Source organism: Rhodomicrobium sp. Az07, from assembly GCF_018619475.1.
In the GTDB taxonomy this organism is placed as follows: domain Bacteria; phylum Pseudomonadota; class Alphaproteobacteria; order Rhizobiales; family Rhodomicrobiaceae; genus Rhodomicrobium.
Window position 1 is genome coordinate 114,741 of sequence record NZ_JAHFZG010000005.1, and the last position, 57,254, is coordinate 171,994.

The 57,254-nt window shown below is 62.7% G+C and carries 50 protein-coding genes (2 of these 50 cut by a window edge); 24 read left to right on the plus strand and 26 right to left on the minus strand.

The genetic code is table 11. The features are described from left to right. Positions 1-666, plus strand: partial view of an FMN-dependent L-lactate dehydrogenase LldD gene (gene lldD, locus KKP04_RS05480; RefSeq protein ID WP_215027758.1) — the 3' portion only. 474 nt of this gene lie to the left of the window's left edge; only the last 666 of its 1,140 coding nucleotides appear in the window; its start codon lies beyond the left edge, outside the window; it ends in the stop codon at positions 664-666. Positions 667-819: 153 nt separating this feature from the next. Here the strand turns inward: lldD and KKP04_RS05485 are convergent, their stop codons facing one another. The 4 genes from KKP04_RS05485 to KKP04_RS05500 are packed head-to-tail and all read right to left on the minus strand — an operon-like array spanning position 820 to position 4,614. Then, the gene (locus tag KKP04_RS05485; RefSeq protein ID WP_215027760.1) at positions 820-1,401 is read right to left on the minus strand and encodes a hypothetical protein; all 582 of its coding nucleotides are present in this window, start codon (positions 1,399-1,401) and stop codon (positions 820-822) included. Between the two features lie 28 nt (positions 1,402-1,429). Further along, positions 1,430-2,506, minus strand: coding sequence for an amino acid ABC transporter permease (locus KKP04_RS05490; protein WP_215027762.1), 1,077 nt, complete (start codon positions 2,504-2,506; stop codon positions 1,430-1,432). Next, positions 2,503-3,576: an amino acid ABC transporter permease gene (locus tag KKP04_RS05495; RefSeq protein ID WP_215027763.1), complete on the minus strand. Its 1,074-nt coding sequence runs from the start codon at positions 3,574-3,576 to the stop codon at positions 2,503-2,505. The genes KKP04_RS05490 and KKP04_RS05495 overlap by 4 nt, the downstream gene beginning before the upstream one ends. Positions 3,577-3,597: 21 nt before the next feature. Further along, positions 3,598-4,614, minus strand: coding sequence for an amino acid ABC transporter substrate-binding protein (locus KKP04_RS05500; RefSeq protein WP_215027765.1), 1,017 nt, complete (start codon positions 4,612-4,614; stop codon positions 3,598-3,600). A 150-nt stretch (positions 4,615-4,764) separates the two neighbouring features. Here KKP04_RS05500 and metC point away from each other — a divergent pair, with 150 nt between their 5' ends. Next, entirely contained in the window at positions 4,765-5,943 is a 1,179-nt protein-coding gene (metC, locus tag KKP04_RS05505; RefSeq protein WP_215027767.1) for a cystathionine beta-lyase, read from the plus strand. 317 nt (positions 5,944-6,260) lie between these two features. Continuing rightward, entirely contained in the window at positions 6,261-8,990 is a 2,730-nt protein-coding gene (locus KKP04_RS05510) for a bifunctional acetate--CoA ligase family protein/GNAT family N-acetyltransferase (RefSeq protein WP_215027769.1), read from the plus strand. 100 nt (positions 8,991-9,090) lie between these two features. On the opposite strand, the gene KKP04_RS05515 is transcribed toward KKP04_RS05510, so the two are convergent. From KKP04_RS05515 to KKP04_RS05525, 3 genes are read right to left on the minus strand one after another with little or no spacing between them, the layout of a single operon-like run. Continuing rightward, positions 9,091-10,599 (minus strand): M48 family metallopeptidase, encoded by a 1,509-nt coding sequence (locus KKP04_RS05515; protein ID WP_215027771.1) that lies wholly within the window; start codon positions 10,597-10,599, stop codon positions 9,091-9,093. Further along, positions 10,596-11,219 (minus strand): hypothetical protein, encoded by a 624-nt coding sequence (locus tag KKP04_RS05520; protein WP_215027773.1) that lies wholly within the window; start codon positions 11,217-11,219, stop codon positions 10,596-10,598. The genes KKP04_RS05515 and KKP04_RS05520 overlap by 4 nt, the downstream gene beginning before the upstream one ends. Before the next feature lie 3 nt (positions 11,220-11,222). Continuing rightward, entirely contained in the window at positions 11,223-13,508 is a 2,286-nt protein-coding gene (locus tag KKP04_RS05525; protein ID WP_251133928.1) for a polysaccharide biosynthesis tyrosine autokinase, read from the minus strand. Between the two features lie 426 nt (positions 13,509-13,934). On the opposite strand from KKP04_RS05525, the gene KKP04_RS05530 reads away from it, so the two are divergent. The 3 genes from KKP04_RS05530 to KKP04_RS05540 all read left to right on the plus strand — a co-directional run bounded on the left by KKP04_RS05530 (position 13,935) and on the right by KKP04_RS05540 (position 17,523). Next, positions 13,935-14,297 carry a hypothetical protein gene (locus KKP04_RS05530; protein ID WP_215027775.1) on the plus strand — a complete coding sequence of 121 codons (363 nt, stop codon included), beginning with the start codon at positions 13,935-13,937 and terminating at the stop codon, positions 14,295-14,297. Between the two features lie 103 nt (positions 14,298-14,400). Beyond that, positions 14,401-15,774: an O-antigen ligase gene (locus KKP04_RS05535; RefSeq protein ID WP_215027777.1), complete on the plus strand. Its 1,374-nt coding sequence runs from the start codon at positions 14,401-14,403 to the stop codon at positions 15,772-15,774. 201 nt (positions 15,775-15,975) lie between these two features. Next, positions 15,976-17,523 carry a sugar transferase gene (locus tag KKP04_RS05540; RefSeq protein ID WP_215027779.1) on the plus strand — a complete coding sequence of 516 codons (1,548 nt, stop codon included), beginning with the start codon at positions 15,976-15,978 and terminating at the stop codon, positions 17,521-17,523. Positions 17,524-17,728: 205 nt separating this feature from the next. On the opposite strand, the gene galE is transcribed toward KKP04_RS05540, so the two are convergent. Then, on the minus strand, positions 17,729-18,727 hold the full coding sequence (galE, locus tag KKP04_RS05545) for a UDP-glucose 4-epimerase GalE (RefSeq protein ID WP_215027781.1): 999 nt from the start codon (positions 18,725-18,727) through the stop codon (positions 17,729-17,731). 272 nt (positions 18,728-18,999) lie between these two features. Here galE and gmd point away from each other — a divergent pair, with 272 nt between their 5' ends. Beyond that, positions 19,000-20,067 carry a GDP-mannose 4,6-dehydratase gene (gmd, locus tag KKP04_RS05550; protein WP_215027783.1) on the plus strand — a complete coding sequence of 356 codons (1,068 nt, stop codon included), beginning with the start codon at positions 19,000-19,002 and terminating at the stop codon, positions 20,065-20,067. A 520-nt stretch (positions 20,068-20,587) separates the two neighbouring features. On the opposite strand, the gene KKP04_RS05555 is transcribed toward gmd, so the two are convergent. From KKP04_RS05555 to KKP04_RS05585, 7 genes are all read right to left on the minus strand, one after another. Further along, positions 20,588-20,854, minus strand: a complete 267-nt coding sequence (locus KKP04_RS05555; RefSeq protein WP_215027785.1) for a hypothetical protein — start codon at positions 20,852-20,854, stop codon at positions 20,588-20,590. Positions 20,855-21,039: 185 nt separating this feature from the next. Beyond that, positions 21,040-21,363: a membrane protein insertion efficiency factor YidD gene (gene yidD / locus KKP04_RS05560; protein WP_215027787.1), complete on the minus strand. Its 324-nt coding sequence runs from the start codon at positions 21,361-21,363 to the stop codon at positions 21,040-21,042. Positions 21,364-21,366: 3 nt separating this feature from the next. Further along, positions 21,367-22,797, minus strand: a complete 1,431-nt coding sequence (locus tag KKP04_RS05565; protein WP_215027789.1) for a trypsin-like peptidase domain-containing protein — start codon at positions 22,795-22,797, stop codon at positions 21,367-21,369. A gap of 182 nt (positions 22,798-22,979) precedes the next feature. Beyond that, entirely contained in the window at positions 22,980-23,927 is a 948-nt protein-coding gene (gene hflC, locus KKP04_RS05570) for a protease modulator HflC (RefSeq protein ID WP_215027791.1), read from the minus strand. After that, positions 23,924-25,051, minus strand: a complete 1,128-nt coding sequence (gene hflK / locus KKP04_RS05575; RefSeq protein WP_215027794.1) for an FtsH protease activity modulator HflK — start codon at positions 25,049-25,051, stop codon at positions 23,924-23,926. Before hflK ends, hflC begins: the two co-directional genes overlap by 4 nt. Before the next feature lie 199 nt (positions 25,052-25,250). Next, entirely contained in the window at positions 25,251-25,787 is a 537-nt protein-coding gene (locus KKP04_RS05580; RefSeq protein WP_215027796.1) for a dihydrofolate reductase, read from the minus strand. After that, positions 25,784-26,578, minus strand: a complete 795-nt coding sequence (locus KKP04_RS05585) for a thymidylate synthase (protein WP_215027798.1) — start codon at positions 26,576-26,578, stop codon at positions 25,784-25,786. Before KKP04_RS05585 ends, KKP04_RS05580 begins: the two co-directional genes overlap by 4 nt. A 299-nt stretch (positions 26,579-26,877) precedes the next feature. Between KKP04_RS05585 and KKP04_RS05590 the strand changes: the two genes are divergently transcribed. Further along, complete coding sequence (locus tag KKP04_RS05590) at positions 26,878-27,255, plus strand: cytochrome c family protein (protein ID WP_215027800.1); 378 nt, start codon at positions 26,878-26,880, stop codon at positions 27,253-27,255. A gap of 189 nt (positions 27,256-27,444) precedes the next feature. On the opposite strand, the gene KKP04_RS05595 is transcribed toward KKP04_RS05590, so the two are convergent. The 7 genes from KKP04_RS05595 to KKP04_RS05625 all read right to left on the minus strand — a co-directional run bounded on the left by KKP04_RS05595 (position 27,445) and on the right by KKP04_RS05625 (position 34,067). Next, on the minus strand, positions 27,445-27,702 hold the full coding sequence (locus KKP04_RS05595) for a hypothetical protein (RefSeq protein WP_215027802.1): 258 nt from the start codon (positions 27,700-27,702) through the stop codon (positions 27,445-27,447). A gap of 100 nt (positions 27,703-27,802) precedes the next feature. Beyond that, positions 27,803-28,333: a TspO/MBR family protein gene (locus KKP04_RS05600; protein WP_371818710.1), complete on the minus strand. Its 531-nt coding sequence runs from the start codon at positions 28,331-28,333 to the stop codon at positions 27,803-27,805. Next, complete coding sequence (locus KKP04_RS05605) at positions 28,330-29,523, minus strand: geranylgeranyl diphosphate reductase (RefSeq protein WP_215027804.1); 1,194 nt, start codon at positions 29,521-29,523, stop codon at positions 28,330-28,332. Before KKP04_RS05605 ends, KKP04_RS05600 begins: the two co-directional genes overlap by 4 nt. Before the next feature lie 2 nt (positions 29,524-29,525). Next, positions 29,526-30,884: a BCD family MFS transporter gene (locus KKP04_RS05610; protein WP_215027806.1), complete on the minus strand. Its 1,359-nt coding sequence runs from the start codon at positions 30,882-30,884 to the stop codon at positions 29,526-29,528. Beyond that, a complete protein-coding gene (chlG, locus tag KKP04_RS05615) occupies positions 30,885-31,769 on the minus strand; it encodes a chlorophyll synthase ChlG (RefSeq protein WP_215027808.1) in 885 nt (294 codons plus the stop codon). 124 nt (positions 31,770-31,893) lie between these two features. After that, complete coding sequence (gene ppsR, locus KKP04_RS05620; RefSeq protein ID WP_215027811.1) at positions 31,894-33,339, minus strand: transcriptional regulator PpsR; 1,446 nt, start codon at positions 33,337-33,339, stop codon at positions 31,894-31,896. A 23-nt stretch (positions 33,340-33,362) separates the two neighbouring features. Continuing rightward, the gene (locus tag KKP04_RS05625; RefSeq protein WP_215027813.1) at positions 33,363-34,067 is read right to left on the minus strand and encodes a B12-binding domain-containing protein; all 705 of its coding nucleotides are present in this window, start codon (positions 34,065-34,067) and stop codon (positions 33,363-33,365) included. A gap of 385 nt (positions 34,068-34,452) precedes the next feature. Here KKP04_RS05625 and bchF point away from each other — a divergent pair, with 385 nt between their 5' ends. The 12 genes from bchF (at position 34,453) to puhE (ending at position 48,150) form a co-directional block, all read left to right on the plus strand. After that, positions 34,453-34,977: a 2-vinyl bacteriochlorophyllide hydratase gene (gene bchF, locus KKP04_RS05630; protein ID WP_215027815.1), complete on the plus strand. Its 525-nt coding sequence runs from the start codon at positions 34,453-34,455 to the stop codon at positions 34,975-34,977. Beyond that, on the plus strand, positions 34,974-36,254 hold the full coding sequence (locus KKP04_RS05635; RefSeq protein WP_215027817.1) for a ferredoxin:protochlorophyllide reductase (ATP-dependent) subunit N: 1,281 nt from the start codon (positions 34,974-34,976) through the stop codon (positions 36,252-36,254). Before bchF ends, KKP04_RS05635 begins: the two co-directional genes overlap by 4 nt. 3 nt (positions 36,255-36,257) lie before the next feature. Next, on the plus strand, positions 36,258-37,841 hold the full coding sequence (gene bchB, locus KKP04_RS05640) for a ferredoxin:protochlorophyllide reductase (ATP-dependent) subunit B (protein ID WP_215027819.1): 1,584 nt from the start codon (positions 36,258-36,260) through the stop codon (positions 37,839-37,841). Then, entirely contained in the window at positions 37,816-41,592 is a 3,777-nt protein-coding gene (locus tag KKP04_RS05645) for a magnesium chelatase subunit H (protein WP_215027820.1), read from the plus strand. The genes bchB and KKP04_RS05645 overlap by 26 nt, the downstream gene beginning before the upstream one ends. Positions 41,593-41,681: 89 nt before the next feature. Next, positions 41,682-42,524 (plus strand): ferredoxin:protochlorophyllide reductase (ATP-dependent) iron-sulfur ATP-binding protein, encoded by an 843-nt coding sequence (bchL, locus tag KKP04_RS05650; protein WP_251133933.1) that lies wholly within the window; start codon positions 41,682-41,684, stop codon positions 42,522-42,524. Next, a complete protein-coding gene (gene bchM, locus KKP04_RS05655) occupies positions 42,524-43,222 on the plus strand; it encodes a magnesium protoporphyrin IX methyltransferase (RefSeq protein WP_215027822.1) in 699 nt (232 codons plus the stop codon). The genes bchL and bchM overlap by 1 nt, the downstream gene beginning before the upstream one ends. A gap of 248 nt (positions 43,223-43,470) precedes the next feature. After that, complete coding sequence (locus KKP04_RS05660; protein WP_215027926.1) at positions 43,471-44,877, plus strand: BCD family MFS transporter; 1,407 nt, start codon at positions 43,471-43,473, stop codon at positions 44,875-44,877. Positions 44,878-44,899: 22 nt separating this feature from the next. Further along, positions 44,900-45,667: a photosynthetic reaction center subunit H gene (gene puhA / locus KKP04_RS05665; RefSeq protein ID WP_215027824.1), complete on the plus strand. Its 768-nt coding sequence runs from the start codon at positions 44,900-44,902 to the stop codon at positions 45,665-45,667. Then, complete coding sequence (gene puhB / locus KKP04_RS05670) at positions 45,664-46,350, plus strand: photosynthetic complex putative assembly protein PuhB (protein WP_215027826.1); 687 nt, start codon at positions 45,664-45,666, stop codon at positions 46,348-46,350. The genes puhA and puhB overlap by 4 nt, the downstream gene beginning before the upstream one ends. Positions 46,351-46,370: 20 nt before the next feature. Beyond that, positions 46,371-46,820, plus strand: a complete 450-nt coding sequence (puhC, locus tag KKP04_RS05675; protein ID WP_215027828.1) for a photosynthetic complex assembly protein PuhC — start codon at positions 46,371-46,373, stop codon at positions 46,818-46,820. Positions 46,821-47,122: 302 nt separating this feature from the next. Next, positions 47,123-47,293, plus strand: coding sequence for a hypothetical protein (locus tag KKP04_RS05680; protein WP_215027830.1), 171 nt, complete (start codon positions 47,123-47,125; stop codon positions 47,291-47,293). Beyond that, positions 47,290-48,150 (plus strand): putative photosynthetic complex assembly protein PuhE, encoded by an 861-nt coding sequence (puhE, locus tag KKP04_RS05685; RefSeq protein WP_215027832.1) that lies wholly within the window; start codon positions 47,290-47,292, stop codon positions 48,148-48,150. The genes KKP04_RS05680 and puhE overlap by 4 nt, the downstream gene beginning before the upstream one ends. Positions 48,151-48,781: 631 nt before the next feature. Here puhE and KKP04_RS05690 read toward each other — a convergent pair. From KKP04_RS05690 to KKP04_RS05705, 4 genes are all read right to left on the minus strand, one after another. Continuing rightward, positions 48,782-50,956, minus strand: a complete 2,175-nt coding sequence (locus KKP04_RS05690) for a 3-hydroxyacyl-CoA dehydrogenase NAD-binding domain-containing protein (RefSeq protein ID WP_215027834.1) — start codon at positions 50,954-50,956, stop codon at positions 48,782-48,784. A gap of 95 nt (positions 50,957-51,051) precedes the next feature. Next, entirely contained in the window at positions 51,052-52,263 is a 1,212-nt protein-coding gene (locus tag KKP04_RS05695) for an acetyl-CoA C-acetyltransferase (RefSeq protein WP_215027929.1), read from the minus strand. Between the two features lie 82 nt (positions 52,264-52,345). Next, positions 52,346-52,837: a MerR family DNA-binding transcriptional regulator gene (locus KKP04_RS05700; RefSeq protein ID WP_215027836.1), complete on the minus strand. Its 492-nt coding sequence runs from the start codon at positions 52,835-52,837 to the stop codon at positions 52,346-52,348. An 88-nt stretch (positions 52,838-52,925) separates the two neighbouring features. Beyond that, positions 52,926-53,225, minus strand: a complete 300-nt coding sequence (locus KKP04_RS05705) for an SCP2 sterol-binding domain-containing protein (protein WP_215027838.1) — start codon at positions 53,223-53,225, stop codon at positions 52,926-52,928. A 177-nt stretch (positions 53,226-53,402) separates the two neighbouring features. On the opposite strand from KKP04_RS05705, the gene KKP04_RS05710 reads away from it, so the two are divergent. The 4 genes from KKP04_RS05710 to murA all read left to right on the plus strand — a co-directional run. Then, a complete protein-coding gene (locus tag KKP04_RS05710; RefSeq protein ID WP_215027840.1) occupies positions 53,403-54,290 on the plus strand; it encodes an SDR family oxidoreductase in 888 nt (295 codons plus the stop codon). Further along, complete coding sequence (locus tag KKP04_RS05715) at positions 54,290-55,897, plus strand: acyl-CoA carboxylase subunit beta (RefSeq protein WP_215027842.1); 1,608 nt, start codon at positions 54,290-54,292, stop codon at positions 55,895-55,897. The genes KKP04_RS05710 and KKP04_RS05715 overlap by 1 nt, the downstream gene beginning before the upstream one ends. A gap of 126 nt (positions 55,898-56,023) precedes the next feature. Then, positions 56,024-56,182: a hypothetical protein gene (locus tag KKP04_RS05720; RefSeq protein WP_215027844.1), complete on the plus strand. Its 159-nt coding sequence runs from the start codon at positions 56,024-56,026 to the stop codon at positions 56,180-56,182. A gap of 101 nt (positions 56,183-56,283) precedes the next feature. Further along, positions 56,284-57,254 carry the 5' portion of a UDP-N-acetylglucosamine 1-carboxyvinyltransferase gene (gene murA, locus KKP04_RS05725; protein ID WP_215027846.1) on the plus strand. It continues 319 nt past the right edge of the window, so 971 of the gene's 1,290 nt are visible here — the first part of the coding sequence; it begins with the start codon at positions 56,284-56,286; the stop codon falls past the right edge of the window.

Here is a 57,254-nt window from a genome sequence, read left to right on the forward strand (position 1 = left end):
CCCGTGCCCGGCGCGCGCTACCGTGACGCGCATTCCGGCATGTCGGGCAAGAACGCCCATTTCCGGCGGATGATACAGGCCGTCACGCATCCCCGCTGGGCGTGGGATGTGGGCTTGCGCGGCCGCCCGCACGACCTCGGCAACATCTCCGCCTATCTCGGCAAACCGACGGGACTCGGCGATTATATCGGCTGGCTGGCTACGAATTTCGATCCGTCGATCGGTTGGAAGGATCTGGAATGGATCCGCGAATTCTGGAAGGGGCCGATGATCATCAAGGGCATCCTCGACGTTGAAGACGCGCGCGACGCGGTCCGCTTCGGTGCGGATGGCATCATCGTGTCCAATCACGGCGGCAGGCAGCTCGACGGCGTGCTGTCGTCGGCGCGCGCGCTGCCAGCCATCGCCGACGCGGTGAAGGGCGACATCAAGATCCTCGCCGATTCGGGCATCCGCTCGGGCCTCGACGTGGTGCGCATGCTGGCGCTCGGTGCCGATTGCACGATGATCGGCCGCGCCTATACATACGCGCTCGCGGCGGCGGGCGAGGCGGGCGTCGCCAATTTGCTCGACCTGTTTGCCAGGGAAATGCGGGTGGCCATGGCGCTGACCGGCGCCCGGAGCATCGCGGAAATCACGCGCGACTCGCTCGTCCACGAGTCTTAAGCGCAAGCCCTCGCGCCGCAGGAACTTGCAACGAAAGGCGCGGTGTTTGCTTGAGCCGCTCCTGGATGAAATCGCGATACGGCAGATCCGCGCGGACGCGACCCGCACGCGCCGTCCGGCGCGCGCGTCTTGTCGCTTCGCTCGAACGCGCTTTCAGACGTCGAAGTGCAGGAGCGCCCAAAGCCCCAGAAACACCGCGCCGATGCCGCCACCGTAGGCAAGCGTCATGTTCAGCTGTTCCGGCGGAAGTTGCAGATACTGCATCGCGCCGAAACCGGCACCGGCGCCGAGCAAGCCACCGACCAATGTCAGCACCACGAATTTAAGCCAGCCGCGAAAGAAGCCTTTCTTGACTTGCTCGCCATCTTTCTTGCGGCGACCCATGGGAGGAAGCGCGTTCCGATTAGGATTGACGGCCTTCTTCGGCGCGGGAGCCGTCTCAACGGGTGCGGCTGCAACCGGAGCGACCGGAGCCTCAACTACCGGGGCCGGAGCAACCTCGGCAAGTTCCGCCGCCGCCGGTTCAAGGACCGGAGCCGCGGGCACTTCCGCCGCCGCTAGCGCCGGCTCGGCTGCGACGAGTTCGGGCGCGGGGGCGACCACGTCTTCCACCGCTGCCACCGGTTCGGCCTGTGCCACGGCGGGAGCAGGAGCAGCCTCCTCCGCCGGTTTCGGCGCGGCTCCGCTCGCCACGCGTTGTGCTTCTTCCTGCTGACGCACGAGATCTGGATCCATAACGTATTCCCCCGGAAAAAAATCCTGTTTAGCGTCGGCCCACGGCCGTTACGCGCTCAAGGTATGCGCTCACCAGTGCAATAGCATAGCACAGGCTCCAAAAGACAAGGGCCGCGAAAGCGTACCCCGTTAAGGTCGTCGTCGACGCTGACCATGCCGGGTCGGCTGCGGCGAGTTGTATCATGCCGAGGAAGTCAAATAATCCAATGACTAGGACCAGCGTCGTGTCTTTGAGAAGGCCGATGAAGGTGCCCGCAATACCCGGCAGGGCGCTACGAATTGCCTGTGGAAGAATAATGAGCGCCAGGATTTGTGAATAGCCGAGGCCCAGCGCTCGCCCTGCTGTGACCTGGTTTTCGGGCACGCTTTGAAGTCCACCTCGAATCACCTCCGCCATGTAGGCGCTGGCGAACACGGCGATGGCGAACAGAGCGCGCGCCAGCTTGTCGACGCTTGTCCCTTCGGGGAGGAAGAGCGGCAGCATCACCGCCGCCATGAACAGCACGGTGACAAGCGGGACACCGCGCCAGAACTCGATGAAGCAGATCGCCAGCCAACGCGGAACGGGCCAGCTCGACCGCCGCATCAACGCAAGCACGATCCCGAACGGCAGCGAGGCCGCGATGCCGGTATAGGAGACGAGCAGTGTCAGGGTGAGGCCGCCCCATGCCTCAGTCGGAACGGGGGCAAGCAGGGCGCCGTCGCCCGCGACGAGCAGGAACGAGAGAGGCAGCCCGAGCAGGACCGCCGCCGCGAAACCGCCAAGTCCGACCCGGCGGCGCGCAAGGAACGCCGCGAGCAAAAGCGCGGGCGGAAGCAGCATCGCCAGCGCCGCTCGCCATAGCTCGTCGTCCGGATAACGGCCGAAGACGAACTGCTTCAGCTTTGCCGCGACGAACGGCCAGCACGCGCCATCGGTCGCCCGGCAGGCGGAGACATCGCCGCTCCATGCCGCCCCGAACACAAGGAACGACAGCGCGCCATAAGCCGCGATGGCCAGCGCCACGCCGAGCGCGAGCGTCACGGCGGCATTGACCGCGCGCCCGAGCAGACGGCGAGAGGGTGACGTGGCAAGAGACGGCGGCGGCGCATCGGCCCGTGTCATGCGCGCATCCTCGCGTTCTGCCAGTTGAGAAGCGCGGCCGTGGCGAGCGACAGGGTGAGGTAGACGCCCATCGTCAACGCCATGATCTCAACCGCCTGCCCCGTCTGCGCAAGCGTCGTTCCGGCGAAGATCGACACGAGGTCCGGGTAGGCGATGGCGACCGCGAGGGAGGAATTCTTGGTGAGGTTCAGATATTGGCTCGTGAGCGGCGGCACGACGAGGCGCAGCGCCTGCGGAAGAACGACGAAGCGCATCGCCTGCAAACCGGTCAGCCCGAGCGCCGCGGCCGCCTGCCCCTGTCCGCGCGCGACCGACTGGGTACCGGCGCGCACGATCTCTGCGATATAGGCGGCGGTGTAGATCGCAAGCGCGGCGACGAGCGCCATCAGTTCCGGTATCAGGCGCAAGCCGCCGAAGACGGAAAGGCCGCGCGGTTCCGGCCAGACGATGTGTGTCATAGCAACTGCGGCCATCAGCGCGCCAGCCGCGCCGACGCCCGCTAACACACGCCACCGCGATTTCAAGACCAGCGCCGCCGCGAACAGGGCCAGCGCCGCAACGAGGAACCAGCCGCCGCCTTGCGGGTCCGGCAGGAACAGCCCGCGATTGTTGAGGAACGCGCCGCCGAACTCGAAGCCGGTGCGCGGCGGAGGCAATTGCCGCAAGACCCCGAAATAGAAGAAGAACAGGATCAGCAACAGCGGCAGGTTGCGGAACAGTTCGACATAGCCCGCCGCGACCGCCCGCAACAGCCGGTTCGGCGCGAGCCGCGCGACGCCGACGCTGAAGCCGATGATTGTGGCGAACGCGACGCCGATGGCCGCAACCAGCAGCGTATTGAGCAGGCCGACCACGAACGCGCGGCCATAGGTGGATCTTTCATCGAACGGAATCAGCGTTTGCAGCACGCTGAAGCCAGCGGGCTCCGACAGGAAGTCGAGGCCGAAATGCACCGGCAGCCGCCCGATGTTCGTCCATGCCGTGAAGATGAGCCACCCGGCCAGCGCCGCCACCGCAGCCAGGAGCGCGGCTTGTATCCAGAAGCGTGCCGCGCGTCCCGTTTCTTCCATGGATCGCGGCCCTTTCTTTCGTCAGCGAACCGGCGGCGCGAACAGGATGCCGCCGTTGTTCCAGAGCCTGTTCAACCCGCGATCGATCTTGAGCGGGCTCTGCTGGCCGAGATTGCGGTCGAAAATCTCGCCGTAATTGCCGACCGCGCGGATGGCCTTCAGCGCCCAATCGTTGTCGAGGCCGATAGCCCGGCCGTAGTCGCCTTCCGCGCCGAGCAGCCGCCGCACGCCGGGGGCGGCGTCAGCGCGGGAAAGCTTGTCCGCATTGGCCTTCGTCACCGCGAGTTCTTCCGCGTTGATGAGCGCGAACAGCGTCCAGCGCACGAGACTTTCCCATTGCGGATCGTTCTGGCGGACGGCGGGGGCGAGCGGCTCCTTCGAAATGAGGTCGGGCAGGATCACGTGATCTTCGGATTGCGCGAGCTTGACACGCTGCGCCGACAGGCTGGACGCATCGGTGGAGTAGACGTCGCAACGCTCCGCCTCATAGGCTTTCAACGCCTCGTCCGACTTCTCGAAGGCGACGATCTTGTAGGGCATGGAGCGCGAGCGGAAGAAATCGGCGATGTTGAGTTCGGTCGTCGTGCCGGTGTTGGTGCAGACCTCCGCGCCGGAGAGTTCGAGCGCGCTCTGCACTTCGAGCTTCTTGCGCACCATCAGGCCCTGCCCGTCGTGATAGATCACGCCGACGAAGTTGACGCCGAGCGCCGTGTCGTTCTGCATCGTCCAGGTGGAAACGCGCGAAAGCACGTCGATCTCGCCGGACTGGAGCGCCGTGAAGCGCTGCTTCGACGACAGCGGCACGAAATTCACCTTCGACGGGTCGTCGAAGATGGCGGCGGCGACCGCGCGGCAGAAGTCGACATCGAGACCCGCCCAGTTGCCGCTCGCATCGGTCGAGGAGAACCCCGCGAGACCCTGCGTCACGCCGCAATTGAGCTTCCCGCGTGCCTTGACTTCGTCAAGCGTGCCCGCGCGCGCGCCTGCGCAAAAAAATAAAAGGGCAAGAGCGCAATATAGAATTCCCTGGCGCTTCATCCTGTCTCCTGATTCTAGGCTCTCTGCGGGGGCTTCGGTCAGGCTGATGTCCTTGACTTGGCAGCATTAAGGCAAAACTCGGGCCTGCGGTCCAACTTGACGCCCTATCGTGGATGGTGTGAACAAAAGGCTTTGGCGACGCGAGGCGACATGACAGGCGAACACGGAAGCGACGAAGATATTTCCGTCGAGACGCAGGCAACTCAGCTTGGCCGCGATCCGCAGCGATATTTCGGCTTCGTGAACATGCCCGTGTATCGCGGCTCGACCGTGCTCTATCCCAGCGCCGAAAGCCTCGATGCGCACGACATTCCCTATACTTACGGGCGTCCGTCGAACCCGACCACCCGCGCGCTGGAAGAGGCGCTGGCGAAGCTCGAAGGCGGGGCGAAAACTTTTCTCGCGCCATCCGGCCTCGCTGCCGTCTCGACGCTGCTGCTCGCTTTCGCCGAGGCGGGCGGGCATATCCTCATCACGGACAGCGTCTATTTCCCGACGCGGCGCTTCGCAGGCAAGGTGCTGAAGCGGCTCGGCGTGGAGGTCGAATATTACGATCCGCTGATCGGCGGCGGGATTGCGGCGCTGATCCGGCCAAACACGAAGCTCGTCTTCACCGAATCGCCCGGCTCGCAGACCTTCGAGGTGCAGGACATCCCCGCCATCTGCGCCGCCGCGCGCGGGCGCAACGTCCCCGTCGCCATCGACAACACATGGGCGACCCCGCTTTTCTTCCGCCCCTTCGACCACGGCGTGAACATCTCCGTGCAGGCGGCGACAAAGTACATCGTCGGCCATGCGGACGCGCTGCTCGGCGCGATCACCTGCGACGCAGCGACGGCTCCGGCAGTCGCCGCCACGCATGAGGCGCTCGGCCTATGCGTGAACGGCGAGGACGCGTTCCTCGCGCTGCGCGGGCTTCGCACACTGCCCGTGCGGCTGAAGCAGCATCAGGCTTCCGCGCTCGCGATGGCCGAATGGCTCGCCGCGCGCCCCGAAGTCGTCCGGATCATCCATCCGGCGCTGCCCGGCTGCCCCGGCCATGAGCTATGGAAGCGCGACTTCCTCGGCGCGAGCGGGCTTTTCGCCATCGTCCTGAAGCCGCAGCCGAAGGAAGCCGTCAATCGCTTCCTCAACGCGCTCCGCCTGTTCGGCATGGGCTATTCGTGGGGCGGCTACGAAAGCCTCATCGTGCCGTTCGATTGCTCGCATTCGCGCACGGCGACGAAGTGGCAGGCGGAAGGCCCGACGCTGCGCCTCCATATCGGCCTCGAAGATGTGCGCGACCTGAAGCGCGACCTCGAACGCGGCTTCGCGGCGCTGGCGGGCTGATCGCCTCCAGTCCCGTAAATTCAGCGTGCTCTGCGATCTTGACCGCTTGAATGCGCGGCATCGACGGTCTGTTACCAGTTCGACATATGCGTCGCTTACCAAAGTGTGAGATAAGGCGCGTGGGCGACTCCGGTGCCGCGCAACGTATCCTTTACCGTCACGGCCTGCGCAGGCGAAAGGGGCCCCGCTCTGTCCGCGAGCACGCGCCGCGGACGGGTTTACCGATGGCTGAGTGGTACCCGAGTCCCTTTTGAAGACGGCGCTCGCGGCCCTCGGTCATGCTATTTTTGACCGAGCCTCGACGGAGTGCCACTTTAATGACCATCCGCAATCTCGATCTCATCTTCAATCCCGCCAATGTCGTGTTCGTAGGCGCCAGCGAGCGGCAAGGTTCGATCGGCAAGCACGTAGCCGAGAACCTGCTGAAGGGCGGCTTCAAGGGCGAAATCGCCTTCATCAACCCGAAACGCGCGGAGATTCTCGGCAAGCCCTGCTTCAAATCCGTCGACGCCCTACCCTTCACGCCCGGACTTGCGGTTGTCGCGACCCCGCCCGAGTCGGTGCCGGTCGTGATCGACGAACTCGGCCGCAAGGGCTGCCGCGCGGCCGTGGTCATCACGGCGGGCGTTTCCGGCGAATTGCGCAAGCGCATGCTTGAAGCGGCACGGCCGCACCTCCTGCGCATCATCGGCCCGAATTGCCTCGGCATGCAGGTTCCGCGTCTTGGGCTCGATGCGAGCTTCGCTCAGGTGCTGGGCAAGCCGGGAAGCGTGGCGCTTGTCTCGCAGTCAGGCGCGATCACGACCGCGATGCTCGACTGGGCGGCCGTCGAAGGCGTCGGCTTCAGTCATGTGGTTTCGATCGGCGACGCGGCGGACGTCGATCTTGGCGACATGCTCGATTATCTCGCGGGCGAAACGACGAGCCGCGCCGTGTTTCTTTATATCGAATCCATCGGCGACGCGCGGAAGTTCATGTCTGCGGCTCGGCGCTGCGCTCGTGTAAAACCCGTGATCGCCATCAAGGCGGGCCGTCACCCCGAAGGCGCGAAGGCTGCCGCGTCGCATACCGGCGCGCTCGCAGGCTCCGACAACGTCTATGGCGCGGCTCTTCGGCGCGCGGGCGTGCTGCGCGTGACCGACCTCGACGCCATGTTCGATGCCGCCGAGATGCTCGCCTACGTGCCGGCCATGCCGGGCGACCGCGTGGCCATCGTCACCAACGGCGGCGGTGCGGGCGTTCTCGCCGTGGATAGCCTGACGGATTTTCGCGGCGCGCTGGCAAAGCTGGCACCCGAGACGATCGACGCGCTTGACGCGGTCCTGCCGCCGACCTGGTCCCGCGGCAACCCCGTCGACATCATCGGCGACGCAGGGCCCGAACGCTACCGCGCGACGCTGGACGCCGTACTGACCGACCCGAACGCGGACGCCGTGCTCGTGATCAATTGTCCGACGGCTCTCGCCTCGTCGCTCGACGGCGCGAAGGCGGTCGTCGCGGCGGTGCAGGACATGCGCGCGAAGGGCGCGAAAAAACCCGTCATCGCCAACTGGCTGGCGCGGCACGATGAAACCGGTATCCGCGATGCATTCGCGGCGGCGAAGATCCCGTCCTACGAGACGCCCGTCGCCGCCGTGCGCGGCATGATGCACCTCGTCCATTACCGTCGCGCGCAGACCGAATTGATGCAGACCCCGCCGGCGTTGCCCGAAAACCTCGTCTTCGACGCCGGTACGGTCCGGACCGAAATCGCGCAGGTGCTCGCGGAAAAGCGCGATCTTATGACCGAGCCGGAAGCCAAGGCCGTGCTCGCGGCCTACGGCATCCCGACCGTGCCGACGCTTGTCGCGCGGACGCCGGAAGAAGCGGGCGAGGCGGCTGCCGAGCTTCTGCGCAAGTCGCCCTCAGTCGTGGTGAAAATCCTGTCCCGAAACTTGTCGCATAAGTCGGACATCGGCGGCGTGCGTCTCGACCTCATGTCCGCCGAAGCGGTCGAAACCGCCACGCATCAAATGCTGACCGCCATCGGCGAAGCGCGGCCCGACGCGATCCTCGAAGGCGTGACCGTGCAGCCGATGGTGCGCCGCCCGAACGCCTTTGAACTGATCCTCGGCATCACGACGGACCCGACCTTCGGCCCCGTGATCCTGTTCGGCGCTGGCGGAACCGGCGTCGAGGCCATCGGCGACACGGCAATGTCGCTGACACCGCTCGACCTCAAGCTCGCGCGCGATCTCATCGCCTCGACCCGCATCTACAAGCTCCTGAAGGGCTACCGCGACCGCCCGCCGGTCGATCTCGACGGACTGGCGCTTTGCCTCGTCAAGCTGTCGTCACTTGCTGTGCAGCATCGCGCCATCCGCGAACTCGACATCAACCCGCTCCTGATCGACGCCAAGGGCATGATCGCTCTCGATGCCCGCATCAAGGTGCTCGACCCGGTGGAACACCCGCCGGTGCCATGCGCGATCCGTCCCTATCCGGTGAGGTGGGAAGCGCATGAAACGCTGCTGGATGGATCGCCCGTCACGGTTCGCCCGATCCGACCCGACGACGAACATTTCTATCCCTTGTTCATGAGCCGCGTGACGCCGGAAGATCTGCGCCTCCGCCTGTTCAGCCCGGTGCGGCAATTCTCGCATCAGTTCCTCGCTCGGCTGACGCAAATCGATTATGCGCGCGAGATGGCCTTCATCGCTGTCCGGCCCGCCGAAGATGGCGGCGCGTCCGAAATGCTCGGCGTTGCCCGCTTCTTTGCCGATCCGGACTATGAAAAGGGCGAATATGCCGTGCTGATCCGCTCCGACCTCAAGGGACGCGGGCTCGGCTGGGTGCTGATGCGCCAGCTTATCGGCTATGCGCGCGAAGAAGGGCTGAAGCAACTCTACGGCAGTGTGCTGGAAGAAAACGCGGGTATGCTTCAGATGTGTCAGGAATTGGGTTTCCATGTCGCACGAGACCCGGATGACACCCGCGTTTTTGCAGTAACGCTGGATCTCTCATCACGCGCGGTTGATGAAGTTTTGAAGAGCTGGCACCCTCACTAGAGCCCGTTCCGTCTGATTGAATCGCAATCGGATCGGTAAAACGGTCTCTTCTTCGAAGTTTCGGCAGGCCGCAAGCGCCTGCGCCGCTGACTGCCGACATTCACTTCGGAGAGATGCTTGTGGACGTCCACCCATCGGCCGACGTTTTAACGGGCGGCTCGTCTGACATGGAGCTTTTCTCAGCTTGCTCGGATTCGGCTTTTTCCGCGACGTTCATGCGGGTGACCCGCAGTCCCGCAAACCAGACCTTGCCGGAAACGAATTCCTCGGATGGCGTTCGCGCATCGTGAAAGAGGCGTAGCACCTGCCCCTTGCACTCATCTGTCGGCGGCACATCGAAGGAAAATGAAAAGTTACGCCACTGTTCCGACCGTCCCACCAATTGTTCCGTCTCGCCAATGACGCCTCGTATTCCGTGCGCACAACGCATCTGCCATCGCAGGCCACGTTTACCGGCAATGGCGCCCTTCAGTTTTCCTTCGATGCGGAAACTGCCTGCTGGGAAATATAAGATCTGCCTGACCTCTGGAAAAGTGATGCGCCCGTCCCCCATATCGACAAGAACAGCATGCTCCCGTTCGGACGCGAGAGGCGCGAATTCGACACTGGCGTTGACGGCGGGGCCAATTTGCCAGTCGAAAGGAAGGCCGCTTGGCTCACGCTCGAAATTGGGATGCGTTATGAGGCCGATCGTTTCGTGTTCGGTTTGCGGCAAAAACTGCAACCACGCATTGTAAGCAAAGTCGATGAGATTTTTCTCGACCAACGTATCGAGGTAGGGAGCTATTTCGCGACTGGTGAGAGGGTTCGCAGTCCCCTTCAGCGCCACCATGAGCTTCAGCGGCGTGTCGATACTCCGCACATTTCGCGGCAGCCTTGTAAAAAAGGACGGCCGCCAGGCGGGCGCTCGTGCCAGTCTCGGCACCAGGAAGCGAGAGCCTTCCGGGTCCTCAGCCAGATGCGTCAGATAGCTGAAGACGTACAAAGCCAATTCCGGCCGAAATTGCAGCAGTATTTCCGCATGGCCGAGAACGCCTTTGAAATCATTTCGCAGAAAACTGTCGTTCAGAAGCCAGAACTGTGCGATGGCGTCGCGTTGCGAGCGTCGAACTGCTTCCCGCATGAGAATGCGAGCGCGATCGGGCTTATCCGCGATTTCACCGAGCATGCGAAACGCCGTCGCGTTCAAGGGATCGTTTTCCAGGGCGCGCGTCGCCAGCGAACGAATTTCATCCCTCAGGCGATGTCGGTCGATGCTGTCCGGGGCCGCCGCCGGTTGAGCCGGTGGGAGGCTCCCTATCGTATCCCGAGACGCCTCAGCTTGGTCGGAGGCACCCTTTGTGCCCTGCTTGAGGTTCAGATACTGGACCCGAAGCCTTTCCGCTTTCGCAATCAAGGCCGCCGGGTTCGACCCGTTGAGACGTAAAGCAAGGTCGGGATCGTGAGGCGCGAGCGCATAGGGCAGGCTCGTTGTCGCAACCAGCCAGAGCAGAAAAACCCCGAACGCGCTCAAGAGAGCAAATCGCCGCGGGTTTGCCCTGACGGGCGAAAATGCGCCGATCGCGATCCGAAGAGCTTTCGCATATACGGACTTTGAACTTTTTCTCATGGACGAAATCCGAACAGATTCAGAATGTGGCTCAAGGCTGCGGGCCGTCGGCGTGCGCGAGGAACCGGGCGCCTCGCTCGCGACCTGGTCTCTGCCATCGCCGGGGACGCGGCTTTCCGGCTTAATCTGGATCCGGCCGGCAGCTCCGCTTGTGTGGCATTGCACTCCGTTTTGACGCGCGTTACATCATAGGCAGAGCGACGCGCCTGCGATTTAAGGGTTTCCCAGGCAGCCACGACACGGTTGGCGTAAACACTGCGGTTGAAACCGCCGTCGCGTTCTTGAGCCGTCATCAAATCCGGATGAAGCCAGCGCATGATGAGCGCCATATGCCGCCGGAGGTCTTCGATGGGCGCCGTGGGGTTTGCCCCGAGAACTCTATAAAGGTCGGCCCCCTCATCGAGCATGATTTGCTCAATGAAAAATCCAGCTGCTTTCCTGAGCGTCGCTTGCGTCTGGCCGGTGATGGCCGCGGCTTCGCGAAGGGCTTCGGGGTCGTTCGCTGCGACCTCAAGAAGGAAGGTGATGCCGTGCGGCAAAGGATGGCGCCGCGCCTTGCGCGCGATGTGGGGATACAAGAGCATGCCAAGAGCGGCGGCGATCGCTTCAGGGCTTCGCATTGATCAGTACCGTGCAAGCTGCGGCGTTCGCGATCCGCTTTCGGCTTCTTCGGCGTCCATATGATATCCGTACTTATAGTCGTAGCCTTCTCCATATGCGTATCCGACTGCTTTTGAATCGAACTTCGTGATTATCGTGCCGAGCGGTGTCACGCGGGCCATATGCATCCGGCGCAGCGCAACACGAAGCGCACCTTTTCTGGTGTCACCGGCCCCGACGACGAAAACAGTGGCGGCTGCGGCGCTTGAGAGCAATTGAGCGTCTGCCAGTCCCAACACCGGAGGCGAATCGAAAATAATGAGATGGAATACATCCGACCCGAGCGAGATGAGCGAATAGACCCGGGGACCACTGAGCAGATCGGCTGCATTCGGCGGAAGAGGTCCCGAGCCCATGAACGCAAGGTTGGGGTGATCGGTTCTCTGGACGAGGTCCGGCGGCATCGCGGCGCCGGTAAGGTAGTTACTGAAGCCCATCGAATTATCGAGGTGCAGCTTGATATGGAGAGATGGGCGCCGGAGATCCGCGTCAATCAGCAGAACCTTCAGGCCCATCTGCGCGAAATGTCGAGCGATTGCGACCGCTGTAGTCGACTTTCCCTCACCGGCGCCTGCGCTCGTTACAGCAATTGATCGCGGTAATCCCGTATCGGTCGAGAACTGTAACGCCGTCGCGAAGGAGCGATAGGCTTCCGCTATGTGCGAGCGGGGATCTTTCAGGACCATACTGAGGTCCATTCCGGATTCATCGCGCGGAATGATGCCCAGGGTGGGCAGCCCCGAAATCTCCTCCACCTCTTCGGGCGCCCGCACACGGTCATCGAGCACTTCGAGCAAGAGGGAGATTCCGACGCCGATGAAAAGACCGAACCCTAGAGCGAGAACCAGCGCGCGGCTAAGGCTCGGCTCGGAGGGAGCGCTCGGAAGCACGGCTCGGTCGACGATAAATATATTATTTGTGCCAACCCCGCCAGCGATGTCGACCTCTTTCAAACGTTGAAGCAGGCTGTTGTATAAATTACGATTAGTCTCAACTTCTCTTTTCAAGATATTGTAGCGAATGCCTTTCTTCTGAAGATCGAGCACCTCGGCTCTAACCTCTTCTATCCTCGCCTTCATTTCATTCTCCTGCGCAAGAGAAGATTGATAGGCGGCCTTCAAGGAATTTCGGATCGCTTTGACTTCGGCAGCAAGTTGCCTGTCCACCTCTTTGATCTTGTTCGTAATCTGTACCATCTCGGGATAGCTGGGCTTGAAGTTTTCTAGCTTCTGCTGATACTCGGTTTCGAGCGCCTTGCGTTGGCCACGCAAGGTATCCACAACCTGGTTTGTCAGGATCTGGGGCAGATTGATCGCGGTCGTACTCTCGACCTGCCGCCAAAGTTGTTCGTTCTTGATGCGCTCAGAGATCAACTGGCCGGCAGCGGTGTTCGCGGCGGCGAGGCTGCTTTCCGCGATCGATGCCTTGTCGTTGACATCGACCATTCTTTCCTTTTCGGCAAAATCGATAAGAATCTGTTCGGATTCCTGCAGTCGTATCTGCAGTTGCTTGATCTGATCATCAAGAAACGTTTTCGCGTAAGCGTTAGCCTCGAATCTCCGATTGAGATTTGATGCGACGTAAGCATCTGCGTATCCATTTGCCACGGTCTGAGCGCGCTGAGGATCGGGATCGAGATAGCGGATGTCGACGAGGCGCGAGCCGGGGACCGGTTTGATTGTAACCGCGTTAAGCAGGATGTCGCTGGCGTGCGAGATCCTTGCCGCTTGCGATGCCGTTCGAGGCTTCGAGAAATAGCCGGTTACCAACCTCAGCGCCGAAACATCCCGCGCCTTTAGGTAGCTATCGTCCCTGTAAAGATTGAGGGACGAGGCAACACGCTCCGCCATGGCCCGGCTTTTCAAGAGCTCGTATTGCGTGCGCAGGAAGTCGGCGCTTCCGGTGTCCGCCGAAATAGTCGTTCCGCTTTCGACAATCTTGGTCCCCTCCCGATCGATCTGAATTCGGACTTCGGCAGCGTAAAGCGGCGTCTTCAGCAAGGTATGGATCGCACCGAGAACACAAGTTGTTGCTACGGCTGCGAGTATAATCCACTTATGCTTGAGCAGAAGATGAGCGAAACGTCTGAAGGAGACCGCGAGTTTTTCCCCTTCTTCGGGTGCGGCTCCATATCCGATCGGTGGATAGCTGCCGAGCCTGGTCGGCGCCATTGCGTGCGCCTCGGCCCGAATCAGCTCCTGAGACCCGCGCGGGCGTTCGTCGCCCCCGCCCCGGAAAGTATCCTGCATAGTTTGACTCGCCTACCCGAAGCTGCCGGTTGCGGTTTATGGATCGAATCCGCTGCTATGATCTTCGAAAAAAGGTGCCAGCCTGACTTGCGGACGCCGCCGATCATTCCTGACACTCCCCACTCCTGAGAGACAACCAGACCCGCCTTAAAGCAAGCCGTGCATCCGCCTCATCGGACCTTTTTCCACAATCTTGGATTGATCGACAGCCGCCGAAATGCAATCTGTGATTTATTTGTGCCACTTTTCGGAAAAAGAGATTATTCCATTAACATATAAATTGCTCGCGTGCTACCGAGCGTATAGCCCATGTATGCGTATCTGCTGCGTTAAAGCCTGAATATCTTGGAGAATGCGATGAGAAACGCAAAGCATGGCCTGAAGAGGTTGGCGGAACGGTGCGCGGTAGCGGTAGGAGCTGCCGTCATGGCTACGTCAGCGCATGCAACCGTGTTGACGAACATCCAGGGCTCCGTGATGGTTGATCGCGGAAGCGGTTTCCAGCCGGTGTCAGTCACTTCGCCCGTGGTGGCGGGTGACCGCGTACGCGCCATCGGAGGGAGTGCCGATATCGTTTACAACGACGGTCTGGTCCAGAAGGTGCAGTCACAGACCGTTGCCGTCCTGTCCAGGGGAGGTGCGGGTTCCGGTCCCGATGAACAAGGTGGTTTTTCGGGTGACTTGCCGCTGATCGGCGCCGCCCTCGGTGTCGGCATCGGTGCGGGCGTCGCGTTGGCGACGAACGACAGCGATGATGATGGCGGTTTCGGCTTCTCGGTCAGCCCGTAATCCGAGTCGGGGTAGGCTTATGTTGTTCTGGTCGTGCGTCGCTGTCCTCGTGTTGGCGGTCCTTCTTGGAGGAGGGACCGGAAGCGGCTTTCTTGGGGATGTCGTGACACAGGCAGCGGCGGCGCTGCTGCTCTGTGTGGCGCTCTGGCCAAACCTGAAGAGGCCGGAGTGGGGCGTTCGCGAACGCACTATAGCGGTTGCTGTTCTCCCTGTGGCTTTGGTTATTGCCCTGCAAATTTTTCCGCTTCCTTTCCGCATATGGGCAGGTGGCGAATCCTTGCTGGCGCGCGACGGCGCGTCAGCAATTGTGCCGCTCACAGCTTGGGAGACGTTTTCTCTGACGCCTCAAGCGACCTGGGCAGCCGCCGCATCGCTCCTTGTGCCTATCGCTATTTTTTGTGCCGTTGTTCGCCTGAATTATCAGCAAAGACGAATGCTATGCTGGATCGTACTGGGACTTGGCGCCCTCTCTCTTGTGATCGGCTTCTTTCAGGTCGCACAGGGTACAGGAAGCAGCCTTCGCTTCTACAGTCGCACAAATCTGACTGAGGCCGTCGGCTTCTTCGCAAACCGCAATCACTTCGCGATTTTGCTGGTGGTTTGCCTTGTGTTGCTTGGCTACTGGCTGACCACAGCCAAAGTCGACCGTTGGGCCTTTTCTTCCAAGCTTCTTCTCTGGGTGGCGATAGCGCTTGTCTTCGTCAGTTTCCTGAGCGGGGTGATGTTGGCGCGGTCGCGAGCGGGCGTCTTGCTGGCTATGCTGGCAATCGGAGGCATAGCTGCGATATATTTCGCGTCGCGAAGGCGCGACGCAAGCGGCCAAGGCAATTACACACGAACGAGAACTGTCGTATCGGTCGCACTCATCGCGATGCTTCTGGCAGTGCAGTTCGGGCTAGGTCGCCTGGCGACCCGCTTCGAAGAGGAGTCTCTCGACAGTCTGCGCCTCCGCTTTGCTGGTGCTGCGGCTCATTCTGCGATTAAATCCCTCCCCTTTGGCAGCGGCATAGGCTCTTTCGTGCCGGTCTATGGCGCGGTTGAGAAAAGCGATCACGTTCGTCCGTTATATGCCAACCGCGCCCATAATGATCTCGCTGAGATCTTTCTTGAAACGGGCATTCTGGGAGCAATCCTTGTCTTGACCTTTCTCGCCTGGTTCTTGCGGCTAGGCTGGGCCGTTTGGAGGACTCCTTCCGATCCCGAAGCTGCGGGTGTTACAGCGCTGAACAGGGCTGCGACGGTAATTATAGTCGCGCTGCTTCTTCATTCGCTTGTCGACTACCCGCTTCGAACAACCGCGCTCGCTGCCATCTTCGCGTTTTTCTGTGGCGTTCTGGCGATTCCGGCGACGTGCGAGCCTCCTGCCAGATTCAGGCATCGCCAGTCTCAGCTTCACCCCCGCGAAAAGGTCCGGCCAGAGGCGTGGGTCAGCGAGGTGACATGGCCAGAAGACTGGCAGAGGACCGCGCCAGGCTAGTGGAGCGAATTTGACGTTTGAGTCCCGATTGCTGCGGCTCTCGCTCAAATGTCAAAATTCGGAAGCTCCATTAGTTCGGCTAGTGATGCTTTGGTTCCGACATGCGCTTGCGAAAATGCAACAAGCGGATGCGAATGTCGAAAATAAACGCTAGTCGTTTCGGCCGGTTTTAGAGAGTTGATCTTATTAAGGAGTATACTTATGCGCCGCACTTTCCTGATCATTCTCGACGTCGGCTTTCTGTCCGTCGCGACGGCCTTTGCTTTTGTTCTTCGGGAGAATTTCGATATTAGCTTGGCGCGGCTTATTGATTTCGGTCCATATCTCGTCGCCACGATAATCGCGTCCATCGTTGTTTTCTCGATTAGTGGCGTTAACCGAACCATTTGGCGTTTCAGTTCGGCGCCCGACTATCTGCGCGTGATGTCTGCGGTCTCAGCGGTTGTAGTGGGTGCTGTCGCGTTGACCTTTGCGTGGAATCGTCTTGACGGAACGGCCCGCTCGCTCCCTTTCATCCAGTTGATCTTCGGAATAGCATTTCTCATTGGCGCACGAGCTGCTCATAAAATCAGACACGACGCGCGGCAGCATCGTAAGGCGTTCGGTGCTTTCCTTCAGCCCGCTTCACCGACTCCGCAAATTACATTGCTGGTCCTGGGCATATCGAAACTGACCGAAGCTTATCTTCAGGCGGTTGCCGAACTCGCGCCTGGGCGAATCAGAGTGGCCGGCCTCGTTGGCAGCACGGATCGGCATGTCGGCCGGCTCGTCGCTTCGCACCCTGTTCTTGGGGACACGGATGAACTCGATAGTATCCTTGACGATCTAGAAGTCCATGGCGTTACAATAGATCGCATCATTGTGGTTTCACCATTTCGTTCTCTGTGCGAATCGGACCGTGAGACACTGCTTCGGATTGATCGGTCACGTAGTATCGCGGTACAGTTTCTCGTGCAGGATCTCGGCTTCAATTGCGATGCGGTTTCGAAGACTGGCGGAATTGGAAGGCCTCAGCAGCCCTCGAGTTTGGCTTTTCAGAAAGTTAGTTTTCACATCACGCCGGAGACGCTCGAAAAAATTGCTCGACGCCGATATTGGAGAATCAAGCGACTTGTAGATTTCTCGATTGCCCTTTCCGCGATCGTAATTCTTTCTCCGTTTTTGCTGGCATCGGCTGCTTGCGTGGCAGCGAGCGTCGGATTTCCGGTACTTTTTTGGCAGCAGCGCCCCGGTCTCGGCAGCCGGCCCCTCAGACTTTATAAATTCCGTACCATGAAGGCCGCCTACGCACCGGATGGCAGGCGACTATCTGATGCTGAACGTGTCTCGCGTCTCGGAAGCTTGATGCGTCGCCTGCGCTTCGACGAGTTTCCGCAATTGTTCAACGTTATTCGGGGAGATATGGCCATTATTGGGCCTAGGCCGCTACTGCACTGGGAGCAGACAGAAGCGCAAAGCGCCAGACTTTTGGTTCGCCCTGGACTAACGGGATGGGCGCAGGTCGTTGGAGGACGCACGATTTCGTCGGACGACAAGGCGGCGCTTGATATCTGGTATGTCCAACATGCAAGCTTGCGTCTCGATATCGAGATCGCGTTACGGACCGTTATCATGGTGATTTTCGGGGAAAGGGTTTCTAAATCCGACATAGAGAAGGCTTGGTGCGACCTCGGCGAGAGCGGGATCGTTCACAGATCCGGAGCAAAAATATCCGCGGTGATAGGAGGTTTCGCCGCAAAGGCCGGCTAGGTTGAGGCTTCCGGCGAAGCCGCCCGCCTATTCCGGAGATATTCCGCCCGGCGATTCCGACATTATCTCGCCCCATGGATTCCGGAGTTATCACGCCCGGGGCGCGGGGCCTTGCTGGCTCAAGAATTTGACGTTGGTTTTTGTTGGTGGTCAACCCTCCTTCGCGGCTTGTTTGCCGCCGCTTCGCTCCGCTTTTCCTTTCCGGTCAGCGTCTCGGTTCTCTCTGATGCCAGGCCCACGCTGTACGGATAATCTCGTCGAGTTCGTGAATATGGGGCTCCCACCCAAGTTCTTCGCGCGCTTTGGCGGAGTCGGCTATCAGCCTCGCCGGATCTCCCGCCCGGCGCGCTCCCAACACCACCGGGACTTCCAACCCTGTTACCCGCTCGACCGCGTGGATCACCTCGCGCACCGAAAAGCCTTGCCCGTTGCCAAGGTTATAAGCAGCCGACGATGGTGCGCCGCTCTTCTCCAGATGCTGGAGCGCTCTGACATGGGCATCGGCAAGATCAGCGACATGTATGTAGTCCCTGATGCAGGTGCCGTCGGGTGTATCGTAATCGGTGCCGAAGACGGTTATGCTTTCGCGTCGCCCCGAGGCTGCGTCCAGAACAAGCGGAATGAGGTGTGTCTCGGGATCGTGGGACTCACCGATCTCGTTATCGGGATCGGCCCCCGCAGCGTTGAAATATCTGAGTGCGATGGATCCGATGCCATGCGCAGCCCCGAAATCCCTGAGCATCCGTTCTGCGAACAGCTTCGACTCGCCATAGGGATTGATGGGGTTTTGCGCTGTGTCCTCCCCGAGGGGAACCTTGTCGGGAATGCCATAAGTCGCGCAGGTGCTCGAAAACACGAAATACGGCACGGCATTGTCCCGGGCCGCTTCCAGAAGCGTCAAAGTTCCACAGACATTGTTGCGATAGTATCTGCCGGGATCGGAGACGGACTCGCCAACATAGGTATAGGCCGCAAAATGGAGGATGGCGCCCGGTTTGTGGCGGCGCATCGCTTCATCGAGCCGCGCCCGGTCGAGAATGTCGCCGCGCTCCAGCGGCCCCCATTTGACGGCGCGCTCGTGACCGTAGATGAGGTTGTCGAAAGTTACGGGCAGATAGCCCGCTCGCGCGAGCGCCTTGCAGATATGCGATCCGATATAGCCGGCCCCGCCGGTAACGAGCACGGGCCTGTCCCGGTCGGTCATGGTCCCTCCATGGACGTGGTCGATCCGCATCGCGCCTTCTCAACAGACGACAAATTTTGATGAATGAAAAGTTTGAGGCAAGCAATCTATTTTAACGTAGTAGAGTTGAACTTTCTCTGGATATCGAATAATCGGTTGAGTTCGTAATGATGGGGTATGTTAGCCGCCCTTCCGCGCCTGCCTGGGAAGCCACGACAGATTTGCGCGAAGAGTTGTCGAGGACATACGCTGGCATTGTGACCAAGTGCCGACAGTTGAGGATGTCTTGATTCATGGAAAAACGGGCCTTGATTACCGGCGTTACCGGCCAAGACGGCGCATATTTGACTGAAGTTCTTCTGAAAAAAGGCTACCGCGTCTGGGGCATCAAGCGGCGTTCTTCTTCCTTCAACACGCGCCGCGTGGACCAGTTTTACCAGGATCCCCATATCGGCGACCCGCGGTTCCTGCTGGTCCACGGCGACATGACCGACGCAACGAACCTGATCCGCGTCGTGCAGGAAGTTCAGCCCGATGAGATCTACAATCTGGCGGCGCAGAGCCACGTGCAGGTCAGTTTTGAAACGCCGGAATATACGGCCAACGCCGACGCGCTCGGGCCGCTTCGCTTGCTGGAGGCGATCCGAATCCTGGGCCTGCAAGACAAGGTACGCTTCTACCAGGCGTCTACCTCGGAGCTCTACGGAAAAGCAGCGGAAGTGCCGCAGAACGAGAAGACGCCCTTCTACCCGCGCTCGCCATACGCCGCCGCCAAGATTTACGCGTACTGGATCACGGTGAACTACCGCGAAGCCTATGGCATGCATGCCTCAAACGGGATTTTGTTCAATCACGAAAGCCCATTGCGGGGCGAAACCTTCGTGACGCGCAAGATCACGCGCGCCGTCGCCGCGATCGCGCACGGACTGCAAGACAAGCTCTTTTTGGGGAATTTGGAGGCGAAGCGCGATTGGGGCCACGCCCGGGACTATGTGGCGGGCATGTGGGCCATCCTGCAACAAGATCGACCTGACGACTATGTGCTCGCCACGGGCGACACGCATACGGTGCGCGAGTTTGTGGAGGCTGCCTTCGCTCTGGCTGGCTTCCGCATCGTCTGGCGGGGAGCGGGAATCGAAGAGAAGGGTGTGGACGCCAGGAGCGGGCGAACCTTGATCGAGATCGATCCCTATTATTTCCGGCCGACAGAGGTGGACATCCTGCTAGGCGACGCTTCAAAGGCCCGCGCTGTACTGGAATGGCGGCCGAAAGTCACCTTCGACGAACTTGTCGCGGAAATGGTGGCCGCGGATATGAGAGCCATGCCGCTGGAACGCGAACGCATTGAGCGGCATGTTTGACGCTGTCAACCGACATCCGGAACTGATCGTGCCATTGCATCGGTGCTCAACCGCGAAAGTAAGAAGAGGGTGGCAATGGCTGGACTCAACGCTGGGTCTCGAACTTGCGGATCGTTCCGGGATTGCTGTCTATCGCGAAGGCGGTCGCAGCGATAGGCGAGTGTTCACCCTGACGAGGCGGCGGCTGAAACTGAAGGCAAGCCAGATGACGGTTCCGCGTATGATCGCGCGCAGGGCGCTCCTTGGGTTATTCGAATGACGGACGTGGAACCGCGAAGCGGTCCGGGTCGAGGCCAACGAACGAAGGCGAAGTCCGCAAGAGCCGGATCCGATCAGGTTGACCCGACCTGATCTGTGACCGGCTCTAAACTTCAAAAAGAGACCATTTTACCAATCTGATTGCGGTTCAGTCAGATCGAACGGGCTCCAGTACTACAGTTGCGTATATCCAAAAGATTGCCAAGGATTCCCAAGCGCGTGCGGATCCGACTCGAGCCTTAGCGCGGCCCAGCGCAGCCAGTTACCGGATGGTTTCCCAAACAGCGCGTTTTGTTGGGACGACGCACTTTCCCTTTTTGTAGTGCTTGCCAACGCCGCATTTGCCCGGTGCGGGCTTGACCTTTTTTTCGACGACCGGCTTTGGGCAGTCGCCGCAAAGATACTGCCATAGCGTCCCGCTGAACGTGGTGATGGTATAGGCCTGAACGCATTGCGCGCCGGCCGAGGGAAATGGTCCGGCGCAAGCCATGGCCAAGCCGGCGAAAAGCGCGGTTTTCACGTTACGCATGACGTTCCCCGTTTTATGATCCGTGCGGCCTACAGCCTCGTGCCGTAAATCAGACGCGGAACGACGCTGTAGGTTTCTGTTGTCGATCAGCTTTTCAATCGAGTCCGATTAAACGCAGGCTGATCTAGGATAGGGGAAGAGCGATAATCGCCCGCTAAGGCGACGACGGAAGTTTTACGTGGTTTTCAGCTGCTTATGTGATCGCAGTGAGTTTTCGCGCGTCTGTATTGCCAGACGCGCCATGGCGCCCAGAAAGGGATACGCTTCGCTCGCAAATCGGGCGCGGGATCGTAGCCGGAACTGCCCCAGGGATGACAGCGAAGGATGCGGCCGAGCGTCAGCCAGCCGCCAAGCCAGGCACCATTTGTTTCAATGGCGTCGAGCGCATACTGGGAGCAGGTCGGAAGGTGGCGGCAACGCGGGCCGATGAGCGGCGAGATCGCGTAGCGATAGACGTAGACTGGCGCTTTCGCGACCGCCTTGAGCGCGTTGGTTGGTTGGTTGTCCAACGCCTATTCTTTGTCGAGGGACACGGTCTCGAAGCGGATGGCGCCGCTCGCGTCCCTCACCGTGAGCGTTGCCTCCCGGCGCGAGAGCGCCCTCAATTCCTCAAGGCGTCGGTCAAGTTCGTCGCCTGTGCGCACCGGCGCGTGGGCGGCCTCGATCACGATATCGCCGGGATTGAGATTTCCTTGCGCCACACTGCGGCTTGCGTCCGCCGACACGACGACCCCTTCAGCGTCGGCCGAATGGCCGAGCCTGGCCCGCACATCGTCCGAAAGCGGCTCGAAACCGATCTTGCCGAGCTTCTGCCGCTTGGCCTTCTGCTGCGACGGCTGCGGGGCGCCCGACCAGCCAGTCTCGATCATGCGGCCAACCTTGACCTTGACAGTTTTTTTCTCGCCGCTGCGCTGTATAATTACGTCCGCTTCCTCACCGACGTTGGATTGAGCGATAAATCGAGGAAGCTGGCGCGCGTGTTTCACCGGAATTCCGGCGAACGACAGCACCACGTCGCCTTCCTGCAGGCCGGCCGCCTCGGCGGGGCCGCCCTTGTCGACGCGTGCGATGAGAGCGCCTCTCACATTGTCGAGATGAAGATGCTCGGCGATGTCGTCACTGGGTGTTTGCAGCCGCGCGCCGATCCAGCCCCAGCGAATTTCGCCGTGCTTGCGCAGTTGTTCTACGATGCGCTTTGCCGTGTTCGACGGGATCGCGAAGCCGAGACCGATGCTGCCGCCGGACGGAGAAAATATCGCGGTGTTTATGCCGATGACCTCGCCACGGCCGTTAAAGAGCGGGCCGCCGGAGTTGCCGCTGTTGATCGAGGCATCCGTCTGAAGAAAATCGTCGTAGGGACCTGCATTGATGTCGCGACCTCTGCCGGACAGAATGCCCGCGGTCACCGTGCCCTTGAAGCCGAACGGATTGCCGACCGCAATGACCCAATCCCCGATGCGCATCTTTGAGGAATCGCCGAACGAAACGGGCGTCAAGGGCTTTCCGGGTCTCGGTCTGATCTTCAGGACTGCGATATCCGTCTTGGCGTCGCGCCCAACGATCCTGTCGACCTTTACTTCGGAGCCGTCCGGCAACACAACGAATACTGTCTTGCCGTCCTCGATCACGTGATTGTTGGTGACGATGATGCCACTCGCTTCGATAACGAAGCCAGAGCCGACGGACGTTTTTTGCAGAACGCCACGGCCACGCTTCGGATCCCGCGCACCCTCGCCGCGGCTTCGCCGAGTGCTTGGTCCGCTGAGTTCCTCGGTCACCTGCGCCGATACGCTGACGACCGAATTGCGCACTCGCATGGCGACGTCGGAGAATGATTCGCCGGATTTCATCTCGATGGCGACCACGGGGGAGGCGGCAGCGAAACCGCCGAGCGCCAGAAGGCTCGCCGCAAGGACCAGCCGGAGATGATGGTGGATCGCCATAAGCCTCACCTTAATAGACACGAAACAATGCTGCAAACCGCACCGTGCTCATCGGGTTCCATTCCCCGACGCAGGAGCGGGATCCGGTATCTGCTTAAAGTGAGACATAAAGGCGTCGAGTGCAATGTCTCTGCACTCGACGATAGGTAGTGAAAGGTAATATTTCGTTCTCAACGCTTGATTCAGCGCACCGCGGGCGTTGCCGCAGCGGCGCTGGATCCGGTCTGACCGGCGGGCGATGGAGTCCTCATGGCTTCAGGTGCCGCGCTCATCGGATCGTTGAAGTACCGGAAGAACTCGGACGAGGGCGAGACCACGATGCGGGTCTGGTTGCCCTTGAGCGACTCTTCGTAAGCCTGCATGGAGCGGTAGAAGGCGAAGAAGTCGCGGTCGCGGCCGAACGCGTCGGCGTAGATGCGGTTTCTCTCCGCGTCGCCTTCGCCTCGGGTGCGCTCGCCGTCGCGATTCGCGTTCGCCGTAACCACCGTCACTTCCTTGTCTGCGGTCGAGCGGATGCGCTGCGCCTGCTCCGCACCCTGCGCGCGCAGTTCGGCGGCTTCACGCTGACGCTCGGTCTGCATGCGGCGGAAGATGGCCTGGCTGTTCGCCTCCGGCAGGTCGGCGCGGCGGATACGGACGTCGACGACATCCACCCCGAAACCGCGAACGTCGTTGTTCACGAAAGCGAGCGTCTGCTTCATGAGCCCCTCGCGCTGGTTCCGCACGAGATCGATGAAGGTTGCTCGGCCGAGCACGCTGCGGATCGTGGAATCGACGATGGCCGTGAGGCGCTGCCGCGCGGCGATCTCGTTGCGGAACGCCCGGTAGAACGCGAGCGGATCGCTGATCCGGTAGCGCGCGAAGGCGTCCACGATGAGGCGTTTCTGGTCGGCTGCGATGACCTCCTGCTCCTCGGTCTGAAGATCGAGGATACGGCGATCGAACTGCACGACCGTCTGGACGAACGGCATCCGCCAATAGAGGCCCGGCTTGTCGATTGCGCGGACTGGCTCGCCGAATTGCAGCACGAGAGCGCGATGCGTCTGCGGCACGATGAACGCGGAGAAACCCACCGCGATGACCACGCCCGTCACAAGGAGAATGAGGAATCCCACAAGCGCGGTTCTCATCGCTGGCCTCCGGTCTGGGTGCGCTGAAGTTCGTTCAAGGGAAGATAGGGAACGACGCCGTTGGTTCCGGATTTTTCATCAATGATGATCTTGTCCATTCCGCCCAGCACGCGTTCCAGCGTTTCGAGATACATGCGCTTGCGCGTCACATCGGGAGCCTTCTGATACTCTTCGAAGACCTTGAGGAAACGCTCGGTTCGGCCCTTCGCCTCGGCCACCGCCTGCTCGCGATAGCCCTGTGCGCCCTGAAGGATGCGCTGCGCCTCGCCTCGCGCTTCCGGTACGACGCGGTTCGCGTAGGACTCCGCCTCGTTTCGCAGGCGTTCCTGATCGGCGCGCGCGGCCTGGACGTCGCGGAAGGCCGCGATGACCTCGCTCGGCGGATCGACCTTCTGCAGGTTCACCTGCGTGATGTTGATGCCGGACTTGTAGCTGTCGAGGGTGCGCTGGATGAGCATCTTGACCGACTCCTCGATGTCCTGCCTGCTTTTCGTGAGGATCGGCTGAATATCGTTCTGACCGATCACTTCGCGCATTGCGCTCTCGGCCACGGCCTTCACGTTGGGGCTCGCGTCGAGAGTGTCGCCCTGATTGCGCACGTTGAACAGATAGGCGGGGGCGTCCTTCACATTCCAGAAAACGTTGAAATTCATTTCGACGATGTTCTCGTCGCCCGTCAGCATGAGGCTTTCCTCATTGCGTGCGGATGAGCGGATCGCGCCGAACGGCCCGGTCGGGCCGCTCGAAAAGCCCACCTCGACGCGATTTTGACGCGTGAACGGAACGACGGTCACTTCCTCGACGGGGTACGGCCATCTGAAATTGAGGCCGTTTGAAAGCTCCCGGTCGAATGCGCCGAACCGCTGAACGACGCCGCGTTCATCCGGATTGATGCGCACCGTGAAGCCGAAATAGCCGATGGCGGCTGCGAGCACAAACAAGAGGAGGCCGATGCCGGCGAAACCGACGCCTCCCGGCACGGCCTGACGCAGCTTGTCCTGACTTCGACGCAGGAGTTCTTCGAGATCGGGGGGAGGCGAACCACCGCCGGCGGGGCCTTGTCCCCAAGGGCCGCCGTTCTGACCGCCCTTCCAGCCTCCGCCGCCACTCTGATTCCACGGCATAATGCGTTTTCCTTTACGATCGGCGGGTTGGCCCGCTTGTCCCCTTACACGGAGACAGAATTTCTTGTTGGTAACAGGGTGTTCGAATGTGCCACCCGTTTGACGATAGATTGTCGATTTCGGGGCAGCCGCCACATTCGGGTGTGGGGCCGGACACACTCGGAAGGTGGTTTGCATATGGCTTCCGGCGTCGCTCGCGTCAAGCGCGCGATGCCCGCTCCAACACCAGATCCGTCAAGGAAAACTCGTCCAGATCGGTCGCCGGCCATTCTTCGCGCGACGCGACTCGCCACTCTTCGGCGGGAGGCGCCTCCCAATAGGCATCGCCGGAAGGGCTGGCGTGAACACGGGCGAGGTGGATACGGTCCGCGTAAGGCAGCGCGAGGCTGAAAATCTCGGCGCCACCGATGACGAACGCCCGCTCGACGACGCGCGCCGCTGCCCGCGCCCGAGCGATGTCGACCGCATCCCCGATCGACGTTGCGACGAACACATCGGGCTGCGGGGAAATGCTCGCCGGATCGCGCGTGACGACGATGGAATCGCGGCCGTCGAGCGGCTTGCCTATCGAGGCGAAAGTCTTCCGGCCCATGATGAGCGGATGGCCCATCGTGAGCCTGCGGAACCGCTTGAGATCGCTTCTCAGCCGCCAGGGGAGTTTGCCGTCGCGGCCGATGACGCCGTTCTCGGCCGCCGCGACGACGAGCGCCAAACTGAACGGGCGATCCTCGCTCATACCGCCACGGGCGCCTTGATCGCCGGATGCGGGGCGTAGCCTTCGAGCTTGAAGTCGGCATAGGTGAAATCGAAGATCGACGTCACGGCTGGGTTGAGGGTCATGCGCGGAAGCGCGCGCGGCTCGCGGAGGAGTTGCTCGTCGGCTTGCTCCATGTGGTTCAGGTAGAGGTGCAAATCGCCGAAGGTGTGGACGAAGTCGCCGGGGCGCAAGCCCGTCACCTGCGCGGCCATCATGGTCAGCAGCGCGTAGGAGGCGATGTTGAACGGCACGCCGAGGAAGATGTCGGCCGAGCGTTGATAGAGCTGGCAGGAAAGGCGCCCGTCCGCGACGTAGAACTGGAACAGGCAGTGACACGGCGCGAGCGCCATGCGCGGCAGGTCGCCGGGATTCCAGGCCGAGACGACAAGGCGGCGCGAATTCGGGTCGGCGCGGATCGCACGAATGACGTCGGCGATCTGGTCGATCGTGCCGCCGCCCTGCGCGGGCCAGGAGCGCCATTGCGCGCCATACACCGGGCCGAGGTCGCCATTCGCGTCGGCCCACTCGTCCCAGATGGAAACGCCGTTCGCCTTGAGATACGCCGTGTTCGTGTCGCCCGCGAGAAACCAGAGCAGTTCATGGACGATGGATTTGAGATGCAGCTTCTTGGTCGTCACCAGCGGAAAACCGGCTTCGAGATCGAAACGCAACTGGCGGCCGAAAAGGCTGAGTGTGCCCGTGCCGGTGCGGTCGTCTCGGCGGGTGCCGTGGTCGCGCACATCGCGCAGAAGGTCGAGATAAGTTTGCATGGCGTCAGAATACACGATTCCCGAAGAGCGAGCGCGGCTCGACCTGATCGGATCGCGCCGAACTCTTCAGAGAGAAAGACGGAAGATGGGGAAACCGGCTGCGTCGATAAGCGTTTTCCAAGACGGCACTTTGTCGCAAGGTCTTCTTATACCTGAATTCTTTTTAATTTTTTCCCTGCCTTGAAACGCGGTAGGCCGTTCCAAATACATCAGGTGTCGTTTAGAATTATTGTGTTTCGGGCATTTTTCTGATTGAAACACACGCCATCAGAGTGACCTTAAACGGTGCAGGTGAAACTATGAAAGCAGTCAAAATCGCTATGGTCGGCGCGGCCCTCGTCTGGTCGGCCACGGCTTATGCCGCCGGCGATCCGGTGAAGGGCGAGAAGGTCTTCAAGCAGTGCAAGATCTGTCATCAGGTCGGCCCGAATGCGAAGCCGGGCATTGGCCCCGTGCAGAACAACGTCGTCGGCTCGAAGGCCGCCTCGCGCCCGGGGTTCAACTACTCGGAAGCCATGAAGAACTCCGGCCTGACGTGGGACGAAGCCACCCTCGACAAGTATCTTGAGAACCCGAGGGGCGTCGTTCCGGGCACCAAGATGGTGTTCGTCGGCCTGAAGAATCCGCAGGACCGCGCTGACGTCATCGCATATCTCGCGACGCAGCACGGCCAGTAAGCCGCTCGCCGAAAAAGGCACCCTTGCGGGTGCCTTTTTTTCTCCGGTGGCTGTCCCCGGCTGCCTTTGTTGGTGGGACCGCTGGCAAGTTCGGCGCGGGTCCGGCTGCACCTCTCCACGCGAGGGCAAGCTTTATTCCTATTCCAAATAACGCGCCGTCCTCCAACGCTTCGCTCGAAGAACGCGGGCTCAGGCCGCCTTGCGAAACCGCCTCACGATGTCGAAGACGTGCGAAATGCCGGCCAGCGTGACGAGCGCGAGCACGGGAAACACGGGCGAAGACTCTGTCCAGGCGAGGCGCACCGCCAGCATGAGGAAAAACCCCGACCCCAGATAAGCGAGATCCGCAGGTATCGCGGAGGCTTCGTTATTTCGCACGCGAAACGCCGCGATCACGGCGGCTTCCAGAACCACGAGCACGAGAATGATGTCGAGAAGCGTCGTCATGGCGTGGTGGCAATCATGGCGCGGTGAGGGGACTGGGAATGGCTGCGGGCGGACGAACGGAGATGAGCGAAGTGGCCGGGCTCACCCGGCCACACGATAGCTACTGCGCGATGATCTGCGGGTTCATTTGAACCACGGTGTAGTTCAGGTAGCCGGCGAACGTCACCCATGCCAGATACGGGACGAGGAGCCAACTCGCCGTCTTCGAGTATCGTGCAAGTATGACAATCGGGATGAACACCGACGCCCAAAGCGCTCCGACTTCGATCAACGCCCAGTCAGGCCTCTGCAAGCGGAAGAACAACGCGCTCCAGAGCAAGTTGAAGAAGGCATTGCTGAGGAACAGGATGACGATCGTCAGCTTGTCGTCGCGGGTGGGTGCCTCGCGCCACGCATAGACAGCCGAAAGTGCTGCCAGCGCGAAAATTATAGTCCAGGCGGGGCCGAATGCCCAATCCGGCGGCTGCCACCACGGCTTGTTCAGCGACAAGTACCAGGAGGAAAGGTCGGTCGTCAGCGCTCCGAGGCCGCCGACCACCATGGCGAGAAGAAATGCGATTCCAAATGGCTTCCAAAACCCCGACCGGGGGCCTGCGAGCGCTTCAGCGGTTTCTGTGTGTGTATACGTCACGTTCGAACCAATCCCAGAAGGTGAGCCAGATCCTTGAAGAAGATCCTAGCATGGGCAACGGGATTCGAGCGAACTAGTTCCTTATGCATATAGGACTGCCAGGTGAGGCGCTGAACGTCCTTGTCCTGGCAAATGTTCACGAAGCGTTCGCGGCGCTTGTCGTTCCGATACCAGAAGTGCTGCATGATTTCGAGCACCCAGAACACCCTGCCATGCTCCTTCATGAAGCGCTTGCGGGCGGTGGCGAGAGCCTTCGCGTCGGCGGTCTTGAGGAACTCGGCAACCGCTTCGGCAGCCAGGCGGCCGCCCAGCAGCGCGTAGTAGATGCCTTCGCCCGAAGCCGGAGCAACCACGCCCGATGCGTCGCCCGCGAGCACGACATCGCGTCCGTTATCCCAGCGTTTCAAGGGCTTGAGCGGTATCGGCGAGCCTTCCCAGCGCAGCGTTTCGGCATGCTCCTCGTCGAGGCCGACATGCTTGCGAAGATCGGCCACGGCCTGACGCATGTCGAAGCCCTTGATCATGGTGCCGGTGCCGATGCTGACCGTGTCGCCATGCGGGAAGATCCAGGCGTAGAAATCGGGCGAGAGCTTGCCCTGATAATAAACGTCGCAGCGGGTGGGGTCGTAGTTCGTAAGCCCGCCGACCGGAGCCTTCACAATTTCGTGATAGGCAAACACCAGCGGCACCTTCTTCACTTCGGGCAGCGCCTGCTTGGCCACTTCGGAGTTTGCGCCGTCAGCGCCGATGACGGCCTTCGCCGTAACGCTGACGTGCTCGCCGTCCGCTGTCTTGTATGTGACGACGGCACGGCCTTTCTCGTCGCGCGCGTACTTCTCGAACTTGCCTTGCCGACGCTCGGCGCCCGACTCCGCTGCGCGGTTCCGAAGCCATTCGTCGAAGGTTGCACGATCGACCATGCCGACGAACCCGCCGTCGATGGGCATATCCACTTCCTTGCCCGACGGGGCGACCATGCGGGCCGAGGTGATGCGCGCGACGAGGCACTCGCCGGGAATGGCGAAATCCTTGATGGCGCGGGGCGGGATCGCTCCGCCGCACGGCTTGATGCGGTGCCCCCTGTCGAGCAGAAGCACATGATGGCCCATGCGCGCGAGATCGTTTGCTGCCGTTGCACCGGCGGGGCCGCCGCCGACCACGATGACGTCGAATGTGTCAAGATCGGTCATTGTCAAACTTGCTCCGGATGGACCCGCAACGGGGCGTTCGTCAGTTGGGAAGGCTCTGGTTCGTGATGCGAATCGGCGGGGGCTTGCGTGGCGGCCGTCAGCCTGAAGGCGAGATATGTGGAAAACGCGAAAAGCACGCCCTGGATAATGAACATGAGGGAGTAGGCAGCGGCAGCCGACCCGAGTGCCGCGCGCGCCACATCGACCGAAGCCGTGCCGATGACGCCGCCAAGCCCGAAGGCCACGGCCTGCGCCGCGCCCCACATGCCCATGCGGACGCCCTCGCGCGAGCCCTTGCCGATATTCGCCATCGAAATCATGGTGCCGATGGCGGCGACCGCGTAGATGCCGTTCGCGATGCCGAGCGTGAAGACGACGCCCGTGAGGTAAGCGGCCTCCGCGCCGAGACCGACGGCGGCAAGCGCGAAAAGCCCGGCGGAAGAGGCAAAGCAGCCGCCCGCCACCCAATATCGCCCGAGAGAGGTGCTCTTCGCGGAGAAGATGCCGATAAGGCCCCCCATCACCATCCCGAGCACGATGCCCGCGCGGTGCATGCCGAAGAGCTGCGCCGTCTCGGCGGGCGTCAGGCCGAAGACCGATCCGGCGAATGGTTCGAGCAGCAGTTCCTGCGCGCTGAAAGCGAGCATGGAAATGAAGATGAATATTGTCATGCGCCGAGCGTCGCGCTCGGACATGACGTCCTTCATCGCTTCGATGAAGCTGTGTGCAGGCTTTTCCTTTGGCTTCTCTGCCCCGTCGACCACGCGGCGCTCGACGCCCCAGATGGCGATGACGGCGATTGCAAACGCGATGGCGGAAATCGCCGCGCTGACGCCGATGAGCCGTTCCATCGAGAACGGCGCGAGCATGTAGCCCGCGAAGCCCGCCGCAAGCGCGGTTCCGCTGATCATCAACGTCCAGACGATGGCGGCGGCGGTTGCCTTGCGCTCGGGCGCGGTCAGCTTGGCGACGAGTACGAGAAGCGAGGTTCCCGCAGCGCCCGCACCGATGCCTATGCCGATATAGGCGAGGACCGCGCAGGCGATGCCAACGGTCGTGTTCGTGGACATGAGCGCGATGGAACCCGCCGCGCCGACGCCCGAGAGCGCGAGCACGGCCATGCCGCCAATGATCCACGGCGTGCGTTTGCCGCCCTTGTCGGAGCCGTGGCCCCAGCGCGGGCGGAGCATCTCGGCGGCGTAATGGATCCCGAACAGAAGGCCGGGCAATGTCGCGGGAAGCAGAAGCTCCACCACCATCACCCGGTTCAGCGTCGAAGTGGCGAGCGCCACAATGCCGCCGAGGGCCATCTGAACGAGTCCGAGGCGAACGATGCCAAACCAGCCGAGCGTCGTGGACATTTACATCTGACCCTGCAATAGCGGACGCAATGCGAAAGCGGTGACGAGCATGCCGAGCACATAAAGCGTGGTGCCGGTGGCGTTGTACCAGATGGCCTGCTCGCGCGGATTACCGAGGAAGCGTCGCATCAGCACCAACTGGGCGATGAGCAGCGCCGAGACGATGCCCGCATGCCACAAGCTGTCCCATGAGACGAGAAGGCCGATCACGATCACCTGCGGCAGCGCCATCACGACGCAGGCAAGCCATGCCGCGCTGCGGACGCCGAGTTGCACGGGCAGCGAGCGGACGCCCATCTTGATGTCGCCCTCGACGGACTTGAAATCGTTCAGCGTCATGATGCCATGGGCGCCGAGGCTATAGAGCAGCGCGACCGTCAGGATGCGCCAGTCGGGCAGCGCGGCGGCGATGATGGCGGCTGCCGTGATCCAGGGCAGCCCTTCATAGGCCAGCCCGCAGGCGAGATTGCCCCACCAGCCGTTCTGCTTCAGGCGGAAGGGCGGAGCGCTGTACATCCACGCGAGGATGAGGCCGAGCGTCGCCGCAGCGAAGCCCCAGACGCCGAGCGTGGTCGCTAGGATCAGCGAAAGGATCGTCCATGTGACGGAGATATAGAAGCCCCAGTTTCCGGGCAGCCGCCCGGACGGGATTGGCCTGTTCGGCTCGTTGATGGCGTCCACGTGGCGGTCGTACCAGTCGTTGACGGCCTGGCTCGTGCCACAGACCATGGGGCCCGCGAGCAGCACGCCCGCGACCACGATCTGCCAATTGCTGCCGAAGCTGAAGCCTGAAGAGATCAGTCCGCAGCCGAAAGCCCACATGGGTGCGAACCACGTTATGGGCTTCATGTATTCGAGGATGGTTGCAAAGTCGGGCCGGTTCATGGCCGGACACTAGATTTTACATCGGCGCCTGTCAATTTGGGTTTACAGGCTGTGTCACAGATGAGGCAAAAAAACTTTTCCGGCTAAAGCTTGTCTGAAGAGCCGATCCGTCGTCTGGCGCGCGCTACTCGCCGCTACCTTCCGGTTGCAGGTCGCCGAGCCCGTAGCGACGAAGCTTCACATAAAGGCTCTGGCGGGAGAGTCCCAGCATCTCGGCGGCCGAGGCTCGGTTGTCGCCGGTCAGCTCAAGCGCAGCCTCGATACAAAGTTTCTCGATGAGGTCGCTCGATTCGCGCACGAGGTCTTTCAGCGAGACGCGGCCGACAAGTTCCGTAAGCTGATCGACAGAACGCGCGAGATTCGCTGGCCGCGCGGCCTTTTGCTGGGCGGCTCGTGTGGCGGACGAGCGGATGACGAAGCCGAAACAGGGCTGTTGTCCGTTCGGCACGGAGACGGCGGATACCTCGACATCTTCAAGCGAGCCGTAGGCGCCGTTCACGATGGTCGGGAACCCGCGCACCGAGCCGTGTTCGCGCAAGTTCGCCATCAGGACGTTCATGTCGACGCCGGATCGCCCGAGCCAGTTTTCGAGCGCATGGCCCTGCGCCTGCTCGGGATTGGAAAGCTGCGCGAGATCGAGGAACGCCGTGTTGGCCGAAAGCACGCGCCCATCGGCGTCCGTCATGACGAAGCCTTCGGGCAACCTTTCGAGGATCCTGTCGAGGGTGCCTGTCTTGCCGGACCGACATTCGCAGACATCGGCATCGACGGGGGCAATCCGCGCGAGGATGAAGGCGCTGGCGCCCTGCCGGAAGAACGAACTGGAGAATGTGAAGCGGCGGTCGAGGCCGGAGAGACGCACGACGACATTGTCGCCGACGCCCGTTGAGCGGACCGTAGCCAGCAGATCCTGAAGCGCGGAAGCATCGGCGGGGTCGACGAGGTCGACGAGCGTCTGCGCGGCGAGCTTCTTCGAGGATTCGCCGATCAGCGTCTGCGCGGCCGGGTTCACCTCGGTAATGCGCCCTGACCACGCGTCGGCGATGACGATGGCCTCGGATGCGATCTGGAACAGAAGCCGATAGCGAAGCTCGGACTGCCTGAGCCGGGCATAGTCACGCTCGATTGAAAGCTGCGCGTCGACGAGTTGCTGCTGGAGACTTGCAAGCGCGCGAAGGTCGCGTCCGAACGCGACGATGCGGCCGTCCGAGCGGATCTGAAGCGCGGAATAGCGCATGGGAACGAGGTCGCCGCCCGGGACAGTGTGGTTGACTTCGCGCCAGCGCGTGGGAATCTTGAGCGCGGCCTCGCGAAGCAGTTCCTCGACCTTGTGGCGGCTTTCCGGCGTCACGGTGTCGACCCAGGGCACACCGATCCATTCGCCGAAGCCGGCGTTGACGAGGTCATCGCTGCCGACCGCGATGTCCCTGACGATGCCGCTCTTGTCGACAACGAGCGCGACATCGGCCGCGGCGGAAATCAGCCTTGCGATGACGCTTGGGTTCAAGGAACCAAGCGACTTCTTCGGTGACTGAAACGGGTTCACAGTGCGAGAGACCAGGATCTCCATTGTTGCGCCAATATCCTCTCGCCTCACTGATTGCGCAGAGGCTTGTGCGCGAGCAAAGCCCGTGCATGCGAAACAGCCATGCGCCCATCGAGTGCAAACGCATCGGCTCCGACCCGCCCCACCAGATCAGGCTGCTGAAGAAACGCTGCGCCGCCTACAAGCACGCCTATATCGCGGTTGCACGAGTGCCGCCGGACGCTTCGGATCAGTGAAGCAAGCCCATCCAGAAATCGCTCTGAACTGAGAGAAAATCCGGCGACGGCGAACCATTGCCTGCCGACTAAGTGGGTAATTTCATCGCCCGAGTCAATCTGCCCCCCGTACACATCCCAGCCATCGCGACGAAAAAAAGATTCGACCACGAACAATCCCAGTGTGTGCTGGTCTCCGGGCGCCGATGCAAGGAGTGCGCGACGGCCGTGATGCCAGACATGAGCGTTGCACTCGAAGGAAACAGCCCGTGTGCGCAGGAGTTCCCGAAGACGCGAAGCCGCGATCGTGACTTGGGTGAAGCCGCAGCGGTCGGATTCCCAGAGATGACCGAGACGAACTGCCGCAGGCCCGAACAAGCCCAGAAGGATGGCCTCCGGCTCATGGCCGTCGGCGCGGCAGCGGTCCACGAAGGCGGCCGCGCCCACCCCGTTGGGGGACAATAAAAGAGCGGTGAAGTGCTCGATGTCGCCGGGGGTGAAGTCTGCTGTCTCAGCCTGTGAAGGCTTCGTGGGCATGCCGGCATGAAGAGCAACAAGAAGCCGTGAAATGGTCTCACCCTCTCATCGTTTGGCAAGTGGTAAGGTCCGAACCGCGACCGGTTGGCCGCGCCATCGTGCGCTTCACGCGAGCTTGCCTTTTCCTCCTGCCAGCGATAAGTGACACGATCTTCAGGCCCCGGGAATGAAAACCCGGCCGCAACCGCTCGTGCCGATGGATTGAAACCTGGACGAGGCTTAAGCTGAAGGGACACCGTTCATCAAACGAGTTCCAACAGCCGCCAGCGCATCGTTTCATTGCGACACAGCTTAAGGTAACTGTAAATTGGACTTTACGTCAAGTTTTGTTGACAGTCCGTTGAGACCGGTTCTAAATGCCACCGACATGATGTGGGGATAGCGCATGCAACAAAAGCTGGGCAAAAAACCGCGACGCCCGCTTTATACGCCTGAAGAACGCATCCGCCGCGACGCCTCTCCCTGGACGATCGTTCAGGGCGTGCTCGCGCCATTGCAGTTTCTCGTCTTCCTGGTCAGCCTTGCGCTCGTCGTCCGCTTCCTCGCGACCGGCAACGGCGAATATGCGGCGACGGTGTCCATCGTCGTCAAGACGCTCGTCCTCTACACCATCATGATCACCGGTGCGATCTGGGAGAAGAAGGTCTTCGGGCAATATCTGCTGGCCCCGGCCTTCTTCTGGGAAGACGTGATGAGCTTCCTCGTCATCGCGCTTCATACCGCCTATATTGCCGCCCTCATCTATGGGGTGTTCGACACGCGGACGCAGATGTTCATCGCGCTTGCGGCCTACACGGCCTATGTCGTGAACGCGGCGCAATTCCTTCTCAAGCTTCGCGCCGCCCGCCTCGACGAGGCAAGAAAGGCCGCCGAAATGCAAGCCGCAGTCGAGCCGGAGATGGCGCAATGAGCATCAAAGACGCCGCCGACGACACCGGTTGTCAGGACCGGCAGGTTCGTCATGAACGCGGCCAGCGCGCCGTTTTCTGCGGGCTCACCAGCATTGTCTGGCTGCATCGCAAGATTCAGGACGCCTTCTTTCTTGTCGTCGGCTCCAGAACCTGCGCGCATCTGATTCAGTCGGCCGCCGGCGTGATGATCTTCGCGGAGCCGCGGTTCGGCACCGCCATCATCGAAGAGCGCGATCTCGCGGGCCTCGCCGACATGAACGAGGAACTCGACCGCGTGGTGAATCGGCTGCTCGAACGCCGCCCGGACATCAAGATGCTGTTTCTCGTCGCTTCCTGCCCGTCCGAGGTGATCAAGCTCGATCTCGACCGCGCGGCGCAGCGGCTATCGGCCGACTTCGCGGGCCGCGTGAGCATTTTCAGCTATTCCGGAAGCGGCCTCGACACGACTTTCACGCAGGGCGAGGACACGTGTCTCGCGTCGCTTGTGCCGGCCCTGCCCGAAGCGAAGTGTGACGCCGCGCGTTCGCTTATGGTTGTCGGCACACTCGCCGATGTGGTGGAGGACCAGTTCGCCCGCCTTTTCCGCGACCTCGGCCTCGAAGATCTGCATTTCTTCCCGCCGCGCGACAGTCAGCATCTGCCGCCCGTCGGCGAGAATACGCAGTTCCTGCTTGCACAGCCGTTCCTGACGGAGACCGCGCGCACGCTTCAGCGTCGTGGCGCGCGGCACATCCCGGCCCCGTTTCCGCTCGGCGAGGAGGGAACGACGGGCTGGCTGCGCGCCGCCGCGAGGACGTTCGGCGTCCCCGACGAGCGCTTCGAAGCCGTCGTCGCAGCGCCGCGCGAACGCGCCAGGCGCGCGCTCTCCGCGCACAAGGCCAAGCTCGAAGGCAAGTCCATCTTCTTCTTCCCCGATTCTCAGCTCGAAGTGCCGCTCGCACGCTTCGCCAGCCGCGAACTCGACATGACGCTCGCCGAGGTGGGCACCCCCTACCTCCACCGCCAGCATCTTGCCGCCGAACTCGACCTGCTTCACAAGGATGTCATTATCTACGAGGGGCAGGACGTGGAACACCAACTCGACCGCTGCCGCGAGGCGCGTCCCGATCTCACGGTTTGCGGCCTCGGCCTTGCCAACCCCCTCGAAGCCGAGGGCTTGGCGACAAAGTGGTCGATAGAGCTTCTATTTACGCCGATCCAGGGCTACGATCAGGCTGGCGATCTCGCGGAGCTTTTCGCGCGGCCGCTCAATCGTCGCGCGCGGCTGGAGGTTTAACGGATGCAACTCACCGTATGGACCTATGAAGGCCCGCCGCATATCGGCGCGATGCGCGTCGCGACCGCGATGACGGGCGTTCATTATGTCCTTCATGCGCCGCAGGGCGATACATACGCCGACCTTCTGTTCACGATGATCGAGCGTCGCGACAAGCGCCCGCCCGTCACCTACACGACGTTTCAGGCGCGCGATCTCGGCACCGACACGGCGGAGTTGTTTCAGGCGGCGCTCGCCGAGGCGTATGAGCGGTTCAAGCCTCAGGCGATGCTCGTCGGCTCATCATGTACGGCCGAACTCATTCAGGACGATCCCGGCGGCCTCGCCGAAGCGCTTCATTTGCCCGTTCCCGTGATCCCGCTCGAACTGCCCGCCTATCAGAAGAAAGAAAACTGGGGGGCGGCCGAAACCTTCTACCGCATCGTTCGCACGCTCTGCGGCCCCCGTCAGGGCATGGAGCGCCCGAAAAACGAGCGTCCCCTCGCGAACCTGCTCGGCCCGACCGCTCTCGGCTTCCGCCATCGCGACGACGTCGTCGAAATCACGCGCCTTCTCGACAGCATGGGCATCGGCGTCAACGTGGTCGCGCCGCTCGGCGCTTCGCCCGCCGACATCCAGCGCATCCCGGATGCCGATTTCAATGTCGTGCTTTATCCTGAACATGCGCTGTCCGCCGCCCAATGGCTGGAGCGTTCGTTCAAGCAGCCCTATACGAAGACCGTTCCGATTGGCGTGAACGCGACGCGCGCCTTCATCGCCGAGGTCGCGCAGATTGCGGATGTCTCCGCCGACGTGCCGGAGCGCACACGGCTGCCGTGGTATTCGCGTTCCGTCGACTCGACCTACCTCACCGGCAAGCGCGTGTTCATCTTCGGCGACGCGACGCATGCGCTCGCCGCCGCCCGCGTGGCTTCGAAGGAACTCGGCTTCCAGGTCGTCGGGCTTGGCACCTACAGCCGCGAATTCGCCCGCGAGATTCGCGCCGCCGCCGCCGACTATGGCGTCGAGCCGCTGATCACCGACGATTACCTCGAAGTCGAAGCCGCCGTCCGCGACAGTAACCCGGAACTCGTGCTCGGCACGCAGATGGAGCGGCATATCGCCAAGCGCCTCGGCATTCCGTGCGCCGTGATTTCCGCCCCGATCCATGTGCAGGATTTCCCGGCGCGCTACTCGCCGCAGATGGGTTTCGAAGGCGCGAACGTGCTGTTCGACACCTGGGTTCATCCGCTCATGATGGGCCTTGAGGAGCACCTGCTTCGCATGTTCCGCGAGGACTTCGAGTTTCAGGAGGCCCCGTCGCATCTCGGCGCCGCGCCGCAAGCCCTCAAGGAAGCGCCCGCCGCGCGGGAAGTCGCGCCCGCCGCCGCTCCCGCGGAAGTCGCGGTCGCGCTTCAGCCCGCCGACACACCCGCCACGCCCTCCGCGCCCATATGGCTCGCCGACGCCGAGGCCGAGCTTCGCAAAATTCCTTTCTTCGTTCGCGGCAAGGCGAAACGGAACACTGAGCGCTACGCCGCCGAAAAAGGCATCTCGAACATCACGGTAGAGACACTTTACGATGCAAAAGCGCACTTCAGCCGCTAGCAGCACGCCCGTCCGCTTCGTCATTGTAACGCTCGACAGTCATCTGGCGAGCGCGGTCGAGCGCGCGAAGGAGACGTTGGCAGAAGAGTTGCCTGGCCTTCGCATCATGCTTCACGCCGCGAGCGAGTGGGGCCAGAACCCCGAGCTTCTCGACGAGTGCCTCGACGACATCCGCGAGGGCGACATCATCCTCACGACGATGCTGTTCATCGAGGAGCACATCAAGGCGGTGCTGCCCGCGCTCGAAGCGCGCCGCGACCATTGCGATGCGATGATCGCCTGCATGTCGGCGGCCGAGGTCGCACGCGTGACCAAGATGGGCGGTTTCAACATGGACGGCTCCGACAAGGGCGTCCTGTCGCTGCTGAAGAAGCTGAAACCGAAGAGAAAAGAGGGCGACAGTCAGCCCTCGAACGCCGGCGCGAAGCAGATGGCGATGCTGCGCCGCCTGCCGAAGATCCTGCGCTTCATCCCCGGCGCCGCGCAGGACGTGCGCGCCTACTTCCTCACGCTGCAATACTGGCTCGCAGGCTCCGACGACAACATCGCGCACATGGTGCGCTACCTCGTGAACCGTTATGCGAGCGGCCCGCGTCAGGCGCTGCGCGGCAAGATCAGCGCGGCCGAGCCGGTGGAATATCCGGAGGTCGGCGTTTATCACCCGACGCTGAAGCATCGCGTCGGCCACAGCATCGACGAACTGCCTTTCGCCAAGGGGAGCGACAAGGGCACCGTTGGCGTGCTCGTCATGCGCTCCTACGTGCTCGCGGGCAATTCGCTGCACTATGACGGCATGATCGAGACGCTGGAGAAGCGCGGACTGAACGTGATTCCGGCCTTTGCGAGCGGCCTCGACGCGCGCGAAGCGATCGAGCGTTATTTCATCGAGGACGGCAGGACGAAGATCGACGCGCTCGTCTCCCTTACCGGGTTCTCGCTCGTCGGCGGCCCGGCCTATAACGACGCGAAGGGTGCGCAGGAAATCCTCGCCAAGCTCGACGTTCCTTATATCTCCGTGCAGCCGGTGGAATTCCAGACGCTCCAGCAATGGGCGGGCGACGTCCGCGGCCTGATGCCGGTGGAAAGCACCATGATGGTGGCGATCCCCGAGCTTGACGGGGCCACGGGTCCGGCGGTGTTCGGCGGCCGTTCCGACTGCACCGACGCGCCGTGTCCCGGCTGCGAACTCGGCTGCGTCTTCCCGGCGTCGACCGCGCGCGACATGCATTCCTGCGTCGAGCGCGCCGACATGATTTCTTCGCGTATCGAGCGTCTGATCGCGCTCCGCAAGAGCGAGCGCGCGGAGCGCAAGCTCGGCATCGTCATGTTCTGCTTCCCGCCGAATGCGGGCAATATCGGGACGGCGATGTCGCTCGCTGTGTTCGAGTCGCTCTACAACACGCTTCAGCGGCTGAAGGCCGAGGGCTACACCGTCGAGGTGCCTGAGTCCGTCGACGCGCTGCGCGAACGCATCATCGGCGGCAACGCGGCCCGCTACGGTACGCCCGCGAACGTGCTCGCCCGCATCCCGGTGAACGACTATATTCGCGCCGAGAAGTGGCTGCCGCAGATCGAAAAGGCGTGGGGCTCCGCGCCCGGCCGCCAGCAGACCGACGGCGCGACGGTGTTCGTGCTCGGCGAGACGTTCGGCAATGTGTTTGTCGGCATTCAGCCCGCGATGGGTTACGAGGGCGACCCGATGCGCCTGCTGTTCGAGCGCGGTTTCGCGCCGACGCATGCATTCTCCGCCTTCTACCGCTGGCTGCGCGACGATTTCGGCGTGCATGCGCTTTTGCATTTCGGCACGCATGGCGCGCTCGAATTCATGCCCGGCAAGCAAACCGGCCTTTCGGGAGATTGCTGGCCGGACCGCCTGATTCGCGACATCCCGAACTTCTATCTCTATGCCGCGAACAACCCGTCCGAGGGCACGCTTGCGAAGCGCCGCAGCGCTGCGACGGTCGTCAGCTACCTGACGCCGCCCGTCACGCAGGCGGGGCTTTATCGCGGGCTGCTCGACCTCAAGGCGTCGGTGCAGCGCTGGCGCGAATTCACGCCCGAGACCGTGGACGCCGAGAAGGAAGCGCTCGCTGCGCTCATTCAGGCACAGGCTTCAGCCGTCGATCTCGCCGAAGCCGAGCCGCAATGGCCGACGGGCGAAGTCGAGGGCAAGGTGGCGGCGCTCATCAATGCCGTGATCGAACTCGAAGAGACGCTGATCCCGCACGGCCTCCACGTCGTCGGCAAGACCGCGACCGACGACGAGCGGCGCGACCTTCTGTCCTTCGCGGCCGAAGCGCTCGACGGTTTCAGCCCATCCCACGATCTGATCCGCGCCGTGGCGGGCGGGCAGCCCCCCGAGGACGCGCTGAAGCGCGCCGGGCTCGAACGCTCCGAGCAGAACATCGGCAAGCTCGCCAAGCTCGCGGAGATGTACAATCATTTGGGCGAAGACGCGGAACTGCCCGCCATCGTGCGCGCGCTCGACGCCTGCTACATCCGCCCCGTCGCGGGCGGCGACATCATCCGCAATCCCGACATTCTGCCCACCGGCCGCAACATCCACGGTTTCGACCCCTTCCGCATCCCGAGCGTGTTCGCGATGAAGGAGGGCGAGAAACAGGCAGCGCGGCTTCTCGACCGGCACATGGCGGAAGGCAATGCGCTGCCCGAATCGGTCGCGTTCGTGCTGTGGGGCACCGACAACCTCAAGACGGAGGGCGAGCCGATCGCGCAGGCGCTTGCGCTCATGGGCGCGCGCCCGCGTCTCGACAGCTACGGTCGCGTTTCGGGCGCCTCGCTCGTGCCGCTGAAGGAACTCGGCCGCCCGCGCATCGACGTGGTGATGACCATGTCCGGCATCTTCCGCGACCTCTTGCCGCTGCAAATGAAGCTGCTGGCGGAAGCGTCCTACGAGGCCGCCATCGCGGACGAGCCGCTCGACCAGAACTTCATCCGCAAGCACGCGCTCGCCTATCAGGCGTCGCAGAAATGCGACATGGAAACAGCCGCGCTTCGCGTCTTCTCGAACGGCGACGGCGCTTATGGCGCGAATGTGAACCTGCTTGTCGATTCGGGTGCGTGGCAGGACGAGGACGAACTCGCCGAAACCTACAGCCGCCGCAAGTCTTTCGCCTATGGGCGGCAGGGCAAGCCGATGGCGCAACCGGCGCTGCTGAAGACGATGCTGGCGGACGTCGATCTCGCCTATCAGAACCTCGATTCGGTCGACCTCGGCATCACCACCATCGATCAGTATTTCGATACGCTGGGCGGCATCACGCGGTCCGTGCGGCGCGCGAAGGGCGGCAAGGATCTGCCGGTCTACATCGCCGACCAGACGCGCGGCGAAGGCAAGGTGCGCACGCTTTCCGAGCAGGTTTCGCTTGAAACGCGCACGCGCGCGCTCAACCCGAAATGGTACGAGGGCATGCTGGAGCACGGCTATGAAGGCGTGCGTCAGATCGAGGCGACCGTCACCAACACGATGGGCTGGTCGGCGACGACAGGGCAGGTCGACCCTTGGGTCTATCAGCGCCTCACGCAGACCTATGTGCTTGATGAGACCATGCGCAAGCGGCTCGCGGCCTTGAACCCGACGGCTACCGCGCGCATGGTGAACCGTCTGAACGAAGCATACGAACGCAACTACTGGAAGCCGGACGACGAGACCCTCGACGCTCTCCGCAAGGCGTCCGAGGAACTCGAAGACCAGATCGAAGGGGTTGGCATGGTAGAGGAAGCCGCATGAGCATGTACACGCGCATACCGGCGCAGCCGATCCCGCAATATCGCGCCAAGGGCGCCGCAGGCCAGGATAATGGCGACGGCGAAGGCAGCATGCAGGTGCATCTCGATCCAAACATGAAGATCGGGAACGCGAAGGTGTTCGCGGTCTACGGCAAGGGCGGCATCGGCAAGAGCACGACGTCGTCGAACCTGTCCGTCGCGTTCTCGAAGCTCGGCAAGCGCGTGCTCCAGATCGGCTGCGATCCGAAGCACGACAGCACGTTCACGCTCACGAAGAGCATGATCCCGACCGTGATCGATGTGCTCGAAACGGTGAATTTCCACACCGAGGAGCTCCGCCCCGAGGACTACATGTTCGAGGGCTATAATGGCGTCATGTGCGTCGAGGCGGGCGGACCGCCCGCGGGCACGGGCTGCGGCGGCTATGTCGTCGGCCAGACGGTGAAGCTCATGAAAGAGCATCATTTGCTCGACGAGACCGATGTCGTGGTGTTCGACGTGCTGGGCGACGTGGTGTGCGGCGGCTTCGCGGCGCCGCTGCAATATGCCGAGCGCGCTCTGATCGTGACGGCGAACGACTTCGATTCGATCTTCGCGATGAACCGCATCGTCGCGGCCATTCAGGCGAAGTCGAAGAACTATCGCGTGCGCCTCGGCGGCGTGATCGCGAATCGCAGCCGCGCGACGGACGAGATCGACCGGTTTAACGCGGCTATCGGTTTGAAGCGCATGGCGCATATCCCGGATCTCGACTGCATACGCCTCTCGCGCCTCAAGAAGAAGACGCTGTTCGAGATGGACCCGTCCGAGGACGTGGAGCGCGCACAGGCCGAGTATCTGCAACTCGCGAAGGCCATGTGGGACGGCTCCGAGCCGCTTGAGGCCAAGCCGATGAAAGACCGCGATATCTTCGAGTTCCTGGGGTTCAACTGATGACGACGCAGTCCTACCTCGATCGCCGCCACGACCTGAAGACCTATTTCGACAGGACGGCGGCGGATGCGTGGGCGAAGCTGACGACGGATGCACCCGTCAGCGGCGTGCGCGCGACGGTTCGCGCAGGCCGCGACCGCATGCGTGCGACGCTCATGAGCTGGCTTCCCGAAGACCTCACAGGCGCGCGCCTTCTCGACGCGGGTTGCGGCACGGGGCTTCTCTCGGTGGAAGCGGCAAGGCGCGGTGCGCATGTCGTGGCGGTGGACCTCTCCCCGACGCTCGTCGGCATCGCACAAGAGCGCATGCCGGACGATGTCGGAGAACGAATCGAGTTCTACTCCGGCGACATGCTGGACGCCTCGCGCGGCCGCTACGACTTCTGCGTCGCGATGGATTCGCTCATCCATTACAAGGCGGACGACCTCGTGAGCGCGCTTTCCGGACTCGCGGCGCTCGCCGACCAGAAGGTGCTCTTCACTTTTGCGCCGAGGACGCTCGCGCTCTCGGTCATGCACAGCGCAGGCAAACTTTTCCCCCGCTCCGATCGCTCGCCGGCCATCGAACCTATTGCGGAAACCAAACTTTCAGGGATGATCGCGAAGGATAGCCGCCTTTCGGGCTTCACTCAGGGGCGCTCGGAGCGGATCGTGAACGGATTCTACACTTCGCACGCGATGGAGTTGGTCGCCTCGTGACGGATGTCGGCGGTCATAAGAACGTGGAACCGTCCGGTGCTCGCAAGGGGACACCGGACGAAGCCGTTTCCCCGCCTGAATCGACCGAATCGCACGCCCGTCAACCCGCCGAAGCTCCGCCGTTGCCCGACGCTGGCGAATCTTTCCGCGCCACGATCGCAGCCGTACCTCCGGCGCAACCGGCCAGCGCGCAAAAGCTTTCCGAAGGCCAGCACCCCGGCGCGGCCTCGCATCCCAGCTCTGCGTACATTTTCCTGAAGCGCCTCGGGCCGAAATTCCTGCCCTTCGCCGACGCGGCCACCCCGCAACTCCCATTGCATCGCCTTTTGCGCCTGTCGCTGTTCCAGGTGACGGTCGGCATGGCGCTGGTGCTCGTCAACGGCACGCTGAACCGCGTGATGATTCTCGATCTGGGCGTGCCCGCGTGGCTCGTCGCGCTGATGATCGCGATCCCGCTCGTTTTCGCCCCGTTCCGCGCACTCCTCGGTTTCAAGTCCGACACGCACCGCTCGCTCCTCGGCTGGAAGCGTGTGCCTTACATCTGGTTCGGGACGCTCATCCAGTTCGGCGGACTCGCCATCATGCCGTTCGCGCTGATTCTCCTCTCGGGCGACACGCAGGGGCCACCGATTCTCGGTCAATTCGCCGCCGCGCTTGCCTTTCTGCTCGTCGGCGCGGGCATGCATACGACTCAAACAGCCGGACTGGCTCTCGCGATGGACTTGTCGCCGCCCGAAAAGCGACCGAGGGTCGTCGCCTTCCTTTATGTGATGCTGCTGATCGGCATGAGCGTGAGCGCGCTGCTTCTGGGCGACCTGCTTACGAATTTCAGCCAGATGCGGCTCATCGAGGTGATTCAAGGCACCGCGGTCGCGACCATGGTGCTGAATATTGTCGCACTGTGGAAGCAGGAGCCGCGCAGGCCCCGCCGCCTCGTCGACCACGAGCCGAAGCCGGATTTCGGCGAGGCGTGGCGCACCTTCATGTCGACCGGGAACTGGAAGCGCATCTTCGTGGCGCTGGGTCTTGGCACCGTCGGCTTCAGCATGCAGGACATCCTGATCGAGCCCTATGGCGGTCAGGTTCTCGGCATGACGGTGTCGCAAACCACGGCTCTGACTGCCTTTTTCGCGCTGGGCGCCCTCGTTTCGCTCGCCATAGCCGCGCGTCGACTCGACGCTGGCGCCAATCCGCACCGGCTCGCCGCTCAAGGCGTGATGATCGGCCTTCTGGCGCTGGCGGCGTTCGTTTTTTCCGCACCCGTGGGCGAGCGCCTTCTGTTTGAACTCGGCGTCGTGGCGCTCGGATTTGGCAGCGGCTTTTTCGCGGCGGGGACGTTGACAGCCGCAATGGAGCTTGCAAAAGCCTCTCAGGCGGGGTTAGCGCTTGGTGCTTGGGGTGCGGTCGGCGCCTCTGCGACAGGAGGCGGAATTGCACTTGGCGGCGCGATCCGCGACGTTAGCGAGACCCTTGCGGCGAACGGTAGCCTCGGTGAGGCGCTAATGCGCACAGACACAAGTTACCTCATTGTCTATCATATCGAAATTGCCCTGTTGTTCGCGACGCTCGTGGCCATCGGCCCCTTGGTGCGCACAGCGGGTGATGCATCAAGGCAAAAGCCGCCGCAATTCGGCCTAGCTGATTATCCGGGTTGAGAAAAAAACTTTGGAGGTATTAATGCCAACCGGCGCTCTCACATCCCATCTCGACGTCGCCCAGGTGACGTTGTATGCGTTCTGGATCTTCTTCGCGCTCCTGATCCTCTACCTGCGCCGTGAAGACCGGCGCGAGGGTTATCCCCTGATCAACGAATCGACGGGCAAGCCGCAGAACGACGGCTATCTCACGATCCCGGACAAGAAGATCTTCCGTCTTTTCCACGGCGGCACGACGACTTCTCCCCAGCCTGCGAAGCCCGAGCGCGAGCTGAAGATGAAGCCCCTCAGCAGCCACCCCGGTTCGCCGTATGTGCCCACCGGCAACCCGATGATCGACGGCGTCGGCCCGGCTTCCTGGGTGCAGCGCCAGGATGTGCCGGATCTGACCTACGACGGTCTGACCCGCATCGCTCCCCTGCGCGTCGCTAACGATTACGCAATCGACGAGCACGACCGCGACCCGCGCGGCTTCACGGTGTACGGCGCCGATGGCGTCAAGGCCGGCAAGATCCGCGATGCATGGCTCGACCGCTCGGAAGTCATCATCCGCTATCTCGAAGTGACGACCCCGAAGGGCCGGAATGTTCTCGTTCCCTTCACGATGTCCAAGATCGACCAGGGCAAGGGCAAGGTCGTCCTCGAATCGATCCTCGGAGCCCAGATCGAAGACGCGCCGAAGCTTGCCAATCCGGACCGCATCACGCGGCTCGAAGAGGACAAGGTTTGCGGTTACTTCGCTGGCGGTGTCCTGTACGCCACTCCGGCTCGCCAGGAGCCCCTTTTATGAGTGAATACGACTACGAGCCGGTACGGGGCCTCCCGTACCAGCTTCCCGAGGATGAAAAAATCCTCTGGCAGGGATCGCCTCAATGGCGGTCCCTGGCCGTCCATATCTGCCACGTGCGCACCATCACGCTTTACTTCGCGGTCTTGATCGCGTGGCGGTTTCTTGTTCCCGTCCTCGACGGGAAGCCGGTTTCGGACGCTTATGAACTTGCTGCCTTTCTCGCGCTCCTGAACGGCATTGTCGTCGGGATGGCGGTGATCTGGTCCATTCTTCTGGCCAAGACGACGATCTACACGATCACGACGCGGCGCGTGGTGTTGCGCTATGGGATCGCCTTGACGAAAGCCGTCAATGTCCCGCTGCGCCTCGTCAAGAATGTCGGCATGAACCGGCACTCGAACGGCTGCGCGGATATCGCTTTCGAAACGACGGGCCAGGGCCGTATCGCCTATCTCATTTTGTGGCCGCATACGCGGCCATGGCATGTCTCGCCGACGCAGCCGATGTTACGCTCCGTGCCGGAAGCGGAAAAGGTTGCCGAAATTCTCAAACAGGCTCTTGCGCCGTTTGCCGCGCAGAGCGTAGATGAGAATGAGAGTAAAGAGACGCAGGCTGCGACCGATCAGCAGGGTGCGGAAAAGAAAGAATCTGACCTCGGTCAGCCCGCTGCCGAGGCAGCATAATCGAATGGAAACGCACCGGCATGCTCAAGGGTGTGAACAAAGCGCTGCTTCTTGGAAGCACGGCAGTTGCCGTTCTTCTTGTGATCGTAATCGGCACGAGCGTCGTCGACAGGCTTGACGGCGGCGTCGCGGACGCATCGCGCCGCCCGGTCACTCATCGCGCGGTCATTTTCCGCGACGCCCCCTCGGGGGGGATCGCGGTTTACGATCAGGGGGCGACCGAGCCCTTCCAGATCCTGGAGCGCGAGAAGAATACGTTCATGGCCACTTCCTTACGCCTCCTTGGGCAGGTGCGTCAGGTGCGGTCAAAGGCGGGGTCGGACGCGCCCTTTGTCATCACACGTTGGAACGACGGCAAGCTGACGCTGACCGATCCATCCACCGGCGAGACGCTCGAACTCGCCGCTTACGGTCAGAGAAACGCAGATACCTTCGCGCAACTCCTTCCGCAGGCGAGCGTGCCTCGATGATGTCGGTTCGAGGAGGAGAAGAACTCCCTCGAAGGGGCATACAAGGTTACGGGATGAGTGCCGCCCAGAAGCCGCGACGCGCCCGCGAAAATACTTTGGCCGCTCGCTTCGAGTGGACGCAGCATGCCGTCGCCGGGCATCCGGGCTTCCAGGCGAATCGGCCAGGTTCAAGAGCAGCCAAGCTCGCCTCGGCACTCCGCGCGCACGCTCCCCGCTGGAGAAATTTTCGCACCCCGAGCGTCCCATCCCGGCAGGTGACGCTCGATGAGCCGCGAAAGGTCGGTCGGCGCTTAGACGGGGGCATGGAGTACGTAGCGGCGCGTCCCGCTACACGCCATCTCGCGTCAAGGGTTGGACCTCGCGTTTGCGGGGATCGCGGCGGCGCGCTCGGCGTGATCGAATTCGGCGTCGGTTACGCGTCCCGCACCACAGTCGGCGTGGCCGTGATCGGCGTAGCGAGGGCAGAGCATTGACACATTACGCGCTTCCGGCCCTCTACGTCCTGTTCGTCTGGTGGTTCAGCACCGGCGCCGTTCTGTATCTCAACAACCTGCCGAAACGCACCTACAAATGGAGCGTGCTCGGCGGTACGCTCGTGCTTCTCGGTTCGCTCTACGGCCTTTACGCTTCAAGCCAGAGCCAGACCGTGCTCGCGGCCTATGTCAGCTTTACCTGCGGTCTTCTCGCGTGGGCCTGGACGCAACTGACGTTCTACACCGGCATGATCACCGGACCGCGCAAGACGGCCTGCCCGCCCGGCTGTTCGGGCCCGCGTCATCTTTGGCACGCGGCCGAAACCTGCCTTTATCATGAGGCGAGCGCCGCGCTTCTCGGCGTGGCGGTGTGCTTTGCGACACTCAACGGCACAAATCACATCGGGTCTTGGACCTACACCGTGATCTGGCTCATGCATGCAAGCGCGAAGGTGAACGCGGTCCTCGGCGTCCGCAACCTCAACGACCATTTCTTCCCCGAGCACCTTCGCTACCTGAGTTCCTTCCTGCGCAAGAAGCCGATGAACCTCCTGTTCCCGGTTTCCATCACCGTTTCGACGGCGTTCGCGGCAGTCCTCGTGCACAAGGCGGTGGAGATGCAGCACTCGCCCTTTGAGGCGCTCGCGCTCACCTTTGCTATCGTGATCCTGGTTCTCGGCATTATCGAACACTGGTTTCTCGTGCTCCCCATCCCCGCCGAAGCTCTGTGGAACTGGAGCGTGAGAGCCAAGAAAGCGATCGTGAAGCCGGAGCCCGTGAGGCTTCCCGAAATCGCCGATGCGACAAAACCCGCGCCGACGCGGCTTCGCATCGTGGCAAGCCGAGGCGACATCTAGACCAGAGCCGGATCCGATCAGGTTGTCGCCCGTGAACTTCTGAGTTTTCAAGCCTTGCTAGGCTGGGCTTCGCGTATAAAGGCTTGCAAGAACAGGTGCAACAAAACCCCGAGCCATGCGAGCAGGCGGCGGCCTGGAATTCGTAGTCGTTCGCCGCGCGAATGCCTGCGAAGCAAGCATCGCGGCTGCCAGCACAACGGACGCGATTTTGAGAATCGGCAACGTCATTGTGTTGATCCTTATTCAAAAGATTAACGTCTGGCATGTAGCCGCGAGCAGCTGCCAGCCTTCTGGGGCTCGAAAAGGATCAGGAGTGAGGGGCGGCGCTGGAGGCTGGTGCGCGGATTGCGCACGAGCGCCCGCATTCGGGCGTAAGGCGCGCGTCCGAGGCCCACGAACTCGAGCATGCGAATGCCTGCGAGAGGCGCTTCGTCTCGTCGGGTGTGGGGGCCGACATGGCGGCGTCCTCCATCATGTGCGGCGGCGGGCGCATGACGCGCCCGCCATTCTGATACGTCGCCGCGCGGTGCGGCAAGATCGTTGGAGCGCGCCAGCACGGGAAGCGCGCTCAAGTGTTTTGTCTCAGCGTGATCTTATCGCAAAACCGGCAACCACTTTTGCGGATCATGCTCTAGGCAGCAGCCTTCGGGGCCGGGTAGAACGTCCGGCCTTCCGCCGCCATGTCGCGCAGAAGCTGCGGCGGCGAGAACCGCTCGCCATAGGTCGCGGCGAGGCGCTCGCATTCCGCGACAACGTTCGCGATGCCGATAGTGTCGAGCATCGAAAGCGGGCCGCCGGTGTAAGGCGCGAAGCCGAGGCCGAAAATGCCGCCCACGTCGCCGTCTTCCGCGTCGGTCAGCACGCCCTCTTCCATGGTCCGCACGGCATCGAGCGCCTGCGCGAAGAGGAGGCGCTTCTTGAGGTCGTCGAAGCGCGGCCACTCGCTCTCGGGCTTCACCGGGAACAGGTCCGCGAGGCCCGCCCACAGGGTCTTCTGCGCACCCTCGGGATAATCGTAGAAGCCCTTGCCGTTCTTGCGGCCCGCGCGGCCATTCTTGACATACATGGCCTCCATCACGCCGATGGCCGCGCTCGGCTTGTACGCATCGCCGAGGTCGGCCTCGGTCGCCTGGTGGATCTTCCAGCCGAGGTCGATGGCGGTTTCGTCCGCGAGCGCAAGCGGCCCGACCGGCATGCCCGCGAGCTTGCCCGCGTTCTCGATCAGCGCCGCCGGAATGCCTTCCGTCAGCATGATCTCGCCCTCGCCGATGTAGTTCATGCAGAAGCGCGAGGTGAAGAAGCCGCGCCCGTCATTGACGACGATGGGCGTTTTCCTGATCGCCTGCACGAAGTCGAGCGTGACGGCCAGCGCCTCGTCGCTCGTCTTCTTGCCGCGAATGATTTCCACGAGCGGCATCTTCTCGGCGGGGGAAAAGAAGTGAATGCCGATGAAATGCTCGGGCCGTTCGCTCGCTTCCGCGAGGCTCGTGATCGGGATGGTCGAGGTGTTCGAGCCGAAGATCACGCCGGGCCGGATCACGGCTTCGACCTTCTTCGTCACGTCGGCCTTGATAGCGCGATCCTCGAACACCGCTTCGATGATGTAATCGACATCCGCGAGGTCGGCGTAATCGGCGGTGGCGTGGATGCGCGCAAGCAGCGCCTCGCCGTCGGCGGCGGTCATCTTGCGGCGCGAGGTCGCCTTCTCGACCAGCTTCCGCGCATAGCCCTTGCCGCGCTCGGCCGCTTCCACGTCGCGGTCGAGCAACACCACTTCGATGCCGTGCGACGCCGCGACATAGGCGATGGCCGCGCCCATCATCCCCGCGCCAAGCATGCCGATCTTGTTGAACTTCGCCTTCGGCACGCCTTGCGGACGGCGCACGAGCTTGTCCGCCCTGCCCTTGTTGACGAAGAGCGTGCGGATCATCGCGGGCGCGACAGGGCCGCGCAGCAGCGAGAGGAAATACTTCGCCTCGATCTTGAGCCCGAGGTCGATCGGAGCCTGCGTGCCCTCATACACTGCCGAGAGGATAGCTTGCGCGGCCGGATAATTGCCGAGCGTCTTGTCGCGGGTCATGGCGTTGGCGGCCATGAAGAGCTGCGCCGCAGCCGGATGCATGCCGCCCGCGCCGCCCGGCACCTTGAAACCCTTCTCGTCCCACGGCTGCACGGATTCCGCCTGCGGAGACAGAAGCCACGCCTTCGCCTTCGCAAGCAGCTCGCCGGCGGGCACGACATCGTGGATGAGGCCGGACGACTTCGCCTGTTGCGGCGAAAGAGGCTTGCCTTCGAGCAGCAGCGGCGCGGACGCCATGATGCCGATGAGGCGCGGAATGCGCTGCGTGCCGCCAGCGCCCGGCAACAGGCCGACCTGCACTTCCGGCTGACCGATCTTGATGGCCTCGTCGTCCGCCGCGACGCGGTAATGCGTGGCGAGCGCGATCTCGAAGCCGCCGCCAAGCGCCGTGCCGTTGATCGCAGTGGCGACCGGCTTGCCGATGGTTTCGAGGCGGCGCAGCACCTCTGTGAGACGCGACGAGACCTTCAGCGCCTCGGCCGCCGGAGCGTTGCGCGCGTGCTCGATCATGCCCGACATGCCGATGAGGTCCGCGCCCGCAACGAAGCTCGATTTGCCCGACGTGACGACGATACCCTTGACGCTCGCATCGGCGGCGGCCCGCTCGATGGCCTCGCTCAGTTCCTCGGTGAAGTCCGGGCTGATGACGTTCATCGACTTGCCCGGCTGGTCGATGGTGAGCGTGGCGATACCGTCCGCGTCGACTTGATAGGAGATGCTGCTCATGGTCGTTTCCTCTTTGCCTCCCGAGGCTGCCGTTTAACGGCGCCAGCGGGGCGATTGGTGAACACCGGCCGGAGCGCGCCCGGCCATGCGATGGCTCAGACGAGTTCGAGGATGGTGGCCGTGCCCATGCCAGCGCCGATGCACAGCGTGACAAGGCCAGTGGCCGCGCCGCGCCGTTCCATCTCGTCGAGGAGCGTGCCGAACACCATGGCGCCGGTGGCGCCCAGCGGATGGCCCATCGCGATGGCGCCGCCATTCACGTTGAGCTTGTCGGGCGCGATGTCGAGCAGATCGCGGAAGCGCAGCACCACAGACGCGAACGCCTCGTTCAACTCCCACAGGTCGATATCGGCCTTTGTCATGCCAGCCTTGGCCAGCGCGCGCTCCGCGGCGAAGCTCGGGCCCGTAAGCATGATGGTCGGTTCGGAGCCGATGGAGGCGAAGCTGCGGATGCGCGCGCGGGGCTTCATGCCCGCCTTTTCGCCCGCGTCTTTCGAGCCGATGAGCGCCACGGCCGCGCCGTCCACGATGCCCGACGAATTGCCGGGCGTGTGCACGTGATCGATGCGCTCGATTTCCGGGTATTTCTGAAGCGCCACGCCGTCGAAGCCGTAATTCTTGCCCATGTCGGCGAAGGACGGCTTGAGGCTACCGAGCGACTCCATGGACGCGTCCGGGCGGATCATCTCGTCCTTGTCGAGAAGCGTGATGCCGAGGATGTCCTTCACCGGAACGATGGACTTCGCGAACCGGCCTTCCGCCCAGGACTGCGCGGCGCGCTTGTGGCTTTCGACCGAATAGGCGTCGACGTCGTCGCGGCTGTAACCCCACTTGGTCGCGATGAGGTCGGCGCTGATACCCTGCGGCACGAAATAGGTGCTGTAGGCCACCGCCGGATCGATGGGCCATGCGCCGCCGTCGGAGGCCATGGGCACGCGGCTCATGCTTTCCACGCCGCCGCCGACGATGAAAGGCGACTGGCCGGACATGACCTTTGCCGCCGCCATGTTGATTGCTTCGAGGCCGGATGCGCAGAAGCGGTTCACCTGCACGCCCGGCACGCTCTCATCGTAGCCCGAGATCATCACTGCCGTCCGCGCGATATCCGCGCCCTGCTCGCCGACCGGCGAGACGCAGCCAAGGATCACGTCTTCGACATCTCTCGTGTCGAGGCCGGGATTGCGCTCCCGCACGGCGTCGAGCATCTGCGCGGCAAGCTTGACGGGCGTCACCTCATGCAGTGCGCCGTCTTTCTTGCCCTTGCCGCGCGGGGTGCGCACGGCGTCGAAAACATAGGCATCCACCATGGTTCGTCCTCCCTGAATTATGCGCGCGCGGGCGCATTCGCGCAGCCTCGCGTCGTCCGTCATGATTTCATTGTTGCCTCCGTCACCCGGCGGTGCGGCGGCTCTTTTTATGCGAAGCGCCAGCCCCGCCATCGCCCGCGGTTCTGCAAGGCGTGCCATCTTCGGCGAGATAGCGCAGACACTGCGCGTGGATATCGCGCAGCTCTTCGAGCGTCTTGACGATATCCGACTGCTTCTGCTCAAGTTCCGCGATCATCGCGGCCGAGCGCTCGGCGAGAAACGACACCTGTTGCGGACGCCCCTCGCCCCGGCTTCCGTAGAGTTCCAGAAACTGCTGCACCTCCGCCAGCGAGAAGCCGATGGACTTCGCGCGCAAGATGAGCTTCAGCCGGGCGCGATCGCGTCGCGTGTAGATGCGGCCGCCATTCGCACGCACGGGCGCGAGCAGCTCCTTCGCCTCGTAGAAGCGAATGGCGCGCGCCGTGATCCCGAGTTCCGCGGCAAGCTCGGCAATGCCGTAGAGCTTCTCGGACTCGGATGTCTCGGCCTTGGCTCGCTGGCGAATGGCGGTCAATGCGGTGCCGGCTTTCTCGTCGCCCGGTTCAATCCGCGTTCGGCCGGTTTCGCCGGAACGCGGATTGGCTCGGTCGAGCTTATCTGCCTCAGACGAGTTGTCCGAGCTTCATCGCAAGACCCATGTCGCCGTCGACGCGCATCTTGCCCTGCATGAAGGCGGATGTCGGCTGAAGGCGGCCGTGGATGAGGTCGGAGAAGTCGGCCGCGCTCATGCTGATGGTGCATTTCGCCGGGTCGGCCTTGTTGACCGCGACCGTGTTGGCCGCGCCCGTGCCGTCGATGTAGAGACAACCCGCGTCGCCGAGGTCGAACTTGACGCTGCCGCCCAGCGGAGACTTTTCGCTGACACGTTTGGTCAGGGCTTCGGCTACTTCGTTGAGGTCCATGGATGCGCTCCCTGTTTGTTCGGTACGGAAGGTAGCCGATCCGCTTGCCATTAACAAGAGGGGGTTGACGTATACGTCAGGCTAATGCCGTGGCTTCGGGTTTGCACGCGGAACGCGTTGACGCATGCGTCACCCCTGCGTTAGCTTCTCTGACAAAAATATCAGAGGACGGAGCGCATGAGCGAGGCAGGCAGCTACCGCAGCATCTTCCGGCCGCGTCTGTTCGCCGGACAGGTGCATGTCGTCACCGGTGGCGGCACCGGGATAGGTCGCTGCACCGCGCATGAACTGGCGAGCCTCGGCGCAACGGTGGTGCTCGTCGGCCGCAAGGATGATCGCCTCGCCGCGACCGCCGCCGAGATCGCCGAAGACGGCGGCACCGCCTCGCATGCCGTCTGCGACATCCGCGACGAAGACGCTGTGCGGGCGCTCGTCGCGGGCATCGTCGCGCGGCACGGACGCATCCACGGCCTCGTCAACAACGCGGGCGGGCAATTCCCCGCGCCGCTGATGGCGATCCCAAAAAAGGGCTTCGACGCCGTCGTCGCGACGAACCTCACCGGCGGCTTTCTCATGATGCGCGAGGTGTTCACGCAGTCGATGCGCGAGCATGGCGGCGCGATCGTGAACATGGCCGCAGACATGTGGAACGGCATGCCCGGCATGGGGCATTCGGGCGCGGCGCGGGCGGGCATGGTGAACCTCACCAAGACGGCGGCGTTCGAATGGGGCTTCGCGGGCGTGCGCGTGAACGCCGTCGCGCCGGGCTGGATCGCGTCGTCGGGCATGGACCGCTACGAAGGCCCCGTGAAGGAGATCATCCCGAAGCTCAAGGATCACGTGCCGCTGCGCCGCCTCGGCACCGAGGCCGAAGTTTCCGCCGCGATCTGCTTCCTCTTGTCGGAGGGCGCGGCCTTCATCAACGGCACCACGCTCCAGATCGACGGCGGCGCGCCGCTCGGCAACCCGCTGTTCGACATGGGAACAAGTCCGCCCTCCCCCGAATTCAACGGGTTCCACCGCGCCGCGAAGCCCAAGGTGCTCAACTCCGGAGACGAAAGCTGATGCCGCCCTTTGCCTCGAAGATCGCGCCCGGCTCCGATGCCTTCAAGGTGAACGCGGCGGCGATGCTGGCGAAAGTGGAGGCGTTTCGCGCCGCTGAACGCGCGGTCATCGCGCATTCCGCCAAGGCCGCTGAGAAATTCGCCGCGCGCGGTCAGCTTCTGCCCCGCGAGCGCGTCGCGCGGCTTCTCGATCCGGGCACGCCGTTCCTCGAATTGTCGACGCTCGCGGGCCTCGGCATGCATGACGACGACGGCGAGCGGCGCGCCATGGGCGGCGGCAGCGTCATCGGCGTCGGCGTCGTGTCAGGCAAACGCGTGCTCGTATCGGCGAACGATTCCGCGATCAAGGGCGGTACGATTTCGCCCATGGGCTTGCGCAAGGCGTTACGCGCGCAGGAGATCGCGCTCGAAAACAAGTTGCCGCTGATCTATCTCGTCGAGTCGGGCGGCGCGAACCTCCTTTATCAGGCCGAGATGTTCGTCGAAGGCGGACGCAGCTTCGCCAATCAGGCGCGACTTTCGGCGGCGGGCATTCCGCAAATCGCGGTGGTGCACGGATCGTCCACGGCGGGCGGCGCCTATCTCCCCGGCCTCTCCGATTACGTCATCCTTGTGAGGGATCGCAGCAAGATCTTCCTCGCGGGGCCGCCGCTCGTGAAGGCCGCCATCGGCGAAGACACCACCGACGAAGCGCTTGGCGGCACCGAGTTGCATGCGAGCGTGACGGGGCTTGGCGAATTCGTGGCGCGCGACGACGCACACGCCATCCAGCTTGCGCGCGATCTGCTGGCGAAGCTGAAATGGGACCGCGCGCCCGCCCGCGCGAAGGCCGCCCCGCCGAAATACGACGCCGAAGAAATCCTTGGGGTTGTGCCCGCCTCCGAGCGCGAGCCTTACGATGTGCGCGAGATCATCGCCCGCGTGGTGGACGGCTCCGACTTCCTCGACTTCAAGCCCGACTACGGCGCGGAAATCGTCTGCGGCTTTGCGGCAATCAACGGTTTCGAAATCGGCATCCTCGGCAACAACGGCGCGATCCAGCCGGACGGCTCGACCAAGGCCGCGCAGTTCATGCAGGCGTGCGACCAGACCGGCACGCCGCTCGTCTTCCTTCAGAACACCACGGGTTATATGGTCGGCAGCGCGGCCGAGCGCGGCGGCGCCATCAAGCACGGCTCGAAGATGATCCAGGCGGTGGCGAACGCGCGCGTGCCGAAATTCACGATCCTCGTCGGCGGTTCGTACGGCGCGGGCAATTACGGCATGTGCGGGCGCGGCTTCGATCCGCGCTTCATCTTTTCGTGGCCGAACGCGCGCGTCGCCGTGATGGGCGGAGCGCAGGCGGCGAAGGTGATGGAAATCATCACGCGCGCGAAGTTCGAGAAGGCGGGCGGCGTCAACGAGCCGGTGCTCAAGCAGATGTCGCAGGCGATCGAAGCCCAGCTCGACCGCGAATCGACCGCGCTTTATGCGACCGCGCGGCTGTGGGACGACGGGATTATCGATCCCCGCGACACACGCGCCGTGCTTTCGCAATGCCTGTCGCTCGCCGCCGAAGCCGACGCGCGCACGCTTCATCCGAACGCTTTCGGCGTCGCGCGGCTTTAAGGCCGATTGGTTTCGAAAAAAACCGTATATGTTATCGGTGTGTTAACACTGCGCCGCCGTTGATCTATTGCCCTAGGACTTTGTTAGAGCCACGCGCCTACCATCACAGCTGGGTTGCAAGAGGACATGTCGAAGGTGAAAAGCCCGCAGGACGCGCAAATAGTCGCGAAGATTTCGCGTGACGAGGAGAAAAAGAAGCGTCTCGCCGCTGCGCTGCGTCGCAACATCGCCCGGCGAAAAGACGCGAAACAGACCGCTTCCGGGGGCAGCCCCGACATGGATTAAGGGCTCTGCCGCCTTGCTAGGCGCGCGGCGCTCGTCTAGCCTGCCGCGCTTACGCCGCTTTCTCCGGGCAATCGGCACCATCAACTCAACCGGCGAGCATCATGGATAGAATTCGCATAGTCGGCGGACGTCACCTGAACGGCACCATCCCGATCAGCGGCGCGAAGAACGCGGCGTTGCCGCTGATGATCGCAAGCCTGCTCACGCCCGAGACCGTCACCCTGAAGAACGTGCCGAACCTCGCCGATGTCAGCCTTCTCATCCGCATCCTGCGCAATCACGGCACCGACGCCGCGTTCGATGGCAAGCGCGCGAACGGCCACGTCCATCAGGGCGACACGATCCATTTCACCGCGCGCGACATCGTCGACACCACCGCGCCCTACGACCTCGTGCGCCGCATGCGGGCGAGCTTCTGGGTGCTGGGGCCGCTGCTGGCTCGCGAAGGCAAGGCGCGCGTCTCGCTTCCGGGCGGCTGCGCCATCGGCACGCGCCCCGTCGACCTGCATCTGACGGGCCTTCAGGCCCTTGGCGCGGACATCAAGCTCGACGGCGGCTATGTGGTGGCGAGCGCGCCAGGCGGCCTCAAGGGCGGCGTCGTTCGCTTCGCAAAGGTGTCGGTCGGCGCGACGCATAATGTGCTGATGGCGGCGACGCTCGCGAAGGGCGAAGTCGTGATCGAAAACGCGGCCTGCGAGCCGGAGGTGGTCGACGTCGCGGCCTGCCTTTCCAAGATGGGCGCGAAGATCGAGGGCGCGGGCACGCCGACCATTCACATTCAGGGCGTCGACGAACTCGAAGGCGCCACGCACACCGTGTTGCCCGACCGGATCGAGACCGGCACCTACGCGATGGCGGTGGCGGCGGCCGGCGGCGAGGTGACGCTCGAAGGCGCGCGCGGCGATCTTCTGCCGGGCGTGCTCGACCTGCTTCGCAACGCGGGCGTCGAGATCGCGGAAACGAATCGCGGCATCCGCGTTTCCCGCAACGGCGCCGGGCTTTCCCCGGTGAGCGTCGAGACCGAGCCCTTCCCCGGCTTCCCGACCGACCTTCAGGCGCAGCTCATGGCGCT

What these genes read in the sequence shown, in the direction of transcription:
- KKP04_RS05595 (WP_215027802.1), bottom strand. Translation starts at nt 27,702, where the DNA reads ATGACGACGCTTCTCGACATCATTCTCGTGCTCGTGGTTCTGGAAGCC.
- galE (WP_215027781.1), bottom strand. Translation starts at nt 18,727, where the DNA reads ATGACCGACCGGGACAGGCCCGTGCTCGTTACCGGCGGGGCCGGCTAT.
- KKP04_RS05490 (WP_215027762.1), bottom strand. Translation starts at nt 2,506, where the DNA reads ATGACACGGGCCGATGCGCCGCCGCCGTCTCTTGCCACGTCACCCTCT.
- hflK (WP_215027794.1), bottom strand. Translation starts at nt 25,051, where the DNA reads ATGCCGTGGAATCAGAGTGGCGGCGGAGGCTGGAAGGGCGGTCAGAAC.
- metC (WP_215027767.1), top strand. Translation starts at nt 4,765, where the DNA reads ATGACAGGCGAACACGGAAGCGACGAAGATATTTCCGTCGAGACGCAG.
- puhB (WP_215027826.1), top strand. Translation starts at nt 45,664, where the DNA reads ATGAGTGAATACGACTACGAGCCGGTACGGGGCCTCCCGTACCAGCTT.
- KKP04_RS05610 (WP_215027806.1), bottom strand. Translation starts at nt 30,884, where the DNA reads ATGTCCACGACGCTCGGCTGGTTTGGCATCGTTCGCCTCGGACTCGTT.
- bchF (WP_215027815.1), top strand. Translation starts at nt 34,453, where the DNA reads ATGCAACAAAAGCTGGGCAAAAAACCGCGACGCCCGCTTTATACGCCT.
- KKP04_RS05680 (WP_215027830.1), top strand. Translation starts at nt 47,123, where the DNA reads ATGGAGTACGTAGCGGCGCGTCCCGCTACACGCCATCTCGCGTCAAGG.
- KKP04_RS05710 (WP_215027840.1), top strand. Translation starts at nt 53,403, where the DNA reads ATGAGCGAGGCAGGCAGCTACCGCAGCATCTTCCGGCCGCGTCTGTTC.
- KKP04_RS05705 (WP_215027838.1), bottom strand. Translation starts at nt 53,225, where the DNA reads ATGGACCTCAACGAAGTAGCCGAAGCCCTGACCAAACGTGTCAGCGAA.
- KKP04_RS05530 (WP_215027775.1), top strand. Translation starts at nt 13,935, where the DNA reads ATGGCTACGTCAGCGCATGCAACCGTGTTGACGAACATCCAGGGCTCC.
- KKP04_RS05605 (WP_215027804.1), bottom strand. Translation starts at nt 29,523, where the DNA reads ATGACCGATCTTGACACATTCGACGTCATCGTGGTCGGCGGCGGCCCC.
- KKP04_RS05590 (WP_215027800.1), top strand. Translation starts at nt 26,878, where the DNA reads ATGAAAGCAGTCAAAATCGCTATGGTCGGCGCGGCCCTCGTCTGGTCG.
- KKP04_RS05495 (WP_215027763.1), bottom strand. Translation starts at nt 3,576, where the DNA reads ATGGAAGAAACGGGACGCGCGGCACGCTTCTGGATACAAGCCGCGCTC.
- KKP04_RS05510 (WP_215027769.1), top strand. Translation starts at nt 6,261, where the DNA reads ATGACCATCCGCAATCTCGATCTCATCTTCAATCCCGCCAATGTCGTG.
- hflC (WP_215027791.1), bottom strand. Translation starts at nt 23,927, where the DNA reads ATGAGAACCGCGCTTGTGGGATTCCTCATTCTCCTTGTGACGGGCGTG.
- KKP04_RS05580 (WP_215027796.1), bottom strand. Translation starts at nt 25,787, where the DNA reads ATGAGCGAGGATCGCCCGTTCAGTTTGGCGCTCGTCGTCGCGGCGGCC.
- KKP04_RS05585 (WP_215027798.1), bottom strand. Translation starts at nt 26,578, where the DNA reads ATGCAAACTTATCTCGACCTTCTGCGCGATGTGCGCGACCACGGCACC.
- chlG (WP_215027808.1), bottom strand. Translation starts at nt 31,769, where the DNA reads ATGAACCGGCCCGACTTTGCAACCATCCTCGAATACATGAAGCCCATA.
- ppsR (WP_215027811.1), bottom strand. Translation starts at nt 33,339, where the DNA reads ATGGAGATCCTGGTCTCTCGCACTGTGAACCCGTTTCAGTCACCGAAG.
- puhC (WP_215027828.1), top strand. Translation starts at nt 46,371, where the DNA reads ATGCTCAAGGGTGTGAACAAAGCGCTGCTTCTTGGAAGCACGGCAGTT.
- KKP04_RS05485 (WP_215027760.1), bottom strand. Translation starts at nt 1,401, where the DNA reads ATGGATCCAGATCTCGTGCGTCAGCAGGAAGAAGCACAACGCGTGGCG.
- KKP04_RS05625 (WP_215027813.1), bottom strand. Translation starts at nt 34,067, where the DNA reads ATGCCCACGAAGCCTTCACAGGCTGAGACAGCAGACTTCACCCCCGGC.
- bchM (WP_215027822.1), top strand. Translation starts at nt 42,524, where the DNA reads ATGACGACGCAGTCCTACCTCGATCGCCGCCACGACCTGAAGACCTAT.
- KKP04_RS05525 (WP_251133928.1), bottom strand. Translation starts at nt 13,508, where the DNA reads ATGCAGGATACTTTCCGGGGCGGGGGCGACGAACGCCCGCGCGGGTCT.
- KKP04_RS05555 (WP_215027785.1), bottom strand. Translation starts at nt 20,854, where the DNA reads ATGCGTAACGTGAAAACCGCGCTTTTCGCCGGCTTGGCCATGGCTTGC.
- KKP04_RS05715 (WP_215027842.1), top strand. Translation starts at nt 54,290, where the DNA reads ATGCCGCCCTTTGCCTCGAAGATCGCGCCCGGCTCCGATGCCTTCAAG.
- bchB (WP_215027819.1), top strand. Translation starts at nt 36,258, where the DNA reads ATGCAACTCACCGTATGGACCTATGAAGGCCCGCCGCATATCGGCGCG.
- KKP04_RS05520 (WP_215027773.1), bottom strand. Translation starts at nt 11,219, where the DNA reads ATGCGAAGCCCTGAAGCGATCGCCGCCGCTCTTGGCATGCTCTTGTAT.
- KKP04_RS05540 (WP_215027779.1), top strand. Translation starts at nt 15,976, where the DNA reads ATGCGCCGCACTTTCCTGATCATTCTCGACGTCGGCTTTCTGTCCGTC.
- KKP04_RS05690 (WP_215027834.1), bottom strand. Translation starts at nt 50,956, where the DNA reads ATGAGCAGCATCTCCTATCAAGTCGACGCGGACGGTATCGCCACGCTC.
- KKP04_RS05645 (WP_215027820.1), top strand. Translation starts at nt 37,816, where the DNA reads ATGCAAAAGCGCACTTCAGCCGCTAGCAGCACGCCCGTCCGCTTCGTC.
- KKP04_RS05720 (WP_215027844.1), top strand. Translation starts at nt 56,024, where the DNA reads ATGTCGAAGGTGAAAAGCCCGCAGGACGCGCAAATAGTCGCGAAGATT.
- bchL (WP_251133933.1), top strand. Translation starts at nt 41,682, where the DNA reads ATGCAGGTGCATCTCGATCCAAACATGAAGATCGGGAACGCGAAGGTG.
- KKP04_RS05565 (WP_215027789.1), bottom strand. Translation starts at nt 22,797, where the DNA reads ATGGCGATCCACCATCATCTCCGGCTGGTCCTTGCGGCGAGCCTTCTG.
- puhA (WP_215027824.1), top strand. Translation starts at nt 44,900, where the DNA reads ATGCCAACCGGCGCTCTCACATCCCATCTCGACGTCGCCCAGGTGACG.
- KKP04_RS05500 (WP_215027765.1), bottom strand. Translation starts at nt 4,614, where the DNA reads ATGAAGCGCCAGGGAATTCTATATTGCGCTCTTGCCCTTTTATTTTTT.
- KKP04_RS05635 (WP_215027817.1), top strand. Translation starts at nt 34,974, where the DNA reads ATGAGCATCAAAGACGCCGCCGACGACACCGGTTGTCAGGACCGGCAG.
- KKP04_RS05515 (WP_215027771.1), bottom strand. Translation starts at nt 10,599, where the DNA reads ATGAGAAAAAGTTCAAAGTCCGTATATGCGAAAGCTCTTCGGATCGCG.
- gmd (WP_215027783.1), top strand. Translation starts at nt 19,000, where the DNA reads ATGGAAAAACGGGCCTTGATTACCGGCGTTACCGGCCAAGACGGCGCA.
- KKP04_RS05695 (WP_215027929.1), bottom strand. Translation starts at nt 52,263, where the DNA reads ATGGTGGATGCCTATGTTTTCGACGCCGTGCGCACCCCGCGCGGCAAG.